The organism is Sinorhizobium sojae CCBAU 05684 (assembly GCF_002288525.1).
Taxonomy (GTDB): domain Bacteria; phylum Pseudomonadota; class Alphaproteobacteria; order Rhizobiales; family Rhizobiaceae; genus Sinorhizobium; species Sinorhizobium sojae.
This window is the reverse complement of record NZ_CP023067.1, coordinates 2,891,286-2,948,956: the sequence shown is the minus strand read 5'-3', so window position 1 is coordinate 2,948,956 and position 57,671 is coordinate 2,891,286. Positions and strand designations below refer to the sequence as shown.

Here is a 57,671-nt window from a genome sequence, read left to right as displayed (position 1 = left end):
TCGTCATGGATGTCTAACCGCGGTCCGTCATCCGGATCCGGGACAGTGTATGGTGGGTAGTTTGACTGGGGCGGTCGCCTCCGAAAGAGTAACGGAGGCGCGCGATGGTGGGCTCAGAGCGGTCGGAAATCGCTCGTCGAGTGCAATGGCATAAGCCCGCCTGACTGCGAGACTGACAAGTCGAGCAGAGACGAAAGTCGGTCATAGTGATCCGGTGGTCCCGCGTGGAAGGGCCATCGCTCAACGGATAAAAGGTACGCCGGGGATAACAGGCTGATGACCCCCAAGAGTCCATATCGACGGGGTTGTTTGGCACCTCGATGTCGGCTCATCGCATCCTGGGGCTGGAGCAGGTCCCAAGGGTTTGGCTGTTCGCCAATTAAAGCGGTACGTGAGCTGGGTTCAGAACGTCGTGAGACAGTTCGGTCCCTATCTGCCGTGGGTGTAGGAATATTGACAGGATCTGTCCCTAGTACGAGAGGACCGGGATGGACATATCTCTGGTGGACCTGTTGTCCTGCCAAGGGCATAGCAGGGTAGCTATATATGGAAGGGATAACCGCTGAAGGCATCTAAGCGGGAAACCCACCTGAAAACGAGTATTCCCTTGAGAACCGTGGAAGACGACCACGTTGATAGGCCGGGTGTGGAAGTGCGGCAACGCATGAAGCTTACCGGTACTAATCGTTCGATCGGCTTGATCGTTCTTGTTGCCTATGCTCATCAAACGAAGTTTGATGATGCTATCTTCTGTCCTCACGCGGTCGCGATCCAAAGATCGCTACGCTGCGGACGGCGCCCCGGACGTCCGGCGGCTCGGCTTTGCCGGCTGCTGGAGTGATCCGGATAAGACGCAAAGACGTGTTCAAAAAAACGAAGCAACAGCTTCACCAGCTTCTCAAATCAGTTTGCTCCCCTCCGGGGAGCAAAGCTTGCGCTTTGCCGACCTGGTGGTTCTGGCGGGGTGGCTGCACCCGTTCCCATTCCGAACACGGCCGTGAAACGCCCCAGCGCCGATGGTACTTCGTCTCAAGACGCGGGAGAGTAGGTCGCTGCCAGGTCTGCAAAGCGCAAGATAAACGCCGCTCCCCTTCGAGGCCAAGCCGAGAAGGAAGAAGCCAGCGGCAAAAAAACATCTTCTCACACACACGCCAAAAACGGCGAACAAACAACTCGAAAAATAACGCGGGGTGGAGCAGCCCGGTAGCTCGTCAGGCTCATAACCTGAAGGCCGCAGGTTCAAATCCTGCCCCCGCAACCAAATCATAACAACAGCCTTCCAAATCCCCGTCCAAACAACGGGGATTTTTGCGTTTCGGGACCAAGGGTCGGGGACCAAGCCCGCCATTCAAGGACGGGCGATCCGCTTCCGCTGACGGGCAGTGCCTCACCGCGTGCCGAGGACCGAAAATCCCGAACAGTTTCCCCCAAAGCACTCCGCCTCAAAGACCGACACCGGCTCCAAGCAGTCTCATGGACGCACGGCGCTGCAAGCGCTTCGCTATCGGCACGAGACCTGTCGCGCCGGTCACGCGGCACTACAGCGCCGCGCGTCTTTCTAGACGCGCAAAGGTCGCTGTAACTCTTTGAATCTGCGCATCGACCTTTCCGAAAATCGGTTCCGATTTTCGGGCCGATGCGCCAGCCCGTCCTGGATGCGCCTGCATTCGCCAGCCTTCCACATCGGTGTCCGCAGGCCTGAGAGAGAATATTTCCGCAGGCGGCTTCCAAGCGTTCGATATCAGGTTCGGGCAAGTCAGTTCTCTTAAAGGTGGTGAGTCCGCACGACCGGTCGTGATCAGAACGGCTGGCAGGCGTGGGCAGCGCCAGCCGATGGCCGGAAACACGTGGGTTTCCGGAGCGACAGGCGGCAAACAGGATTGGAACCTCAAGGGTTTGCACGCATGAGCTCGACCATTTCGTCCCTGAGCACCAGCCAGATCAGAGCGCTCTCGACTGCCGCCGTTGCTGCCTGGACCACGGAAGATGTGGCGTCGCTTTCCACGAAACAGATCAGCGTGCTTTCATCGGCGCAGATCGCGGCTCTGGATACGGAGGATGTCGATGTCCTCAGCAGCCAGCAACTCGGCGCCATCTCACGGAGCGCCATCGTTGGGCTGACGCTGGATCAACTCGCGGTGCTCGACAAATACGACGTCGAAAGCCTGGGCACGAACCAGATCGTGGGGCTGACGGCAGCGCAGATCAGCGGCCTCACGACGGTCCAGGCGGAAGCCCTGCAGTCGTCCCAGGTCGGCGTGCTTAGCGCATTGCAGCTCTCGGCGCTTAGCACCGAGGATCTGGCGACCTTCTCGACCGCCGACATCGCGTCGATCGGCGGGAAAGCTGTATCCGGCCTTGCCACCGACGTCATCACGTCGCTTTCGACCGAGCAGATCGCCGCCCTGAGCACCAGCGCTGTCGCGGGGCTTACGACGGCACAGATCGCGGCCTTGTCGACCGCCCAGGTCGAGGCACTATCGACCTTCCAGGTCAGCGTGCTGAGCTCGAGGCAGATTGCGGTGCTCGGTACGGATGACGTCGCGACATTCTCCACCGGCGATATTGCAGCGATCAGCAACAAGGCCATTGGGTGGCTTTCCACTGACGCTGTCGCAACGCTTTCCACGGGTCAACTTGCGGCCCTGAGCACGAGCGCGGTCGCAAGCCTGACGGTCAAACAGATCGGCGTTCTGTCCACCGGGCAAGCTTCGGCACTGTCCATCGGGCAGGTCAGGTCGTTGAGCTCGGCGCAGGTCGCCGCCCTGGGCGCGGACAACATCGCGGTCCTGTCCACGGATCAGATCGAGGCCCTGAGCACGACGGGAGTCACAGGTCTGACGACCGCGCAGATCGATGCGCTGTCGACCGGCCAGGCAGAGGCACTGACCGCCTTGCAGGTGAAGGCGTTGAGCTCGAGACAGCTTTCGGCCTTCGGAACAGACGATATCGGGGTGTTTTCGACCCTCGATATCGCTGCGATCACCAATAGAGCGATAGCTGGCCTCTCCACGGCTGCGACCGCGGCGCTCACCGCCGATCAGGTTGCGGCCCTCAACACGACAGCCGTCTCAGGCCTGACGACGGCGCAGATCGCTGCTCTGTCGACGGGCCAAGCCGAGGCACTGTCTGTTGCACAGGTGAAGGTGCTGAGTTCGAGGCAGCTTGCGGCACTCGGGACCGACGATGTCGCGGCATTCTCCACCGCCGACATCGCAGCGATCACCAACAAGGCCGTGGCGGGCCTGACCACGGACGCGATTGCGGCGCTTTCCACCGATCAGGTTGCCGCTTTGACCACCAGTGCGATCGCAAGCTTGACGGCCGCACAGATCGGCGCCTTGTCGACCGCCCAGACCGTGGCGCTGACCGTCAGGACATTGAGCGCGGCGCAAGTGGCGGCCCTGAGCACGGCAAATGTCGCGGTCCTGACCACGAACCAGATCGGCGCTCTCACCACCAAGGGTATCGCAGGCCTGACGACGGCGCAAATCGCCGCCCTGTCGACCGGCCAGGTCGAAGCGCTCGCAGCGTCGCAGGTAAAGGCGCTCAGTTCGAAACAGCTTGCGGCGCTAGGGACGGACGATATCGCAATATTCTCGACCGCCGATATCGCGGCGGTCAGCGATAAGGCAGTAGCGGGCCTGACCACCGGCGCGATCGCGGCGCTTTCGACCGATCAGGTCGGCGCCTTGAGCACGAGCGCGGTTGCCGGCCTGACCACCACCCAGATCGGTGTCTTCTCCACTCTCCAGGCTGCGGCTCTGTCCACGGCACAAATCAGGACGTTGAGCTCGACTCAGGCCGCCGCCTTCAGCACGGACAATATCGGCGCCCTTTCCACGGACCAGGTCGCCGCCCTGAGCGTGAAAGGCGTCGCCGGCTTGACTACGGAACAGGTCGAAGCCTTGTCCACCCTCCAGCTCGAATCCCTGTCTTCCACACAGGTCGGCGCCCTCAGTTCCGTGCAGCTCGCGGTGCTGGAGGCGGACGATATAGTAGCCTTCTCCACCGCGGATATCGCGGCGATCGGCTCAAACGCCATAGCGGGCCTTACTACCGAGACCATCGCCGCCCTTTCCACGGACCAGATTGCCGCCCTCAGCCCGAAGGGTATCGCTGGCCTGGGCACGGATCAGGTCGAGGCCTTGTCCACGGCCCAGATCGAAGCCTTCTCTTCTCTGCAGACCGGTGTTCTGAGCTCCGCCCAGCTGTCGGCGCTGGGCGCTGACGATGTCGCAACGTTCTCGACCGCGGATATCGCGGCGATCGGCTCCAGTGCCATATCGGGCCTTTCCACCGAAACCATAGCGGCGCTTTCCACGGACAAGATCGCGGCTCTGAGCACAGCCGGCATCAGGGGCCTGAGCACCGATCAGATCGATGCGCTGAGTACCGGCCAGATTGCCGCCTTGGGAACGAAGCAGGTATCGGTGCTCAGTTCCGCGCAGATCGGAGCGCTCGGAACGGACAATGTCGCGGCCTTGTCCTCCGAACAGATCGTCGCCCTGAGCACGGCTGGCATCGGTGGGCTCGACAGCGATCAGATCGCCGCCCTCGGCACCGACCAGATTGCCTCTCTGAGCACGAACCAGATTGCGGCGCTGAGTTCGACACAGGTTGCGGCCCTCGGCACGACCAATATTGCAGTCCTGTCGACCGACCAGATCGCCGCCCTGAAGACGGCCGGCATTGCCGGCCTTTCCACCAGGCAGATCGTTGCGCTGGGGACGGACCAGGTCGAAGCCTTCACCTCAACCCAGGTCGCCGCGCTCAGCTCTGCGCAGCTTGCGGTACTGGAAGCGGACGACCTGGCAACATTCTCGACCAGGGACGTGGCAGCGATCAACTCGAGCGCCATTTCGGGCTTGACCACGACTCTCCTGGCATCGCTTTCGACCGGCCAGATTGCCGCATTGAGCACGGCTGGGATAGCCGGACTTACCACCAAACAGCTCGTTGCGCTCAGCACTGCGCAGATGGAGGCTTTGACCACGGGCCAGGTTGGTGCGCTCACTTCTACGCAACTCGCGGTCCTCGGAGCGGACGACCTAGCAACCTTCTCGACGAAGGAGATTGCCGCGATCGGCTCGAGTGCCATTTCCGGTTTGACGACAGCCGTCGTCGCGGCGCTCTCGACCGACCAGATCGCCGCCCTGAGCACGGCCGCTATTGCCGGGCTTTCCACCAAACAGATCGAGGCGGTAACCACCGGTCAGGTCGCGGCTCTCACTACCAAGCAGGTGGCGGCACTGACTTCGTCGCAAGTCACGGCCTTGGGCACCGACGATATCGCGTCGCTTACGACCAGTCAGATTACCGCCCTGGGCATCGTCGGTATCGCCGGACTGTCCACCAAACAGATCGTTGCCCTGAGCACGGAGCAGGCCGGGGCCCTGACCACCGTACAGGTCGGCGGTCTGAGCTCCGCGCAGCTCGCGGTATTGGGTGCCGACGACATGGCAGCCTTTTCGACCAAGGACATTGCGGCGATCGGTTCGGATGCCATTTCGGGGCTGAATACGGCCGTCGTGTCAGCGCTCTCGACGGACCAGATTGCCGCCCTGAGCACGGCCGGCATTGCAGGTCTTTCCACGGTCCAGATTGCCGCCTTGACGACCGATCAGATTGCAGTCCTGAATACTTCGCAAATTGCTGCTTTGACTTCGGCGCAAGTGAGCGCGCTCGGTACGGGTGATCTAGCGGCCCTCTCGACGGATCAGATTGTCGCCCTGAGCCTGGCTGGCCTTGCGGGCCTTTCCACAGATCAGATCGTTGCCCTGAGCAGCGTCCAAGTCGAGGCCCTGACCCCGACCCAGGTCGCCGCGCTCAGCTCTGCGCAGCTCGCGGTCCTTGAAGCGGACGACATCGCAACCTTCTCGCTCAAGGATATTGCGGCCATCGGATCGGGCGCCATAGCGGGGCTGACCACAGCGGTCGTGGCCGCTCTCTCGACGGACCAGATCGACGCGCTGAGCGCGGACGCCATCGCGGGCCTTTCCACCAGGCAGATCGCTGCCCTGAGCACCGGCCAGGCCGAGGCCCTGACCAGCGTCCAGGTCGGCGCGCTCAGCGCCGCACAGCTGGCGGCCATCGGCACCGATGACATAGCCGTCTTCTCCACCAACGACATCGCGGCGATCGGCGCCGGCGCCGTTTCCGGCCTTTCCACGGCCGTCGCGGCGGCCCTTTCGACCGATCAGGTCGCCGCCTTAAGCACGGCGGCCATTGCGGGGCTGACCACGAAGCAGATCGCTGCCTTGAGCACCGATCAGCTGGCAGCCTTGACCGCCGCCCAGATCAGTGCCCTCGGTTCCGTCTCGTCGCTTGGCACCGACGACATAGCGGCTCTCACGACTGACCAGATCGCCACCTTGAGCACCGCGGCGATATCAGGCTTGACGACCACGCAGATCGCCGCGATGGGCAATGCCCAGATCGAGGCCCTCACAACCACTCAGATCGGCGCTCTCAGCTCCAAGCAAATCGCCGTCCTGAGCACGGACGACATCGCGACCTTTTCGACCGCCGAGATCGCGGCAATCAGTTGGAGTGCCGTGGCCGGACTGTCGACGGATACGATCGCCGCCCTCTCGGCGGATCAGATCGGCGCCTTCAGCTCGGCGGCCATTGCCGGCCTCTCCGGCAGCCAGATCGATGCGCTGACCAGCGCGCAGATCCAGGCCTTGTCGACGAGCCAGGTCGCCGCTTTAAGCCCGAAGCAGGTCACTGCACTTGGCACCGACGGCGTGGCGGCTCTCTCGACCGCACAGATCGCCATCCTCAGCACGGCGGGCATAGCGGGATTGAGCGCGACGCAGATCGTTGCCTTGAGCAGTGACCAGATCGAGGCCTTGACCACCCTTCAGGTGGGCGCACTGACCTCGACCCAGATCGCTGCCCTCGGCACGGACGATCTGGAGGCCTTCTCGACAGCCGAGATCGCGGCGCTCAGTTCGAGTGCCGTCGCGGGCCTGTCCACGGACACGATCACAGCCCTCTCGACCGAGACGATCGCAGCACTGAGTATGTCGGGCATTACCGGCCTATCGACCGGCCAGGTCGCTGCTTTGACGACGGACCAGATAGAAGCCCTGTCGACGAGGCAGGCCAGCGCCCTTGGCTCCAAGCAGGTCACAGCTTTGGGCACCGACGGTATTGCCGCCCTGTCGACGAGCCAGATTGCCGCCCTCGCTACAACTGGAATCAAGGGTCTTTCCACCGACCAGATCGTTGCCATGAGCGCCGATCAGATCGAGGCTCTGACCTCTGTCCAGGTGGCAATGTTGAGCTCGATCCAGATTGCGGCTTTGGGCGCGGACGATCTGGAGGCCTTCTCGACCGCAGACATGGCGGCGATCAGCTCCAGCGCCATACCGGGCCTGTCCACGGATACGATTGCTGCGCTATCGACCGAGCAGATCGCTGCCTTGAGCGTGGCCGGAATCGCGGGCCTCTCCACCGACCAGATCGCCGCCTTGACCACCGGCCAGGTCGAGGCCTTGACCGCGGCCCAGCTCGGCGCACTCGGCTCGAAGCAGATTGCGGCCCTAGGCACGGACGATCTGGCAGCCCTTTCGTCAAGCCAGATAGCAGCCTTGGGGACGGCGGGAATTGCCGGTCTTTCCACCGGCCAGGTCGCTGCCCTCAGCGTCGATCAGGTCGAGGCCTTGACCTCTCTGCAGGTGGCGGCGCTGACCTCGACGCAGATTGCCGCGCTGGGGTTGGACGATCTGGAGGTGTTCTCGACCGCCGACATCGCGGCGATCGGTTCGACTGCCATATCGGGCCTGTCGACGAGCACGATCGCAGCACTGTCGACCGAGCAGATCGCCGCTTTGGGCACAGCCGGCGTCGCGGGTCTTTCCACCGGTCAGATCGCGGCCTTGAGCACCGACCAGATCGAGGCCTTGACCCCTCGTCAGGTGGCAGCGCTGAGTTCGAAGCAGATTGCTGCGCTCGATAACGACGACCTGGAGACGTTCTCGACCGCCGATATTGCGGCTATCAGCGCAAGCGCCATAACGGGCCTGTCGACGAGCACGATCGCCGCGCTTTCGACCGAGCAGATTGCAGCCTTGGGCACGGCCGGCGTTTCGGGCCTTTCCACCGGTCAGATCGCGGCCTTGAGCACCGACCAGACCGAGGTCCTGACCGCGGCCCAGATTGCCGCTCTCGGTTCCAATCAGGTGGCGGTTCTCGGGACCGACGACATAGCGGCCCTCTCGACGAACCAGATTGCGGCCTTGAGCACGAACGGTATCGCGGGCCTGACCAGCGTTCAGGTCGCAGCGCTCAGCGCCGAGCAGATCGATGCGCTTTCCATCGGCCAGATCGGTGCCTTGACTGCGGAGGGGCTTGCCGGACTCTCCGCAGACGATCTCGCCAGCTTCTCGGCCGAGGAACTGGCGGCGATCAGTTCGGAAGGCATTTCAGGATTGTCCACCGACTTCATCGCTGGGCTTTCCACTGCGGAAGTTGCGGCCTTGGGCACGGCCGCCATTGCCGGGCTGAGCAGCACCCAGGTGGCGGCGCTGAGCGCGGAGCAGATTGGCGCACTCGCCACCAGTCAGATTGCCGCCTTGAGTTCGGCTGGGCTCGCAGGTCTGTCCACGGAGGACCTGGAAACCTTCTCGACGGCCGAACTCGCGGCGATCAGCTCGTCTGCGATAAAGGGGCTGTCCACGAATTTCGTCGCGGCGCTCGCCACTGACGAGATCGCCGCCTTGACGACGAGCCAGATTGCTTCGCTGAGCTACAACCAAGTGGCGGCGATGAGCACCGACCAGGTCGCGGCCCTGTCCACGGCGCAGATCGCCGCCCTGAATGCGATACAGGCCGCAGCACTCGGTGCGGACGACATCGCCCAGTTCTCCACCGATGATATCGTCGCCCTGAACACGAGCGCCGTATCCGGATTGGGCACCACGGTCATCGCTACCCTGACGACGGCACAGGCCGAGGCCTTGACGTCCGGACAGGTCAGCGCTCTGACGTCGGCGCAGGTCGCGGCGTTAACCACCGAGGATCTGGCCACCTTCTCGACGGAAGATGTCAGATCCTTCAGTTCGACCGGCGTCGCGGGGCTTTCAACGGAAGACATATCAAACCTGACCAGCGCCCAACTCAATGCTTTGATGGAGTCGCAGATGGGGTCCCTGAACTCGGATCAGATCGCTGCCGTCATCGAGGCTTATCTGGCTCTTGGCTAGGTCGATTCAAGGAGACATGCAGCAGCAAGTTTCAGGGATGATGCTTGGCGCTCTGGGTCAGGCGCGCGCGCTGCGTGGCCGGACAGGAAGAGCCGGGCGGCGTCCAGCGCCTCGCGTATGGTCACGTCCATGTCGAGATAGCGGTATGTTCCGAGTCGGCCGACAAAGGTGACAGAAGTTTCCTCAGCGGCGCGCGCGAGATATTGCCCAAGCTGTGCCTTATCCTCGACGAGCCGGATCGGATAATAGGGGACGTCATCCGGGCCGCAGGGACGGGAATATTCGCGGTAGCAGACCGAGCCGGAATGCTCTTCCCATGGCGAAAAATGCTTGTGCTCGGTAACGCGCGTATAGGGGATCGCAGCATCCCCGTAGTTCATGACGGCGCAACCCTGGTAGTCGCCCTCATAGGTGAAGCGCTCGAAATCCAGCGTGCGATATCCCAGGCGCCCATATTGATAGCCGAAGTAGCCGTCGAGCGGGCCGGAATAGAATGTATGCGCGAAGTCCCCGTTCAAGTCGCGGTGAAAGCGCGTTCGGAGATGGACCGTGATGTTCGGGTGAGCGAGAATTCGTCCGACCATTTCGGTATAGCCGTTTTCCGGCATGCCCTGATAGGTGTGAAAGAAGTAGTTGTCATCGTAGTTGAAGCGCACCGGAAGCCGCTTCAGGATGGAAGCCGGCAGCTCGGTCGGAGAGCAGCCCCATTGCTTCTCGGTATATCCCTTGAAGAATGCCTCGTAGAGTTCGTTGCCGATGAAGCGCAGCGCCTGTTCCTCGAAGGTCTTCGGATCTTCGATGGTCTTGTCGGACAGTTCTTCGATGAAAGCGCGCGCCTCGTCCGGCCTTAAAGCCTTGCCGAAGAACTGGTTGATCGTGTGCAGATTGATGGGCAGGGAATAGACTTGGCCGTTGCTTGTCGTCTTGACGCGGTTCTTGTAGGGCATGAACCGCTCGAAGCGGTTCACATAGTCCCAGACTTCGCGGTCATCCGTGTGAAAGATATGCGGCCCATAGACATGGACCATCACCCCGGTTTCCTCGTCACGCTCGGTGTGGCAATTGCCGGCGATGTGGTTGCGCGCATCGAAGACTTCGATCTCGTGCCCCGCTTCGGCGAGTTCGCGTCCGATTACCGCACCCGAAAGACCGGCACCGACCACTGCGATTTTCCCGGTCCTGATCCTGTTCATGTCTTCGGCGCAGCCTCTGCCGTCCAGACGCGGTTGTCGGGGGCAATCGGAGCATATTCGTTCCAGGCCACCAGCTTCTCCAGGTAGCGCTGCCGATAGGTCTGATCGTCCAAAAATGCGATATTGCCCTCCACGCTTTCGGCTCCGATCTCGTAATAGAGATCGAGATTGCGCAGGTCCGGCACCGGTGTTTCACCGCGTTCACATTCGGCCTGCATCTGCCAGAACAGTTCCTCGAGCCTGCGGGCAAGGGCCGGAATGTCGCGAAGCACGCTCGTTTCGCGTCTGGCCTGCAGGGTCTCCCGGATCTTGGCGAGCTCCGCCGGCGCCTTCGCAAAGGCAATGGCCTTTTCGACATAGTGTTCGGGACCGCTGCAAATCAGTTCCGGAATGCCGGCGGCGGCAACGATACTGTGGCAGAAGCGTGCCGCGAAGCTCTTGCCCGGGAATGTGAGGACGGGCAGTCCCATGGTCAGCGCGTCGGCCGCCGTCGAGTGGGCGCCGTAGGGGAAGGTGTCGAGGAAGAGATCGGCGAGAGCGATTCGCGCGAGATGCCGTGCATTCGGCGCCTTGGGCGCAAAGATCAGTCTCTCTGGCGCGACGCCGGCCTTCTCGGACGCCTGGCGCAGGCGCTGATCCACGGCGTCGCCTCCGGTGAGCAGCCAGAGCACGCTGCCGGGCGCCGCGTTCAGGATCGCCATCCAATGGGCGAAGGTGGGCTCGGTGATCTTCTGCATGCCGTTGAAGCAGGCAAAGACGAAGACGTCCTCAGGCAGCCCCGCTTCCGCCCGTGACGGCTTGTCCGCGATCGCCCGCTTGCGGTCGACGGGCTGGCTGCACGGAATGCGCAGCACTTTTTCCGAGTAATAGATCTCGTTCTCAGGCGGAACGATGCGCTCGTCCGCGATCATGTATTGATGGAACGGGCTTCCCATGGAGCCCGGATAGCCGCAGAAATTGACGATGACCGGCGCCGGACGGTAGGCGAAGATTTTCGTTCTCGCATGCTTGGTATAGCCGTTGACATCGACGAGGATGTCGATGTCGTCGGCGGCGATCTCCCTTGCCGCGTCCGCGTCGCTGAGCGCGGCGATGTCGCGCCAGCAGTCGACGGCGTCCTTCATCCGCATCTGCGTCGCGTCGTTCGAAACCGGATCGCCGCAATAATAGGCATAGATCTCGACGCTCTTCTTGTCGTGCAGTTCCAGCACTTCCCTCAGCGCGAAGCCGACCGCATGGTCGCGCAGATCCGAGGAAACATAGCCGACGCGAAGGCGCTCGCCGGTTCCCGTTTTCCGCTTCGGCATCTTGCGGGAGAAGCCGGTCACGTCGGGGCGTCCGACAAAGGACTGGTTGTAGCGATAGGCCTTGGCGAGCTGGAACAGCGGATCGTCGGAATAGCAGCCAAGCGCCAGCGGCGACATGGCGTCGAGAAGCTGCCGCATGGAAGCATGCTCCGACGGAACCAGGATCGGCCATTTGCATTGGCGCTGCCTGAGAGCGCTCCAGTGCTGGCCGGCCTCGGTCTTGTCCGGCCGCAACTCGATTGCCTGCCACAGGGCGGTCTCCGCCTCTTCCAGCAGGCCCGCATTTTCCATGACGCGGCCAATGTGCTGAAGCGCCATCAGGCGATGCGCGACCTTCTCGGCCGTGCTCTCCGCGGTTATCTCGACCAGGCTGCGCCATTGCTGAATGGCCTGCATGGCGAGCCCGCTGTCTTCGAAGGCGCGACCAAGATTGATATGGGCCTGGGCGAAGCGGGGATCGATTTTCAGGCAGGCCCTGAGGGCGTGGATCGACCCCGCTATGTCACCGAGCTGGCGCAGCGTGACGGAATAGTTGAAATAGACGAGATGCAGGAAGGGATGGGCCTCGTTGAAGGCGAGCCAGACCTTGTAGATCTCGGCCGCTTCGCTCCTCTTTCCGGCGCCGCTGCGCGCTTCTGCAAGCTGGAACAACTCCGTCAAAGACAGGCGCTGGGCGCGCGCAAGGTCCAGTATTCCCGGGAGGGGCGGAACTGGACCGGATGCATCATCGGTTGCTATGGACATGCCAAGAATTGGCGGCCTGACAGCCGGCGTTGCAACTCTTCCCAGTGGATTTCCACCGGATAATTTAACGTCAACGCCGCGCGTCTTCGCAGACGCGCGGCGTTGAGCTGTAAGGAACCGCAGAGACGATCAGGTCCGGGGCTTCAGGTTTTCCGGGTCGTAGAGCGGCTTGTAACCGACGCCGACCACCTCCACCGGATAGGTCTCGGCGAAATACTCGATATTCAGCTTGCGACCTTCCTGGCAATAGGCCCAGGGCAGGTAGGCAAGCGCGATGTTCTTGCCGATCGTCGGGCCAAAGGCGATGGAGGTGGTGTAGGAGCGGCGGCCGAGTTCGTCGATCAGCACTTCGCCGGTCTCCGGGTCCATGACCGGCAGGTTGCCGACCGGGTAGCGCTTCACGCCGTTTCTGTCGGTGTTCTCCGTCATGACGAGCGTGCAGAGCATGGCGGGCTGGTGCTCGCGCGCCTTGTACTCCAGATGCTTCGCCTTGCCGCGGAAGTCCGCTTCCTTGACCTTCGGACGGGCAAGGTCGGCCTCGATGAGGTTGTACTGGGTGAGAAGATCCGCGTTCTGCAGGCGCAGGCTCTTTTCCATGCGGCGCGAGTTCGCATAGGTTTCGACGCCGAAGGCCATGACGCCGGTGGCGCGCAGCGCATCCCAGACGGCCAGGCCGTCCTCGTACTTCATGTGCAGTTCCCAGCCCTGTTCGCCGACATAGGAGATGCGGAAGGCGGAGACCGGCTTGCCGGCGATCTCGATCTGCTTGATCGCGGCGAAGGGGAAGTTCTCAACATCGAGGCCGGCCGGATCGGCAACCACCTTCTTCAGCGTCTCGCGGGCATTGGGGCCCCAGATACCGATGGTGATGAACTTCTCCGAAACGTCCGTGATGGTGACGTCGAGGCCGCGGTCTTCCGCAACGCGGCGCATGTAGTGGAAGTCGCGCGGGCCGGCATCGGCGCCGTTCACGAGACGGCAGCGGTCGGCCATGCGGAAGACGGTGAAGTCGGCCCGCACCATGCCCTCGTCATCGAGGAAGTGGGTGTAGATACCCTTGCCGATATTGCCGTCTCCACCGATCTTGGCGGCGCAGAGCCACTCGAGAAGATCGACATGGTCCGGACCTTCGATGTCGACCATGTGGAAGTGCGAGAGGTTGACGATGCCGCAATCCTCGCTCATCGCCAGATGTTCGGCGTTGGAAACGCGCCAGAAATGGCGGCTGTCCCACTCGTTCTCGCGCACCGGAACGCGGTCGCCGTATTTCTCCAGGAGGTGCTCGTTGGCGGCATAGCCGTGCGCGCGCTCCCAGCCGCCGAGTTCCATGAAGTAGCCGCCGAGTTCCTTCTCGCGCTCGTAGAAGGGCGAACGCTTGACGTTACGGCTGCTCGCGTAGGGCTCGCGCGTATGCACGGCCGGGAAGTAGATCTTCTGCGCCGCCTCGAAGCAGCGCTCTTCGATGAACTTCTCTTCGAGCTGGTGCGGATAGAAGCGGGCGTAGTCGATCGAGGAATGGTCGATCTCGGTGCGCCCGTCCGTCATCCAGTCGGCGATCAGCTTGCCGTAGCCCGGGCCGTCCTTCACCCAGATGGCGACGCAGTACCAGAGGCCGCGCACCTTCTGGCTCTCGCCGCAGGAGGGGCCGCCGGCGGCCGATACCTGCAGCAGGCCGTTGAAGGAGTGGCCCTCGTTATAGCCAAGCTCGCCGAGGATCGGCGTCAGTTCCATGGCGCGCTCGAGCGGCTCGATGATCTGCTCCATCTCGAGGTCGCGCTGCGAGGGCGACAGGCGTGCCTCGTGCTTTTCGAGAATGTCGCGCGGATGGCAGAGGCGCGGATTGGTGGCCTCGTAATAGCCCCACTCGATCTGCCCGCCTTCGGTGGTCTTCGGGTCGCCGGTGTCGCGCATATAGGCCGAGTTGCCCTGGTCGCGCAGCAGCGGGAAGCCGATTTCCTTGCCGGTGCCCTCGAACTCGTTGTACGGGCCGAAGAAGGTGAGCGGATGGTCGACCGGCATGACCGGCAGGTCTTCGCCGACCATTTCGGCAATCAGACGGCCCCAGATGCCGGCGCAGACGACGACATGGTCGGCCATGATCGTGCCGCGATGCGTGACGACGCCCTTGATGCGGCCGTTCTCGACGAGGAGCGAAGTCGCCGGCGTATTGCCGAAGACCTTAAGCTTGCCGGACTTTTCCGCCGCATCGACCAGCTTGCCGGCGACCGTCTGCGAGCGCGGGATGACGAGGCCGGCATCCGGATCGAACATGCCGCCCATGACCTGATCTTCCTCGATCAGCGGGAACATCTTCTTGATTTCGGCCGGCGAGACATAGTGCGCGCGGGTGCCGAAGGCCTTGGCGGAGGAAAGCTTGCGCTTGATCTCTTCCATCCAGGCGTCGTCGCCGGTGCGGGCGACTTCCAGGCCGCCGATGCGGGCGTAGTGGCCCATCTTCTCGAAGAAGTCGATCGAATACTGCGTCGTCCAGACCGAAAGAAAGTCGTGGCTCGTCGTGTAGCAGAAGTCCGAGGCATGTGCCGTGGAGCCGATATCGGTGGGAATGCCGGACTTGTCGATGCCGACGATATCGTCCCATCCACGCTCGATCAGGTGATGGGCGATCGATGCGCCGACGATGCCACCCAGACCTACGATTACGACCTTCGCCTTTTGTGGAAACTCTGCCATGGAATGCGACCCTAGTTGGTGTTTGGCGGGATATTAGAGCGTGCAACGACGCGATTTGAGCCTGTCTACGACATTCTCATCCTGCTGCACGACCAGTGACCCGGAGGCTACGTGGGTCGTAAGCCACAGGGAAGCGACTGGTGACTCTCACGAGACGCGGACGCTGGTGCTGGCGCTGGTACATGGATCCTCGGGTCAATCCTCGGGTTTAACCCGAGGACGACCGAGGAAGGGGCAAGCTGGAGGATGGCGGACTGAGAAGAGCCGCCAAGCCAAGAAGCGACTGCCAGGCAAGATAGCGAGATAGATCGCACCGTTACCCATGGCCTCATCCTCGGGCTTGACCCGAGGATCCACGCACAAGCTACCAGAGCTCGAAATAGAGGTCCCGCCAGTCTGGATTCATTGTTTCGATTAGCTCGATCTTCCATTGTCGGTACCATCGTTTGAGCGATTTCTCGCGCTGGATGGCGGTACCGATCTGGAGATGTTCTTCATACCAGACGAGCCGGTTGCATCCGTATTTCGACGCGAAGCCGGGCGTCAGTCCTTCCCGATGCTCAAAAATGCGGCGCTCAAGGTTCGACGTGACGCCGATGTAGAGCGTTCCTCTCTTCTGATTCGTGACGATGTACACATATCCGGCCATGCGAGCGATGGTGCTTGTGCATGGATCCCCGGGTCAAGCCCGAGGATGACGGGAGAGGGGGCAAGCCCGAGGATGACGGAAAGAGCGGCTGAGAAAACATCCGGCAAACTGTCCCTGCGATGCTATCCCAAGGACCTGCCCTTCTCCCTTCACCACGGCGCTTGACCCGTTCTCCCGACACCCTCGCGCTTGCCTTTTTCGCCTGTCATCATCGGCCTTGACCCGTTCTCTCGTCACCGTGCGTGCCTTCTTGCCCGTCATCCTCGGGCTTGACCCGAGGATCCATGCACAAGCCACAGAGCAACCGAAGGGAGGTCGCCGACATTCCCGCTTCGCCGGAACCTGCCGCAGCCCTTTACGCCCCGGCCGGCCGCAACGCCATCACGGCCAGCGCGGCGGCGACCATGATGACGCCGTAGGGGATCTTACGGGTGGTGCGGATCTCCTGGAGGCGCATGACGACGGCATAGTGGGCGAATTGAAGCGGCATCGGCAGGCGCAAGGCCAGCATGGTGAGCACGCCGCCGATCAGCAGGAAGATTGAGAAGGGCAGCATGCCGTGCCAGCCGATGAGAAGTCCAATCGGCAGGAAGAGCTTGGCGTCGCCGGCGCCGAAGAGGCGGAAGCACCAGAGGGTGAAGCCAAGCGTGAAGAGCAGGAGGCCGGCGGCGAGATCGCCGCCGATGCCGGCAAAGGAGAAGAGCGTGGCGCCGAGATCCTGCTCCATCAGCAATCCCAGCGCGCCGCCGGTTTCTTTCGCCGCCAGGAGCCGCAGCGTGGCATCGAGCGCGTAGACGACGATCAGCGCCAGCACGGTGCCGTTCGGGATTTTCCAGAGGCGGAAATCGCTCCAGGCGGCATAGAGGAGAAGGAAGACGGAGGCGATGGTTATAATGTTGATGCTTGCGATCATCTTAATCGAGGCCCCTCGGTGCGGTCGAAACGGATTATCTTCAAATCGTTTTTCGATAATTTCTAATCCATTCGGGTTATAAAGGCGTAAAGTCACTAATCACCATGTAATAATCGTACGACTAATTCCAATTCGAAATGGGTTATCTTTATGTTCCATTTTAACCATAAGATAGAGATGCCGTAAATGGCTACATCTTAGAGGTTGACTAAGTAGTAGTTAACGGTTTATTAATCGTACCCATCGACGAGGTGGTCTCGACGATGGCGCGGGCCGGGGGAAATTGCGGTCACGCGAAGTATATTTTGAAAGGATTTCTCGATGAAAGCTGTAATGTCTACGGTACGCGCTTTCGCGCGGGAAGAAGATGGCGTCGCGCTGACTGAATATCTGATCCTGCTTGGGCTTCTTGTGGGTGGCGTTGTTGGCACCGTAATTATTGCCGGCGGAAACCTGAATACCGCATGGGCTTCTTGGGGCGGTTTTTGGACTCAAACCGGTTGCCAAACAAACTGCGGCACTCCTGCGACGCCGTAAGAATTGCTCGGTATCCTCGCGATGACATTGCTGAGAGGGGTTTTTCGACCCCTCTCCCATATTTTAACAATTGTCGAAATGTATTTCGATCACGTATGGAGTATCGGCGATGCGCTCCTCGACGGTTCTAAGTCTTTCAATTGCCATTTTACTTGCCGGTGCGGCGGTCTTTGGGACGCGTACCTATCTCGCCGATCAGCAGGCGCGGCTTGCGGCCGCAAGTGCCCCCAAGGTCGAGGAGAAAACGCTTGTCGTCGCCGCCAAGCCCATGCGCTTCGGCGACCGGGTACTGCCGGAAAACCTCAAGACCATTCCTTGGTCCTCTCTGGAAAGGCCAGATGGCTCGTTCGAAACGCTGGAGGCGGTCCTCGGCGACGAAACAAAGCCGCGCTATGCCATGGAGGCGATCGATCCCGGCGAGCCTGTTCTGACCTCAAAGATTACCGGCGCCGGCGAGCGGGCGACGCTTTCGGCCGCGCTTGATCAGCGGATGAAGGCCATTTCCATTCGCGTCAACGACGTGCTGGGCGTTGCCGGTTTCGTGCGGCCCTCGGACCGTGTCGACGTTCTGCTGACGCGTGTCGTTCGCAATCAGCAGAACAACAATGAGCAGACCTTTGTCGACGTGCTGCTCCAGGGCGTGAAAGTGCTGGCCGTGGATCAAACTGCGGATGAGCGCAAGGACGAGCCTTCCGTCGTCAAGACCGTGACCTTCGAGGTGACGACCGACGAGGCACAGCGGTTGACGCTCGGGGCGAGCATCGGCACGCTGTCGCTTGCGTTGCGCAACATCGCCTCCTCGGACGTGGAGCAGACCCGGCCGATCACGGTCGCCGATCTCGGCGGCGGGCTAGTTTCGAACGAGCTCGCCACTAAAACAGACGACGGGCGATTCGATACGATCGAGAAGCTGGTCCAGAAGGTCGGCGACGAACTCGGCAGCCGGATCGACTCCGTCGAAGGCAAAATGAAACAACCTGTTAAAGAAAAGCAGTTACAAATTGTGGAACGTAAGGTAGAACCGGACTTGCCGATTCAGCCGAAATGGGCGACGGTCGGCGTCTGGAACACGACGAAGCGCGAAGAGGTGCGAGTCGGTTTGATCCAGTGAGATGGGCTTGCCGCAGGGGCTTTAGCGGCCGAACGAGGAGCGGAGGCAGAAGCGGGGATGTTGAGGGGAAAGAACAAGGGGGCGATGCGCGCCAGGGCCCTCGCGGCGACAGCCGCGGCAGCGATCGCCTTCGGGAGCTGGGGAACCGGCTTCGTCGGCCCGGCCGACGCCCAGGAAGAATATATCAACCTCACGGGCTCGGTCGAACAGGTGACCTTGCCGCCGAACGACACGGTCACCATCCGGACGAGCAAGGCGTTTGGCGACCTGGTGATCGGCAGCGCGGAACTGATCGACGTCGTGCCGCTTTCCGACCAATCGCTCTTCATCCGCGGCAAGGCCCTGGGCGCCACCAATATCTCTATCTATGACGACAACAAGCAGCTGATCGGCGTCATCGACGTCCGCATCGCCAGCGATTTCAGCGAAGTGGCGTCGGCGGTCCGGGCCGCGGCGCCCTCGTCCAGAGTGCAGGTCTTCAACTCCAACAACCGCATCCGGTTGGCGGGTACGGTGCGCGATTCGGTAGAGCTGCAGCGCGTCGTCGAGATCGCCCAGTCCTATTCCGAGCAGCCGGTCATGAACCAGCTCCGCGTTGCCGAATCGCAGCAGGTGATGCTGGAGGTACGAATCATCGAGGCCTCGCGCCAGACCGGCCGCGACCTCGGCATCGGTTGGTCCGGGCAGGGCCGCAACGGCATCGGCAAGGCGACCACTAGCCAGGGTATCGCTGTAGATGACGGCAGCCTCGTGCGTACGTTGGGCGATGCCGCCGGTGCCGCAACGGGCATGCAGCCCTTCGGGCAGTTGATCGCCAAGGTGCTGGAGATTTCCGGCGGCCAGATCGACATCGTCATCAATGCGCTGGAGCAAAAAGGCCTGGTGCGTCGCCTGGCGCAGCCGAACCTGATTGCGCTCAGCGGCGAGACCGCGAGTTTCCATGCCGGCGGCGAAGTGCCGATCCTGTCGACGGTCGCCAATGGTGCGACGGTTGCAACCGAGACGGACTACCGCCCCTTCGGCGTACGGCTCAGCTTCACCCCGGTAGTGCTTGACGATGGCCTCATCAGCTTGAAAGTCCAGCCGGAGGTTTCTGAACTCGATACGTCCATCAGCGTCAACGGAAATCCGGGCTTCATCTCACGGGCGGCTAACACTACGGTGGCGCTCCGCGACGGCCAGAGCTTCGCTATGGCGGGCCTTCTGCAGTCGGTGAATTCCAAGGATGTCCAGCAATTGCCGTGGCTGGGGCAGGTTCCCGTCATCGGCGCGCTGTTTCGGTCGACGAGCTTCCTGAAGCGGGAATCGGACCTCGTCATCGTCGTGACCCCGCATATCGTGCGGCCAGCGCGCCCGGGCGAGGATCTCTACAGCCCGCTCGAGCAGACGCGCTCATCGAATGACGCGGAGCTATTCGCGCTCGGCATTCTCGAAGTGGACAAGGACATGCTGCGCCGCTTTCGTCACGGCGAAGGCGTGAAGGGCCCCTATGGCCACCGTCTCGATCTGGATGTGGGAGGCCAAGTTGCCGTTGCAAAGAAATAAGCGCCTTCTCCTGGTTCTGGCGGCAACGGGCCTGCTTTCGGGCTGCGCCGATTACCTGAACCATCGCGATTCGATCACCTTCGGGCTCGGCAATGCGGTGGAGGCCAATAAGGGCATCCACATCCAGGAGCCTTTCCCGCGGGTGGCGCAGAACACCAATATTCCGAGTGACGGCAAGGTCATCAATCGGGCGATGCGCACCTATCAGGGCGGCGGGCAGACGAGCGCGCCACCGCCGGCAGCGGTGATCCTGCCGATGGCCACGCCGCCGAATGGAACCAATTCCGCCGCCCAGTAAAGGGCGGCCCGAAACATGAACAGCGGCAATAGTGCCGCTGGAATGTGAAGTGAAATACTAGGCTTCTCTCGATCCTCGGCCGAAACGGTCGAGATCGGGTGATCCGAAAACAGATTTTATAAGTTCAGACGCGGGATGCGGGCGGATAACCGCTGATATTTTTGAAGATTCCGCCCTTGTATTAAGCCTGTGTCGTCCCGAGCACTTCGCTTCTGGCGACAGCTAAGCCGTGGCGGATATTCCGCCGCGATCCGAGGAGCATGCCATGTTGAGTAAGGCAATCAGACGCTTCCTGGACGACAACCGTGGCTACGTCATCGCCTTGACGCTGATTTCCATGCCGCTTCTGCTCGGCTTTTCGCTGATGGTCATCGATGTCGGGCGCACGGGCAATCTCCACACCGACCTGCAGAATGCCGTCGATGCCATGGCGCTTGCCGGCGCCCGCGAGCTCGACGGCCGCGACGACGCGATCGACCGGGCCAATGCGGCAATCGAGACGCTTGCCAACAGCGCCGCCTTCGGTGGCGGCGGCACCGGCATGTCGCTCGGCTCGCATATCACGGTGACCTATGATGCGGGAAACGACGCCGGGAGCACGGTGACGGTCCATTACCTCAAGAGCATTCCGGCGGACGACGATACGGATTTCGATCCTACCAGCTCGACCTACATGGCCACCGGCCCAAACGATGCTTCCTACGCCTATGTAATTGCCAAGCCTCAGGCGATGACCACGATCTTTCCAATCCCCGTCGGCTTCAATCGGGATACGATAAACGTTGCCGCCGAGGCCATAGCGGTCTATCGGGCCAGCGCCTGCAACGTGACGCCGATCTATATCTGCAATCCGTATGAGAACGCCTCCGGCACCAACAACGAAGAGGCGGAAGAACTGCTGCACACGAATTTTGCCGCGGGCAACCTCTACGGCGTGCAGATCGAGCTTCACAGTACTGCCTCCAGCTCACCCGGCCCCGGCAATTTCGGCTTTCTCTCGACCTATGGCAATGGCGCGAATGTGCTCGCTGAAGCCCTGGCGACCGGCGCCCCGGGTGTGTGCTACAAGCAGGATGCTTTGGAAACCAAGACGGGCGCCAATGCCGGCCCCGTGGAGGCGGGCCTGAATACACGCTTCGGCCTTTATGGCGGCTCGTTCAAGAGCGCGAGCAATGATGGCCGCTATCGACCGGCGCGCAATGTTCGCTCGGCGCAGACGCAGACGGGCGGCGCCAACAAGATCTGCAGCGACTATGATCCGGTGATGTCCGGCAGCACCGTAGGCGATATCAACCTGGCCGTGCCGCTCGGCTATGGGGCGTCGATGAGCCCGCTTGCCGGCGGCAAGATAAGCACCGGCAACAATTGGCAATATAACACTTACTGGAATGTTGCGCATGGCACAGGCGTTCCTTCGACCAGCGATATCCTGAGCAATCATTCCAGCTATCCGTCGCCAACAGGGTCGCCGTCGCAGCCTTCAGCCTATGACGTCTATCGCTACGAGCTCAACGATCCGACTCTGCTCAACCATGCTTCCAACAGTGGCGAAAAGGGCGCCCCCCTGACCGGCGGGCAATGCTACTCCGGGCCGGACCTGTCGAACTACAGCGATGGCGACTACGGCGATCGCCGGGAAATCTTTGCGGCCGTGGTGAACTGCAAGCATGAATACAATGCCGGTCGCTTGACGGGGCATAGCACCGATACGCGCGCAATCGCCTTCGCCCGCATGTTCGCGACGAAGCCGGCAATCAAGCAGAGTAGCGAGCGCTATCTGTCGCTCGAAATGATCGACATCACCGGCAAGGGCGGGCGCGGCACGCTTGACGAGTTCCTGCGGGAAGAAGCGGAGTTGGTACGATGAGGGCGTTCAAACATCTTCTTGAGTACCGGCCCAATTGCACATTCTGGCGGAAGGAAGAGGGTGCCGTGCTCACTGAGGCGCTGGTTGCGGTGCCGTTCGTAACGCTTTTTGCTGTCGGCATTCTCGAATTCGGCAACCTAATGTGGGAGCGGATGCAGATCGATGCCGGCCTGCGCGATGCCGGCCGCTATCTCTCCCGCTGTCGTCCGTCTTCGCCGACCTATACCGCCACCTGCACCGAGGCGACGGCGAAAACGATCGCCTACTACGGCACGCAGGCGCCGGCGGCGGGCGCGGTGCTGCGGGTCCCAGGATGGGGCCCGGGTCTGGGCGATATCACCGTCACGCCGGTTAGCGCCGACGGCACGATCACGCTCGCGACCGCGCATCTTTACGAAGCCTCGCCGCTCTTCGGCTGGCTCGGCATCGGCGCCATCACCATCAGCGTCTCGCATGAAGAGAGGTATATGGGATGGTAACCGAACGGATACATGAACAGCCGTTGGGCGATCTGGTGGAGCAGGGCGCTCCGCTGGCCGGCAGCGCGTCCACCCCTCCCTCATTCCTGCGCTCGTCACAGGAAACCAGCGGCGCCGCGTCGGCGGCACTGAAGAAGCAATATCGGGGTTGGGCACGCGTTGGTTTCGGCGTCGAGTCGGAGAGGGTCAATCACGGTGCGGACGCACTGTGGCTGGATCCCTGTGACGAGCACAGGGATGAGGGTGGCGCGAATTCCGCGACAACGTCCGGCGGATCGGCCTCGCCTGCTCGGAAGATCGGATTCCGCCAGGACGAGAGCGGCGTCGCACTTTCCGAGGCGCTGATCACGTTTCCCATCGTGCTCCTGGTCTTTGCCGCCTTCATCGAATTCGGCTACGCGATGTCGCAATGGAACCAGACGGTTAAGGCGCTGCAATATGGCGCGCGATTGGCGGCCGTATCCGATCCGCTGGTGAGCCAGGCGGCTTTTGACGCCGCATTTCCAATGGGCGCTGCGAATCCGTTGAACAACGGGGGCGCGACGCCGAACGATGCGTCGATCTCCGTGAGTTGCGGCCCCGGCTATGCGGCTTGTGATGCCGCTCGACTGAGTCGGATCGTGCGCGGAAGCGACGGCGTCTGCGGCACGGCGGGCGATCCGCGGCCCGGCATCTGCGATATCAACTGGCGCATTCAGCCGGCGAACCTGGTCGTCACCTACCAGCGTTCCGGGCTCGGCTATTGGGGCCGCCCCGAGGGGGCGGTGCTAACCATGCGGTTCGAGGTTCGCAACATCACCTTCGACCTTCCGCTTCTCGGCGGTCTGCTGGGGCTCGACGACATTACCGTGCCCGCCCATCCGGTGACGATCACGACTGAAGACCTGAGAACGTGCTCAACCTGCTAAACCTTTGATAATGCGTGGGGAAGCGAGATGACAGCCCATATGAACTTCGTAGCGACCACCAAGATCCTCGTCCTTTCCGACGATGCCGCGGCTGCGAGCTTCATGCTCGACACCTTCGGATCGCTGTCGCGCTACGACGTCCGCCACATGGCGCTGAGGGCGCTCGGAGAAAAGGGTCGTTTCGATCTGGCCGTGTTCCACATGATCGTGCTCGATGTCGACAATGGCGAGGTGCTGCAGCAGCCGGAGCTCTTCTCCTTCCGCGCCAATCACCGCAGCATCCCGCTCGTCGTCGTTTCCGAGGAGCTGACGGACGAGCGGATGCGGTTGCTTATCCGCCTCAATGGCAGCGACTGGCTGAAGAAGCCGCTCGACCGCCGGGCGCTGATCGACATGATCTCGACCCATACGCCGACTGCGGGCGCGACCGGCAGCCGCGTGCATGCGGTCGTCTCGGCCGTCGGCGGGGCAGGGGCGAGTGTGATCGCCTCCTCGCTTGCCCATGTGCTGGCGCAGCCGACGAAAACCGGCACGCCGCGTGTCGATCTCTTCGACATGGATTTTTCCTCCGGGTCGCTCGGCTATTATCTGAACCTCGTCAACGACTATGACCTGATGCCGGTCATCGCGAATCCCACGCGCGTCGACCTCGAATTCATCGATCTCGTGCGCAAGCGCCATTCGAGCGGCTTTTCGCTTCTCTCCTTCAAGCAGCCATCGGTCCTCTGGTCGCCGAAGGGCGCGGAACTGGTGCTGCGCATGCTGGACGTCGCAGCCTTCGAAAGCGACGAGACGGTGATCGACATGCCGTATTACAGTACGCCATGGAAGGACGACGTGCTGCGATCGGTCAACAGCGTCACGATCGTCACCGAGATGACCATCCCCGCGCTGCACCAGGCGCGGGACCTCTTCCTGCATCTGACGCGGCTGCGCGGCAGCCCGGCCTCGATCTTTCTCGTCGTCAACAAATATCGCAGCCGGCTCTTCAGCCTCGGCGTCAGCCGCAAGCAGATCGACCAGGTGTTCAAGGACATTCACGCCCATATCGTCGCCTATGACTGGGAGACGTTGCGCGAGGCGCTCGACCGCGGCGTGCTGCCGGTCGAGGTCAACGCGCGCTCGCGCTTCTGCAGCGCGGTCGGCAAGCTCGGAGCATTGGTGAAATGAAGGCAGGGGGACAGGACATCGGCAAGCGGCAGGCGGGAACGGCGTGGCAGCGATTGGCGGGCGCCCTACTGGTGCTGATCCCGCTTACCCTTCCCGCGATCGCCAAAGCGGCGAGCGCGCGGGTGCCGCGCAATCTCGGCCAGACGACGGCGACCGTGGTGAACGCCGCCCAGGCCCACCCGGCCGGCACGATCGTGATCAAGAGCGACGAGCGGACTCTCGACCTTGTCCTCTCCGGCAAGAGTGCGCTTCGCTACCGCATCGGCGTCGGCCGCGACGGTTTCCGCTGGACGGGCGTCGTCAGGATCGGCCGCAAGGCGGAATGGCCCGATTGGCGCCCGCCGGCGGAGATGAAACTGCGCTCGCCGGAACTGCCCGATCTCGTACCGGCGGGCCCGTTCAATCCCATGGGCGCGCGCGGGCTCTATCTCTACCGCGGCGGGGCGGACACGCTCTACCGCATCCACGGAACCAACGAACAATCGACCGTCGGCGAATTCGCCTCCTCCGGCTGTTTCCGGATGAGCAATGCCGATGTGATCGATCTCTACAACCGGGTGAAGCTGGGGGCGACGGTGGTGGTGAAGTAGGGAGGCAGGCCAGAGGGGGTGAGCGGCACCCGCAGAGTAACGAGTGTGTGTAAGGAGTAAGGCTGATGGCGAATGGGTTCATAGGACGCTTTTACAAGCAGCCGCCGCAGGAGAGGGCCGAGGGCGGTCCGGTCGTCGAATTTCCCTCAGGCGGGGCGGCGGTGTTTGCGGCCGCGCCGGTGGCGGCAGTCGCCGAGGCGACAAGCGAAGAGCAGTCGCCGCTTGGCCTTGACATGGTCTCCGAAAGGGTGAACCTCCATCGTCACCTGCTCGATCATATCAATCTCGGCATTCTCGACTCGCTCGATACCGAAGAGATCGCGGCGGAGATCCGGCCGCTGGTCAAGGACTATATCCGCCGCAACAACTCAGCCCTGAATGCCAAGGAAATCAACGATCTTGTTCGCGACATCACCGACGAGATGCTGGGCCTCGGGCCGATTGAGCCGTTGCTGGCGGACGAGAGCGTCGCCGACATTCTCATCAACGGCTACAAAAACGTCTATGTAGAGCGGAAGGGCGTGCTCGAAAGCACGGCCGTGCGCTTCAAGGACGAGGACCACCTGCTGCGGGTGATCAACAAGATCGTCTCGGCGGTCGGCCGCCGCGTCGACGAGTCGACGCCGATGGTCGACGCCCGCCTCAAGGACGGCTCGCGCGTCAACGTCGCGATCCGGCCGATTTCGATCGACGGCCCGCTGGTTTCGATCCGCAAGTTCACCCGCAAGCCGCTGACCATGGAGCGCCTCGTCGAATTCGGCGCCATGGCGGAGGAGATGCGCATCCTCTTGAGCGCCGCCGTCAAGGGGCGGGTGTCGATGGTCATCTCCGGCGGTACAGGCTCGGGCAAGACGACGCTGCTCAACGCGCTCTCCTCGCAGATCTCGCCGAAGGAGCGGCTGATCACTATCGAGGACGCGGCGGAACTGCAATTGCAGCAGCCGCATGTGGGCCGTATGGAGACCCGGCCGCCAACGCTCGACGGCCGCAACGAGATCCGCCAGCGCGAGCTTCTGAAAAACGCGCTGCGCATGCGGCCGGACCGCATCATCGTCGGCGAAGTGCGCGGCGAAGAGGCCTTCGACATGCTGCAGGCGATGAACACCGGCCATGAAGGCTCGATGACGACCATCCACGCCAACACCCCGCGCGATGCGGTGAGCCGCCTCGAGCAGATGGTGGGCATGGCCGGCATGCCGATGACCCCGCAAAGCGTCCGTTCGCAGATCGCCTCGGCGATTACGCTCATCGTCCAGGTGCAGCGCTTGAGCGACGGCAGCCGCAAGCTCGTTTCCGTCTCCGAGATCACCGGCATGGAGGGCGAGGTCGTGCAGATGCAGGAGATCATGCGCTTCAAGAAGACCGGCACCGACGAGAACGGCCGGATCGTCGGCGAATTCCGCGCCTCGGGCCTGAGACCGCGCTTCGTCGAGGAATTCGCCGAAGTCGGCATCGTCGTGCCGCAGTCGATCTTCGAGCCCGGCAAGCCGTTGCAGACGGGAGGCAAGAAATGACGCTCCTGCTCCTTTACGGCGCCGTCTTCGTCGCGGCGCTGATTTCCGCCGAAGCGCTGCTGCGCGGCTACTTCCGGACCTCCGAACGCAGCAAGGCGGTCAACCATCGCCTGAGCCTGCTCGCCGGCAATGAAAACCACCGCGAGATCTACCGCGATATGCTGAAGGAACGCGGCGCCGAATGGCGTTCGCTCCCGCTGATGCAGCGGCTGCGCCAATACTACGTGCAGTCCGGTATCAAGTTCGACGGCAAACGCTTCACGCTCTATGGTGTCGCAGGCGCGCTTGCCGTCTGGCTTGTCGTGCAGTTCTTCGTGCCGACCAACCTGGTCCGCATTCCGGTCTTTCTTGCGATCTGCCTGCTCATCCCTGTCATCGTTATCTGGCGGGCTCGGGCGACCCGCATGCGCAAGTTCGCGGAAAAGCTGCCCGAGGCGCTCGACGTCGCGACGCGCAGCCTTGCGGCCGGGCATCCGCTGCCCGCGGCGATTTCGCTGGTCGCGCGCGAAATGCCGGATCCGATCGGCAGCGAGTTCGGCCTCCTTTCGGACGAACTGACCTATGGCGTGACGCTCGACGATGCGCTGATCAACCTCAATGATCGGGTGGGGGTCGAGGATCTCAACCTGCTGGCGATCTCGCTCAGTGTCCAGGCCGGCACCGGCGGCAATCTGGTCGAGATCCTGCAGAACCTCTCCAAGACCCTGCGGGACCGCTTCATGCTGAAGGCGAAGGTCAAGGCAATTTCGGCGGAGGGGCGCTTCACCGCGATCTTCATGTCAGTCTATCCGTTTCTTCTCTACAGCATGATCAAGGCGCTGTCGCCGGCTTATTTCGACCCGGTCTGGAACAGCGGCTACGGCTCGATCATCGTCACGAGCCTGCTGATCGTGATGGCGATCGGCAATGTCATTCTCTACAAGATGGTCAACTTTGAGTATTGAGGTGCCGCCATGTGGAACGAGTACGGCATTTACCTCGTCGTCTTCTTCTCGGTTCTGATCTTTTCCGCAGCCGCATCGGAGGTTGTCTTCCGTCGCCGCGAGGTCGGCGTCCGCCTCTCCGAGGCGCGTGCCAGGGCACACGGTGACGAATTTCACGTCGGCGAGGCCGCGATCGACGAGCTCGGCGAGGCGGAAAACCGGCTGATCCGCCGCTATTTCGAGATCACCCGGCGCGACACCAACGCCAATTCGACGCAGAACCGACTGATCCGCGCCGGCTATTTCAGCGCCAATGCGGTCACGACCTTCCAGATGATCCGCGCGATCGCCTGTATGGGCGTACTGGTCGCAACCGTCTGGGCTCTGAACCGCTTCGTGCCGGAAACGTCCAGACTGATGACGCTCCTCATCGCGATGTTCGCCGCCGGCGCGACTTTCATCCTGGTGAATATCTATATCGACCGGCGAGGCGACGCGAAGGAGCGGGAGTATCGCCGCCTCTTTCCCGATTTCATGGACATGCTGATCGTCTGCCTCGACGCGGGCATGAGCCTCGAGGCGGCGGCAAACCGCGTCGCGCGGGAATTCGTCAGCAAGAGACAGGATTTCGGCCTGCATCTGTCGATCATGATGCTCGAGGTACGCGGCGGCCGAAGACTGCGCGAGGCGCTTGCCAATCTTGCGGCGCGGCTCCGGATCGACGAGGCGCGCGCGCTTTCGGTGCTGTTCCGGCAATCGGAGGAACTTGGCACGAGCGTCACCCAGACGCTCAGGGTCTATAGCAAGGAGATGCGGGATCTTCGCATCGTGCGGGCGGAGGAAAAGGCCAATGCCCTACCGATCAAGATGCTGCTGCCGCTCGGAGCTTTCCTGTTCCCGGTCAGCCTCGTCATCGTGCTCGTTCCCATCGTCATCCGCGTCATCAGCTTGCTCGTCGGCATGACGGCGCCCGGCGGTTAGAGCGGGATCGAGGAAAGTGTGTGCGGGTTCCGCCCGCATGCCGCTCCAAATTGGTAGAGGAGGTTCCCATGCATTCGCTCGACGAAGTTCGTGAAGATTTCGCCGCCACGCTCGATCCCCGGATGCCGCTGGCGCCGATGAGCATCGAGGAAACCGGGCTCGAACTGTCGTTCCTGCTGCGGCTCACGGCGAAATGCGCGACCGAACAGGACACGGTGACGCCGTCGCATCTGGCCGAGCGCATGAAGCTCTCCAAGGCGGTCGTCAATCTCCTGATCAAGGAACTCACCAAGCTTGCTTACTTCGAGGCGCGCGGGCTGGCGGGAGAGGACGTCAGATCCGACATCCGCTACGCGCTCTCATCGAAGGGTGTCGAATATGCGCAAGCCGCCTTGCGGCAGTCGAGCTACGTAGGGCCGGCGCCGGTCTCTCTCGATGCCTTCTGCCGCCAGCTCGGGCTGCAGACGATCCATCACGAACGGGTGACACCGGAGGTCCTGACCAACGCCCTTGATGGGCTCGTGCTTTCGCCGTCGCTGATCGCGAAGCTTGGGCCGGCGATGAATTCCGGGCAATCGATCCTGCTTTACGGACCACCCGGCAACGGCAAGACGAGCATCGCCGAAAGGTCCGCGCGCCTCTTCCGGCAGACGATCTTCGTGCCCTATGCCATCGAGGTCGGCGGCTACGTCATCAGCTTCCATGACGAGGCGGTGCATCAAACGGTTACGGGAGCAAAGCCCTATTCCAAGGCCGACCGGCGTTGGGTCGAATGTAAACGGCCGGTGATCAAGACCGGTGGCGAGCTGACGCTCGATCTCCTCGACCTGACCCTGGGTGAGGGCTCGAATGTCTATGAGGCGCCGATCCACCTCAAGGCCTCCGGCGGCATCTTCATCATCGACGACTTCGGGCGCCAGCAGGTCCTGCCGCAGGCGCTGATCAATCGCTGGATCGTGCCGCTCGAGCGCGGCTACGATTTCCTGACGCTGCATACGGGCAAGAAGTTCAAGGTTCCCTTCGACGAGCTCGTGGTTTTCTCCACCAATATCGCGCCGCGGGATCTTTCCGACGAGGCGGGCCTGCGGCGGCTGAAATACAAGATCTTCGTCAACACGCCATCCCGGGAGGACTATTTCCAGATCTTCGAAGCCTATTCGCACAGCGTCGACGTGGAGCTTTGCCCACGCGACCTAGAATTGTTCTACGATCATCGTTACAGTGGCGAATCGATGGCGTCCTGTTACCATCCGAAGTACCTGCTCGATTTCATCGGGTCCTATTGCGAATTCAATGGAGTGCGGAAGGTTGCGTCGCTGGAGTTGCTGGAACGGGCCTGGGAAGGGGTATTCACGTCGGATTGAGACGTGAATGATGCCTCTCCGCCCTGGACGGCGCCGGGATATGTTCGAGGGCTTCGGCCTGCTAAAGCGCGTCGCGATCAAACGTACTCGTTCGACGCGCTTTAGGTCTATGTTTTTGTGCATGTCGTTGCCCCAAAACCGCTGCGCACTTTTGGGCGACATGCATTAGCGGCGGAGTGAGGCTATGGTCAGCTTGGCGAATGTCGATGTGGAACTCGATGGCGTGCGGCGCGAACGGGCTGCGGAAGAGCCCGCCCGTTCCCGCTTCGCGCCCTTCATCGCGCTCGCGGTGGTGTTTCTGCCGTTGAATGCCGGGATGCTGCTCTATACGGCCAAGAATGCCGCGGATGTGCGCGAAAGCCGGGAGGCTCTCGCCGCGGTCAAGCGTTCGATCGACGGGCTGAAACTGCAGATCGAGAAGCAGGGGCGGCATGTCGTACAAGGTGCCAAGGCCGACGAGCTTGCGATCATCCGTCAACAATTGGAAGGGCTGCGAAAGGAGATCGCGGAATTCGATGGCGGCGTGCGCGTCTCGGCGCCGGCCTCTAGCGGCTCCGTTATCCTGAGCGCGCCAGGCAAGGGGGTCACGCAACGCCTCGCGCCTTCGTTCGGGGCTCCGGCCGGTGGACCGGATGTGGCGGAAGGCTCTCCGCCGGCTGAAACCGACGGTACGTCGATCGCCGACCTGCCGCGCTACGAGCGCTCGATCTCTCCCGAAGGCAAGCTCATTCTCCGCAAGGTGCAGTAGAGTGGGATGCGGGCGGAAAACCGCGCACACTTTTCCTCATCCCGCTCGACGGTCTGTTGAGGTTCCTGCATGGGATCACTGCCGGTGCCCCTCGCTCTTCGGTCATCCTCGGGCTTGACCCGAGGATCCAAGCACTAACCTCCCCTAAAGTTCGAAGGACAGCCTACCCAATCCGGACAGGACCATGCGGGGACGGTGCTTACGATTGGATCCTCGGGTCAAGCCCGAGGATGACGACGTAGGAGGAGTAGTCGACATTCCGGCTACGCCTAAATATGCAGCAGCCCGATCATAGACGCAGTACTGCGTCAAGCTCAGGCTCGGGTCAGATGGGCGCCTGCGGTGGCCTTCAGCCGGAGATTTTCCGCCGGCGCCGGGCGGCCCACATGGAAGCCCTGGACCTGGTCTATGCGGAACTGCCGCATGAGCCCCATTTGGTCCTCGGTTTCCACCCCTTCGACGAGAATCTTGTGGCCGCGATTTCGCACGAGACCGATAATATCCCTCAACATCGCCTTGCCCTTCGGAGTGTCGCAATCGTGAAGGAACGAACGGTCGATCTTCACCGTGTCGAAATCGATCAGCCGCAGCCATGACAGGCCGGCGAAGCCGGTGCCGAAGTCGTCGAGCCAGATACGGACGCCCAATGTCTTGAGGTCGCTGATGCATCGCAAGACGTCCGAATGCATCTCCATCTCCAGCCCCTCGGTGATTTCGAGCGCCAGCCGGGCGCCGGCGACTCCCGTTTCACCAAGAATGGCCGCGACGGAAGCGGCGAAGCCGGGCGATTTAAGCTGGATGGGCGAGACGTTGACGCTAACCACCGGAACGCGATCGTCCGACAGGATTTCGCGGCAGACGGTCCTAATCGCCCAACGCCCGAGCTCCAGGATGACGCCGGTGCGTTCCGCGATCGGGATGAAAAGGCCGGGCGGGACCGCGGTGCCATCGAGCATTTTCAGCCGCATCAACGCCTCGACGGCGTCGATTCTGCCCGATGCGACATTGCGGATCGGCTGGTAGACCATCGAGACGAGGTCCTGGTCGGTCGCGATCTTGAGCAGGGCCGCGATGTTCTCGCTCTCGTCACTGGTCAGGGGATCGCTCGGGTCGAAAAGCTTTGCGCAATTGCGGCCGCTCGCCTTGGCGCTGTAGAGCGCGCGATCGGCCTCATGGATAAGCCTCTCGAGCTTCGAACCCGTCTGGTTTCGAGTGAAGGCGGCGCCGACGCTGACGGTGACCACGGCCGTGCCGTCGCGCCGTTCCTGATGCGGCAGGGCCAGGTTTTCGACGTTGCGGCGTATGGCTTCGGCGAGCTCGGCGGCCTCTTCGCTTGATTGCATATGCGCAAGGACGATGAACTCCTCACCGCCGTAACGGCCGATGGAGCCGTTGCAAGCCTCTATCGATTCCTTGAGGGCATTGGCAACCAGGACCAGGCAGCGATCGCCTTCCTGGTGGCCGTAGAAATCATTGTATTTCTTGAAGAAATCGACATCGATGAGGATTGCGGCGAAGCTCTTTCCGCGCCTCTGCCAGTCTCCCCAATAGTCCCGCAGCGTCTGGTCCACGGCGCGGCGATTGTTGAGGCCGGTCAGCGAATCGGTGTGCGACAGCCGCAGCAGCGCCCTTCCGCGCTCGGACGCCTCCTTGTGCTGGATTCTCGCCTCGATGGCATTGAGAAAGACCTTGTAGCGCTCCCTGTTGAGCTTCCAGTTCACGTAGGAAGTAAAGATGAAACAGGAGACGTTGAAGGTGCCGAATGCAAGCCGGTAGGAAACCTCCGCCGGGGGGAAAGATAAAACTGCGGCAAAGAAGATCAGCAGAATCGTTATCGATGCGAGCAGGGACAGTCGAAACTTGAAGCTGAAGAACAGGTTGACGCTCATCATGAAGATGGCGCCGAAGACCATATAATAGGAGATGCTTTCGGTATCCGACGTCATCATCGCCGGATAGAGCCATCCGGCATAGGCGACCACCAGTGCGGCTGCGGCGGTGCAATCGATCGAATTCGCGGTGGCATTCAGGCGGACCTGTATTTCCAGGATGAAGAGCGCCACAACCGAAATCGTGAAACGCGCCGCGATCGTCATAGCCGCGACGTCCGGCACCAGCAGTATATCCGTCACTGAGAACAGCAGATACACGGCAACCGCGGTCCAGAGTCCCTTTCTGGTCGCCTGTATGCGCGTACCTTCGCCTTCCTCGTCATAGAGGGCGAGCAATTCGGTTGAAGCCGGTCTCGGCGGGTCATTGTCGAGATCGACTTCAGTGATGTCGGTCAACGTGTGCTTCATGCACCGATCCATTGCTTTGAGTCGCTCCATCGGAGCTAAGGTTCTCTTCCTACAGTTGACGTCACCTCAGACGTTTCAGTCCGCCGTCCGCATGGGAAACCACTGCGCATAGGGCAACATTATTCGGCACAATAGTACGGGTCGATTAAGTTTTGCTGAATTCGACCAAGTTCAAATGCTTTTTCATCGGCGTAGCAAAACGGATCAGTCCGATCGTTTGTTAACCATATTCTATGAAAGCTTTAAGTACGGCTGGCGCCCCTTTCAAACTTGAGCATACTGTTAACAAGCTATTAACGGATGAGTTTCGCGTGACCCAATTCAAGATTGTCTTCGACGGCGAAAGCCTTATCACCCCAGAGTCCATCACAACCGAACTGTCTCCCGCCAAAACGGCTCAACACGAGAAGCAACTCGAAACCGCCAAGGCCGAGCTCGCGCTCGTGCTGTCGATCGCGCGGCAGCAGATCGAAGGCGGGCGGGAACCGGCCGCCATCATTCACCAGCTCATCGGCGCGCTTCACGGAATGCGCGGCAAATTCGATCCGAGCGTCTGGCAAGAGCTCGTGCCGTTGGTGCAAAATCATCCGCTCGCGGATTTCTTCCACGAGGATCCGTTCACGCGTTGGTCCTTCGAGAAACCGCGCGGCTATTCCGGCGACGCGCAGCTGATCGACTTCATCTATGGCCATCCGAGCACCTCGGAGGCGATCGAGAAGGCGTCGCCGCTCGGTCGCGCCCTTTATGAGTACACCAGCAACGCGCCGTCCTCGGTTGCGGTTCGCGAAAGGCGCGATCTCCTGACCCGGCATGTCGATGCGTTGGCGAGCGAGCGGGGTGGCGAGACAGAGGTCCTCACGCTCGCCGCCGGCCATCTGCGCGAGGCAGACCGCTCGGTCGCCCTGAGCGAGGGACGGATAAAGCGCTGGGTGGCGCTTGATCAGGATCCCTTGAGCGTCGGCTCTATCGCGCGCGACTTCAACGGAACCTGCATCGAAGCGATCGACGGGTCCGTTCGCGGTCTCCTCACCAGGGGCTATGATCTGGGCCAGTTCGACTTCGTCTATGCTGCCGGTCTCTATGACTATCTCGCCGATAAGGTGGCGGTGAAGCTGACGCAGAAGTGCCTGGAAATGTTGAAGCCCAACGGGATCTTCCTGTTCGCCAATTTCGCAGACGAGATCAGCGACGACGGCTACATGGAAACGTTCATGAACTGGGCACTGCTACTGCGTTCGGAAAGCGATATGTGGAAGATCATCAATGCGAGCGTCGACCGCAACACGATCGACGCGCGTGTGGAATTTGGTGAAAATCGCAACATCATCTACGGCATTCTGCAAAAGCGCCCGTGACGACGCGGAAGGCTCGCTCTTACTGCATGTCTTCTTAAAATCGACATCGATTCAAGAAGACATGCAGCCGTTGAGCAAACGGCCGTCGACGGTAATCCGATGCCGGCAGCCGTCAGCGCTGAGCGTATTTCACGCTGTTCTTCATCAATTCAAGGTTGGTCGCGGTCGTCTCGTTTGCGGGATCGAGCTCGTAGGCCTTCAGGAAGTAGCGACGCGCTTTGGGCAGGTCGCCGCGTAGAAGATGAGAGTAGCCCAGGTTGTTGTAATAGACCGGGGTGTTGCCGATCATCTTTGCGAGCTGCACATAGGCCCGGTCTGCCGTGTCGAACCGGGCGATCATGTCCGCGGAGGCGGCAAAGCCGAGCCAGGCGGCTGGATCCTGAGGGAACACCGCGACCGCGCGCTTGTAGATGGAGTAGGACTTGCCATAGTTCTTTTCCTTGAACTGCAGCTTGCCCTTCGTGATCAGCTCATCGTTCTTGTAAAAGGCGACCGCCGAGTCGTCCTCCAGCGTCTTGGCGCTATCGCCAAATGCCGCTACGTCGTCGAAAGCGGCGGATTGGCACCCCGCCAGGACAATTCCGACGGCCAGCAGCGTCGTAATACATGCGATCCGTGATCCAACTTGCAATGCGATCATACCTACCCCCAAACTTACGGGTGCATCCTAGCCAAGCAAGTGCTGCTTCTCACGAAAATTCATCCCGAAGAAAAGCTAACAAATGAAGAATTGGGCAGGCGCGTAGCATTAAAGAGACACATTTGTTTGTCTCGCATAGCCGTTTCCACTGGAATTTCACGGGGGAAGTGGCTCGTGAAGAGCGAATCGGTCAGTCTGGGAAATGGCCAAGGTGCTTTGGCCGTGCATTGCAAGGAACGGTGGTAAGCTCCGCTTAAGCGCCGGCTCGTATGATGCAGCAATTCCACAGCGAGCTTGCGTGATCAGGGGCGCGCGGCGCTGTCGTCGAAAGGTCCGCCTTCAACCGAAAAGGAAGCATGTCCAATGCGCTCCCGGGTTCTCACTTTCGTTCGGCTCGGACCGTCTTTTGCCTATGCATTGGCCGCGGCTCTTCTCCTGAGCATGCTTCTGTTGGCGCGGTTTCCGTCGAGCGCGATGGTCTGGTCGCTCTATATGACGATCCTTCCGGCGGTGCGCGAGCCCGCCTTCCTGCTCCTGGATAGTGTCGGCATCGTAGCGGCCGTGGCGGCGCTGCTGATTGCCGCAGCGGTGGGGGTCCCCCTTGCCGTCCGGCCGGAGTTTTATGTGAGAACCCGTTTCATTCACGCGCATGTCGCGCTGGTCGCGTCGATGTTCGGCGTGGTGCGGGCGTCGAGCGCGCAGGCCGGGCTTTCCGGCCTCTCGCTTCCGCAGCTTCTGCGCGGCGATTGGTCCTTGCTACCCATGTCGAATCCAGCGCTTTGGATCGCGCTCTTTCTGCTGCTGGCCGGCGCTTGCCTGTCGTCGCATGCCGGCATCATCGGCCGCATTCGACGTCGGTGAATATGTTTCGATCCGTACCGATGCACCGGTCAGTGCTTCAGTCTTGAGCCGATACGTCCGTAAAGCGAAGCGGCCCTCGCATGCAGATGCGTCGATATTCCCCGGGGCAGTGAAGGCCTAAGAAGCGGCATGGCGAGCCCGAGCGGAGTCGCGCTTGCCGCGGCGGGGGGAGGGCGGCTGGCCTCTTCCGCTCCTTGCGGCGCTTGGCATTCGGCCTGCGGCCTTTGTGATTCTGCCAGTGTGCTCAGGTGCCATAGGGCCTCGCGCGATTTCGCTTTACACCGCATGTGATCCGGATCATCAGACACGATGTCTTCGAAGCTCTCGAAGGCGGCGACCGCCGCCTCTCTCAGACCCGCGGCCAGGAGGCATACGGCCAGCTTGTAGCGGACCACGCCGAGGTGCGGGTGGCGAGCGAGCAGGTTCTCGAAGGTTTCGCTCGCATCTCGATAGAGCGCCTGCGCCATCTGCGTGTCCCCGAGCCGATGCAGGATTCTGTCGACCTGCGGCATGACGGAAAGCAGTCCGCGATAGATCTGCTCCGCCTCGGCATAATCGCCCCGGTCGCAGCACAGTTGCCCCAGCGCGTAGCGGACGTGGATATGCCGGGGCGCCGATCGGGCCACTTGACGGTAGGCCGCCTCCGCCCGGTCTAGATCTCCGCAGGCGTGCAGGTCCATGGCGGAATCGAAGACCAAATCGATGCTGCGGCGGTTGAGGCAGCCGCGCAGATTTCGGCCGCTGCGCGTGCTTATAAGCACGCTTCGGCAGCGATCGCCTTGGCTCAGGCGCCGGCCTTCGACACGGCCGGCGTCTTCGCAGAGAAAACGCTCGGTGGCGAAGGCTCGCAGCAATCGCTCGAGCCGCGGGGAGACGGGTTCGAGGCATTCCAATTTCATGCGCGCCCAGTTCTCCTTGCCGATGCAACCGGCAAAGGCGTCCACTGCTTCGCTCTCGAGCTGCGGCGTGCAGAGCAGGCCGGTGCGCCCGGTACCGCAATTCCCGACCATCTGGATTTCGTCACAGAAATGCCCGTTGCTCTCGTCGAGATAGGTCTTCACTTCAAGAGGCAGGAATGCGCAATATCCTTCGTTGGTTTTCTCACTGCCCAGTGCGAGGACGGACCATCGCAGCGCACGCGAAACGTGTTTGTGGAGCCGTTCCCAGGACAGTCCAGCGTGGGCCTCGGGATCAGCGTGATATACGTTCTCCCAGTTCCCGCGAATATTTTCGAAGTCTTCAATCCGTTCAATAATATCTACTCTCATCGCTCAGCCCCGATGAAATATAATAAAATAAAATTCGATTATACGACGCCAGCCTCGATTATTGAAGATAGCTACTTAAGGTAGAGGTGTGATGTGAAATGGAGTTATCATGCCTTGTGATTAAGACATAAGGTGTAGGTGATAGTTCATCTACGGCGCCGTACAGCGCAACGCGTCTTGTCAGGCGCAACAGCCGCAACCTGTGCTCTCACCAACGCACAGGAAATCAGGAGAATGCAGCAGGCGCTCACCGTTCCATGAAGGCGCGCGCCATGCTGTCCCGGATGGGCTTCGTCAGATAGTCGAAGAAGGTGCGCTCGGCCGTCTGGATCAGGATTTCGGCCGGCATGCCCGGGGTCGGCGCGAAGCCGGGGACGCGGGAGAGTTCGCTGACCGGCAGGTTGACCCTGGCGAGATAGACTTCCCGCGAGGGGGCGTCTGCCGAGTCGGGAATGGAGTCGGCGGAGATGTAGTAGACCTCGCCGTTCAGCACCGGCGTTGTCCGCTGGTTGAGGGCTGTCAGCCGCACGATGGCGCCCTGGCCGATCTTCACGCTGTCGATCTCGGTGCGCAGGATCTGCGCCTCGATGATGAGCGGGACGTCCGACGGCAAGATTTCCATGATGGCTTTGCCGCTCTCGATAACGCCGCCGGATGTGTGGTAGTGAAGCCGCACGACCGTGCCGGTGACCGGGGCATTGATAGTGGCCCGACGCAGGACGTTCGCAGCGCCTCTCAACTGCTCGCGTACGGAGTCCAGCTCGGCCTCCGCCTGCTGCACTTCTTCCAGTGCCGCCTCGCGATAAGTTTCCTCCGTCTGCCGGATCTGCTGTTCCTGTTTCAGGATCTGCGAGCCCGTTTCCGAAATCTCGGCCATGAGCCTGCCGATCTGTCCCTCCGCGTCGGCGATCGCTCGCTGGATCGACTTGATCTCTGTCTTGCGGATCAAGTTCTTCGCAAGCAGCGTCTGCTTGCCGGCGTGTTCCTCCTGGAGGAGAGCGAGCTGCCGGCGAACCGCCCTGAGCTGCTGCGAGTAGCCTTCGGCGCGGAAGCGGAACCCTTCGATGTTCTGCCTGAACAGTTCGATCTCGCTGTCGAGTTTGCTCTTCCATGCCTCGAAGTTGAGTTCCTGGCTGTCGACGATTGGCCGAACCTCCGGATCCTGCACATGCGGCGAGAGAGTGTCCGGCAGGGTGATCGCATCCGCCCCTTGGATCTGGGCGGTGAGGCGTGCGATGATCGCGTCGAGCCTCGCCTGTCGCAGGAACAATTGCCTTTGATTGGCGAGCGCCGACGTCTCGTCAAGGCGCACCAGCGGCTGGTCCGCCACCACATGATCGCCCTCGCTTACCAGGATCTCCTCGATGATCCCGCCTTCGAGATGCTGGATGATCTTGTTTTGCCCGGTTGCTACGAAGCTTCCCTGGGCAATGACGGCTGCTGCCAGCGGTGCGGTGAAGGCCCACAGACCGAAGCCTCCGAACGTCGCCGCCATCAAGGCGAGCCCGATCAGGGTCTGCCTCCAGATCGAACGCGGAACCTCCGAATACCACTCGAGGTCATGTATCTTCACCGTATGCGCCATGGTCGCCTACATCAGTTGGTTCTGGGCAAGCGTGTTGCCCTCGATGTTCATGCCGCGTGCGGAGAGCGCCTTGAGCACGTCCTGACGCATGCCGAACAGGGCCACCGTGCCGTTGACCAGAAGCAGCACCTTGTCCACGCTGCTGAGGAGGGCGGGGCGCTGGGTGATGGTGATGACGGTGATTTTCTGTTCCCTGGCATGCTGGAGGGCACGCGTCAGCGCAGCCTCCCCGGCACTGTCCAGATTGGAATTGGGTTCGTCGAGTACGACCATGCGCGGATTGCCAAAAAATGCGCGGGCGAGGGCCACGCGCTGCTTCTGCCCGCCGGAGAGCGGCGAACCGTCGGCCGCGACGAAGGTCTCGTAGCCGTGCGGCAGCAAGGCGATCATGTCATGTACGTCGGCCAGCTTGGCGGCGGCGTAGATGTCGGCGTCGCTCGCCTCCTCCTGCATGCGTGCAATATTGGCCTTGATCGTTCCGGGGAACAGCTGGACGTCCTGCGGCAGATAGCCGATGTTTTCGCCGAACTGGCGCTGGTCCCAGTTCCTCAAGTCCATGAGGTCGAGCCGGACATTGCCGGATGTCGGCAGGATGGAGCCGACGAGCATCTTGCCGAGCGTCGTCTTGCCCGCGCCGGAACTGCCGATCACCGCCAACGAGTCGCCCGGGTTCAGCGAGAAGCTCACGCCGTTGAGGACAACGCGCTTGGTCCCTTGCGGCACGAAAAGCAACCGTTCGACGTCCAGGCGCCCCTCCGGCTGCGGCAGCTTCAGCCGCTCGAAATTGAGCGGCGAGTTCTGGAGCAGGGCGGTGATGCGCCCATAGGCGGCGCGGGATTGGATGACCTGATTCCAGCCTTCGATCGCGCCTTCGATCGGCCCCAGCGCCCGGCCGGCGATGATCGAGGCTGCAATCACCATGCCGCCCGTGAGCTCACCGTGCAAAGCGAGATTGGCGCCCCAGCCAAGCATGGATACCTGGGTGAGGAGGCGCACGGCCTTGGAGAGCGAAGCGAAGGCGATGTTGCGGTCCTGCGCCAGCACCTGCGACTTCAGCGAGCCCGCCATGTCCTTGCCCCAGATGCGAACCGCTTCGGGGATCATCGCGAGCGCATTGATGATCTGCGAATTGCGTGACATCGAATCGAGGTGGAGATTGGCCTTCGTCTGGAAACTGTTGGCCTCGCCGAAAGATGCGGCAGTCGCCCTCTGATTGAGAAGGGTGACGATCAGAAGAAGGAGGGCCGAACCAATGACGATCGAGCCGAGATGTGGGTGGATCAGGAAAACCGCCGCGACGAAGAATGGCGCAATCGGTGCATCCAGGAAGGAAAGCAGCGTGCCAGACACCAGGAAGGAGCGAAGCTGCTGCAGATCGCCGAGCGTCTGATATTCACGCCCGTTGCTGTGGAGCGAGGCCCTGGCGGCCGCGCTGAGGATCGGCGCGCCGAGTTGGGCGGCGACTTCCACGGCCGTTCGCATGAGGATCATGCGACGAATTCCATCGAAGACGGCCTGGAGGATCACAGCGCCGACGATCAGGACGGTGAGCATGACCAGCGTGTCGACCGAGCGGCTGGTCAGCACACGGTCGGAGATCTGGAACAGATAGATCGGTATCGCGAGCACCAGGACATTGGTGGCGATCGTGAAGATCATCACGATCATCAGGTTCTGCTTGATCGCCGTGATGCCCGCCTTGAGGCTCGCCGAGAAATCGACCGGCCCGAGGCGCTTGTGGAAAACGCCGCCGCCGTTGCCGCCACCGCCATTGCCACCGCCGTCCGAACCGCCCTTGTCAGGTGACCTATGTTCAGTCTTTACTGGGCCACGGTCGCCATCGATCACGACCATTCCCGGTACGCCGGTCTTGTCCTTTACCTCGGACTTCGCTTCGGCCTTCACCTCGGCTCTGGTCTCCGGGGCAGGCTTATCGCTGCGCTTGGCCGGTGCATGCGCTTCCCGGGCGAGCTGGTGCCTGTCGTGATGCCGTGGTTCGGGCCGGACTTCCGCGTCAATCGGGGGAACTGACTTCGTGGCCGGTCGTGCCTGCCGCGCGATTTCCGGCCTCGGCGCGGCACCCTGCGCCGTTCCGGCCTCTCCGATCGTCGGCGATGCCGCGGGATTTGCGCGATCGCCGCCGGGGAGGTCGCTTGCAGCGGCTCCGCCGCGGAGCACGCAGATCACACCGTCGATCTTTTTCACGGTTTGATTCAATACATCCTCCTGATTGTCGATCTCGCGGAGCAACTGCTGACCGGCGGCCTCTGCATCGAGCTTCTGCCGTCGCCGTTCCATTTCAATGTCAGCCGGGGAAATCTCCTCGCCGTCGCTTGCGAATGCTTGCAGGGACGGCGCGCGGTTGTCGGTCATGATCTTCTCCCGCGTTCCGCTCAGGCAAGCATGCTGTGCATTGGATCGGCATCGATATGGGGCGATGCATGATCAGACAGTCCCTTGTCCGTCCCGTCATTATGGGATCGCCCGAAGTCCGATTGCCCGTGGTCCATCGGCCGTGGGCCGGGGTCGGGAGCCATCATGTCCTCGCCGAGGAAGGCAACCGCTTCGTTCACGAGTGCATCGGGATTCTGGCCACCCAGGTAAGGTTCGTCCTGGATCAACTCGGCCTGGACAAGAACCTCGTCCGAATAGGCATCGCCGCCGGCATAGATCGTCCTGCCGGCATCGACGTCGAGAATTCCGGCATGGTTGACGAGGACATTCGAGCCGGTCGAGATCGACCAGTCTCCGTCGGAGCCGGTCACCAGAGCACTCTTCGCCAACGCGACCTGATCGCTATCTCCGAGAATGGTGGTTTGCTTGACATAGTTGAGATTGAGGAGGTTGCCCGAAATATAGAGCACCTTCAGTCCATTCATGCCGGCGAAAACCTGATCCTGGAGGACGTCGTCCGGGACCGATTTCTTGCCGCCCGCCAGCTTGTCGAGGGCATTGAGATAGGATTGCGGCATCGGCGCCACGCTCATCGCGCCACCGGCTTCCACGATGCCCGCATAGTTCCAGAGCAGGTTGCCGCCCGTGGAAACAGAACCTTCCCCGCTCGTTGCGAAGCCGTCGACGGGGCCTACGAGGTCGTTGTCGAACAGGATGTTCAGTTGCTGGATGATATTGGCGTCGTAGACATGCCCGCCGACGAAGATGAGATCGTAATAAGTTCCCAATTCGGCGAGCGAGACATTGTTCACCGCGGTGTTGCCGCCGGCGATGATCGAGGCCGTTGCACCCGCGCATGCCAGAATGGCCACGTCCTCATCCGTCATGAAGGTGAACTGCTCGAGCCAGTTCATGATCAGGAGGTCGCCCTTGATCTCGGTGATCGCCCAGGCCTTGGGGAAGTCGCCGCTACCGGCATTCCCGGCTTCTGCGGGCGAGGGATCCAGATGCTTGAACATCGCGATGTTGAATGCCTGGGTCGGATTTTCCCCAATCAGTTTCCAATTGTTCAGGGCAGGGCTCACGAGATCGCTGTCGCACCAGGCGTTGATCTGGACGATTGCATTGAATTCGACATGATCGCCGGCCACGGCCAGGACATGCGATTGCAGCCAGTTGTTCGTCAGCACGACGGAATTAACCAGGGTATTGCCGCCGGCTTCCAGCTCGACCGAGGCTCCAGGCGATACAGGCCCTTCGCCTGCAGCGAAGGATCCGCTGGCATGGAAGGATAAGATCGGTGCGTCGTTTGCCGTCTCGTCCGCCTCGTCCGGCTCAGGCAGGTAGTCTTCGAGGCGCGGGGCTTCGTCGACAAGTTCACCATTCACGTAGGTGCCTTCGAGCGTATCGGATTTGGCCTTGACCTGGCCTTCGGCGCCGTCGCTCGCCGCGAAAAATGCCTCCAGCTGTTGTGAGGCGGTGTCGATGAATGCGAGGACCGCGTCTGGGGAGCCAGGCTCCTCCGCGTCGGCGAGGGGAGAAACTTGACGGGCCGTATCGATGAGGTTGGCCAGCATCGCGCTGCTGTCGATCCGCAGGTCGAAACTTAACCCATGGCCGCCGATGCTGACGAAGTCATTGTCCGAAAGCCGTATATATTGGGCGCTATGCAAGGCGACCGACCCGGGCGGATCGATGTGGAAATCGAATTTCTGCGAGGAGGACTTGGCGGTCGACCAGTGCTGGGGGAGCGGCCCGGGCACGGCGAAGGCCGCTATGTCGCCGGGGGCGGAAAATGCGGGGGGGAGCGGTCCGACATAGGACAGGGAGTCCAGTCCTACCAGTTCCGGCGCGAGCGGTTTATAAGGAATATCCGGGTTGAAGTCGCCGAGTGCGTAAGGCGCCTTTACATTGACCGGCACGAAGGGAAGTTCCGGCGGATTCCGCTCGTCATCCTGGGTTGCCTGGAATTCCTCGTGAGCTTCGCGCAACCGGAGCTCTTCGATCTTGATTTCAAACAGTCCGATGAAATGGGCGATGGCCTCGGTCGCCTTGTCGAAATGCAAGGTCATTGTCAGCCCCCCTTTTACTTGCGGTGCTGGTGGACTGCGCGAGTGGGGCTCGCGCAGTCCTGTTCAATGCCCGATTCCGCATGTGAATCGGCGGCTTACGCTGTGATTAAGCGTCGTCCTCGCCGATAACAGACGTGCTGTAGTTGCCGCCGACGATCGTCATGTCGACAGTATTGCCCTGCAGATTGGCGCCGAGCACGATCTGCTGGTTGAAGGCGTTGGTGTCGATCACGGCGTCGGCCGTTGCCGAGGAAATTCCTTCGACGAAGCCATCGTCTCCGTTGTTGGAACCCCATGAGCCGGCGCTGCCATAGCCGCCGTCTCCGGTCGTGGCAGTGCCGCCGGCCCCGCCGCCACCGCCAGCACCGCCGGTCGCCGCTCCGCCCGCGCCACCGTCGGCCGAGGCGTCACCGGCCCATGCGCCGCTGAGCGCAAGGCCGCCAGCACCCGCGCCGCCGGTTGCCCCGGATGTACCGGTGCCGCCCGCGGCGTCGCCGGATGTTCCGCCATCCGCGGAGGCACCGCCACCGCCGCCGCCACCGCCGCCATTGCCGGCGCCGAGGCCGATACCCGCACCGAGGCCGACGCCTGCACCAAGCGCATTGCCGCCGTCACCGGCGTCGCCGGACGTGCTGCTGGCATCACCGGTGGTGCCGGATGCAGTGCTGTTGCCGCCATTGTTGCCGCCGGCGTCGCCGCCGATGTTCAAGATCGGGATGACGAAATCGTTGGCGGTGAGATCATCAATGCCGTCGCCGGCATCGCTCTCGGCCTCCGCCTCGTCACTCTCGATGTCGCCGGAATCGGCATCGCCAGCCGTACTGTTGCCTCCGTCGCCGCCGGCAGCAGCGCCGACGCCGAGCCCGACACCAAGCCCGAGGCCGACACCAAGACCAGCGCCACCGTTGCCGCCGGCGCCGCCCGTTGCTGCACCACCATTCGCGTCACCGCTGTCGCCGCCAGTGCCGACACCAACGCTCAAAGCGCCGCCGCCGTCGCCGTCGCCACCGTCCGCGTCGCTATCGGCGTCGCCGCCAACGGCAATACCGCCGAACGAGAAGCCGCCAACGGCAACACCGCCGGCGCCTCCATCGCCTCCATCGGCATCGGCATCATCGCCTCCCGAGCCGCCGTCGCCTTCGGCATCGATGCCGTCATCGGACGTGGCAGTACCGCCATTGGCATTGCCGCTCTGGTTCAGAGTGCCGCTGTTGGATACATCATGCAGGTGATCATCGTCCGACATGATGGCGGACTGGCTGATGACGTTGCCGACATCATTGCCGGCGCCATTGAGCGAGCCGTTGAGGATGTCCTTGAAGCTCACATTGGCCATGCCATGGATGATGGAATGGTCGATATCGGCGAAATCGTCATCCGAGGGCTTGTAGCCATCCAGATCGAGATCGATGTCCACGTCGACCTCTGTCTCGCTCTCGACCTCGACGTCGACTTTGGTCTCGTTGAGGTTTTCGTTCAGATTCTCGTTTTCGTTCTCGTTTTCGTTGTCATTCTCGTTTTCATTCTCGTTGTCGTTCTCGTTCTCGTTCTCGTTCTCGTTCTCGTTTTCATTCTCGTTGTCGTTCTCGTTCTCGCTGTAATTTCCGTTGTAGTTGTATGATTCCTGATACTGGTCCTGATCTTGTTCCTGTTCCTGCTCCTGCTCCTGCTCCTGTTCCTGTTCCTGTTCCTGTTCCTGGAGCTCGAACTGCGCCTGAAGCTCGGCTTGGAACTGATCCTGGTCTTGGCTCTGAGACTGGTCGTCCCATGGCCACAAGAAGTTTTTCTTGCTCATCGCTACGTCCTCAAAGTTGAGGCCGCCACAACCGAACCGCTTTCATCTCTCACGCGGATTTTGGTGGTGCGCGGTCTGAAATTGAAGTTAAGATTTGAAAATGGAAATCTGTGTCGCCGGGGCCCACGGCTATGGCCGGGATCCGGCACTGCTGGCTCAGGTATTCACCTCCCTTGTTATCGGGAGCAGTCAGCCAGGCTTTCGAGGGGCCATTCGGCCTGAAACGCAGTACTGGCAACGCAAACCTGAGCGTTCCCGCCCTCTGTTGTGCGGGAAAAGTGTGTTGCCAACAGGCCGGAATTGTAAGCTGTCAGTTCGGGCTAGTCCCGGTGGGCGAGGCTCCTCGAAGGTCGACATCCATAAAAAGGGATGTTGCGCAAAGGGCGTGTTTGGGAAACTCTTTCGACGTCTGGTGCTACCGCCTAGGGCGTAGTTTACGGTCGACCGCAAGCGTCAGATGTAATTTTCGGAAATTCTGAAATGCGCTATCCTGAAATGAACGGTTGGATGTCCGGTAGCCAGGTACACAAATCCCATGAAGCGATTTCACGAGATACTCCTCTTAATTGGACAGCTGAACTACACGTGGACCAACACGGAGAGTCTGCTCATTTACGTGATTGCCGGCCTTGCGAAGGTGGACAAGGAAACCGCCATCGTCATCTTCCTCACGCTGAATACAACACGCGCCCGGATCGAGCTTGTCGAGCGGCTCGCCAAGTTGGAGAAGACGCCGCCTTCGCAGCGGCAGGAAATTCTTGCAGTGACACAGCAGCTTGGGCGGCAGGCCAAGCTCAGGAACAAATACAGCCACTGCATCTATTCCTTCGACGAGACCGGGGACCAGGCGAGCACGCAGCTGATGGCGATTTTCGATAGCAAGGACACGATAAAATACGGCAAGATCGAGCAGATCGACGATGCGGAGATTGCCCGGATCAACGAGGCGATCGAGCAGATCATGAGGATCAATAAGGATATCTGGGGGATCGTCGAGCGATACTCGTTTCCGCGCTGAGAGAGAGAGAGAGAGAGAGAGAGAGAGAGGGAGCCAGCACCGAAACCCCTTCATCTCCATAGGGTTTTTGGGCGCTGGCTCTCATCAGATGAATCATCGATATATTCATCTGCGGTGTACCTTCTACATTTTTCTCCAGTATAAATTTCCGGGCGTGATGACGGCCCTAAAAGCATTAGGTATTAAAAATTCCTAGTCATAGGCTTTGTCATACAAATTCAATATAGATTACTTCCGAACTTACGCAGAACATTGTCCGGAGACGCATAAATTCCATGCGACGGTGATAGTGTGATCTGGAATGGGGGGAAGTGAAAGATACCAATTATGGTTAGTCCGGGCCGCCGCTTGACGGATTACCGCAATCCACGGTCATGCAGCACAGCTGAAAAACTGCCTCAAAGGTACGGCCGGATGTCGAGCGAACCGGGCGGCCCCTTGGCCCGCGGGTCCGTCCGGCATTAAGGCGATGTTAACACTGTGAATCCGGGACCGTCGACGTATCAGGTAGAAGTGCATCACGCAATTCAACCCTTGCGTGGTTTTGCCGACTTGCGTCGCCCAACCGCTCGCCATCAGACAAAGGCCCCCATGCCAGTTGAGGACGTGAGCTCTTTGAGCGCGGGAGGTCGGATGTGCCGCTCTAGCCCCTTGTGAGTATGTTTGGTTCAGGTCGAAGGCGGAGGGCCGTGTGCGCTCCTCATTTTGAAGTACGGGGGTCCGGTCGGATGCAACCTGTCATACCCCTAAAATTGCCTGGGTCTCCGCATGACGCGAAAAAACGGAAATCTCCACGGCTGTTGATACCGGAGATCGGTCCGACTCACCCAAAATTGGTGCATATTGGGACCATTTAGACGGGAATGTGGCCCGATTCTAACCCCTCTGGGCTGTTTCTTATCCCCCATATTTACGATACATTAGCCATCACGACTTTTTCGTGGCTGGTGAATTCGCTTTTTTACTCGAAGACATTTTCAGACAGGGCGCTCTAGTACCCTTCAGAATAAAGGGGGTGCCCAAGGAGGGGATAATGTATCGTACCGGCTCCAGTTTGAGCGATTTTGAGGACAACAACAAGGTTCTAGCGAAGAAGACTAAGATCGTAATGCTCGCCCGGGCGGATCTGCTCGCCGAGTGCTTGACGCAGGCGATCAGCACCCGCTTTCAGGGGCATGAGGTCGTGAGCCTCTCGGAGGCCGACAGCCTGCTCGATGGTAATCTCGAAGACGTAGCGCTAATCATGCTCTACCGGATACCGGCGAGCACGTTTCCATCCGTCATCAGAACGATTCACGAGTTCCACCCACGGGCCTCAATCGGACTCGTCGTGGAGAATGCGGACGAACTCGACTCGTCGATCGCCGGTTTTGTGGACGAAGGGCTGATCCACGGCGTGCTGCCCTTGAACCTGCATCTCGACGTCTGCCTGACTGCCATCGATCTCCTGATGAAGGGCGGCGAGCATTTTCCGGCCGCCCTGCTTCGGCGGCTGGCGCCGCGGTCGCCAACGGGCAGCACCCTGCCTGCTCAGCGCGACACATGCGCCGAAGCCATGGCCCCGGCACAGAAGAGCGATATCGGCAGAGGGCTGCTGACGACGCGTGAGATCCAGATCCTTGATCTCATCTGCATGGGCACGCAGAACAAGATCATTGCCGATCGCCTCGGCCTTTCGGAAAACACCGTCAAGGTGCATGTCCGCAACATCTACAAGAAGATGAACGTGCGCAACCGAACCGAAGCGGCGTCCCGCTACTTCAGGCATGACGGAGATGCCGGCCCGCCCCGCTGGCGCAATTGACGGTACCGCCGGATGAATTGACGCCGCGTGTCCGTCCGGACACGCGGCGTCCTCGCGCCTGAGTGACGGCTCCGGCCCGATCGCACAGCGATGCTTGCAGCGCCGCGCCTCTTCTCAGGCGCGCAAAGCCGCAACTCTTCGAATCTGCGATCGAGCTTTTCGAAAATCGGAACTGATTTTCGGGCTGATGCGCGAAGCGTCTAAGCGCGGCGCTGCAGGGCGCCGCGGCGGATCTGGTCGGCTTCGATCGATTCGAACAGTGCCCGGAAGTTTCCTTCGCCGAAGCCCTCGTCGCCTTTGCGCTGTATGAATTCGAAAAAGATCGGGCCGATGACGGTGCGCGAGAAGATCTGGAGCAGGATCTTCGTCATGCCGCCGTCCACCACGCCTTCGCCGTCGATCAGAATGCCGTGCTCCTTCATCCGCTCGATCGGCTCCTCATGGCCGTGCACGCGTTCGTGCGACATCTCGTAATAGGTGTCCGGCGGTCCGGGCATGAACTTCAGCCCGTTGGCTGCGAGCTTGTCGGACGCGTCGTAGATCGTCTCCGTGCCGACGGCGATGTGTTGGATGCCTTCACCCTTGTATTTCTTCAAATATTCCTCGATCTGGCTGGTATCGTCCTTCGACTCGTTCAGCGGAATGCGAATTTTGCCGCAGGGTGAAGTGATCGCCCGGCTGAGCAAGCCGGTGATGCGGCCGTCGATGTCGAAGAAATGAATCTGCTTGAAGTTGAAGAGCTCCCGGTAGAAAGCCCACCACTTGTCCATGTTGCCGCGATAGACGTTGTGGGTCAGGTGGTCGAGATAATAGAAGCCGACACCTTCCGGCTTCGGATCGCGTTCACTGAGCCATTCGAACTCGTCATCGTAGGTCGAGCCTTTCTCGCCATAGTTCTCGATGAAATAGAGAAGCGAGCCGCCGATGCCGACGATCGCCGGGACATCGAGGGTCTTGTCGCTCCCCTCATAAGCTTCGGCGCCTTTGGAAACTGCATGTTCGAAGGCCTGTTTGGCGTCGACGACGCGCCACGCCATGGACGGCGCACAGGGGCCGTGTTTGTCGACAAAGCGCATGGCATGCGAACCGGGTTCGGCATTCAGGATGTAGTTGATGTCGCCCTGCCGCCACACGGTTATGTTCTTCGCCCTATGCCGGGCAACGGCCGTGTAGCCCATGCGCCCGAAAAGCTCCTCGAGCTTTTCAGGCTCCGGATGGGCAAACTCGACGAACTCGAATCCATCCGTTCCGGCGGGGTTTTCCGGCGATATCGTTGCGGGTGGGGCGTCATGCGGGAAGGGGCCCATCGGAGTCTCCTCTCAGTATCTCCAGACTTTGCCGGAGTATGCAGCAGATCCGATGCATAAGGCTTGTATTCTTGCGCGATTTTACCGAAAATGCGCATGAAACTTGCGTTGAATTGGAAGTGGATGCATGAATGGAGCAGATCGACGGTTTCGATCTCAAGATCCTCAGCGCGCTGCAGCGGGACGGGCATCTGACCAACAACGAGTTGTCGGAGCGGGTCGCACTCTCACCGTCGCAATGTTCGCGCCGGCGCTCGCGACTGGAGGCGGAAGGCTACATTACCGGCTATCAGGCGCAGATCGACCGGCAGAAGCTGGGGCTTGACTTGATGGTGGTGATCTCGGTGACGCTCGCCACCCATAATCGGGACAATGCCAAACGTTTCGCCAAGCTGATCTCCGGACTGCCGGAGGTGTTGGAGGCGTATGCGCTGACCGGCGAGATGGATTATCACCTGCGCGTCGTGACACCCGACCTTGCCGGGCTATCGCGCTTCGTCAACGATGTGCTCTTGCCGCATGACAGCGTCCAGCACGTCAAGACGTCGATCGTGCTCGAGACATTGAAGAGCTTCGAGGGCCTTCCGATCCCGGAGCGCGTGCGAGGGTAGGATCAGTTCGATTTTCCCATCACCTGCTCGATCGCCCGAAGGCCGGTCGACAGCGCGTCCATGTTGCCCGCGCCGAGCGTCGAGAGCAATTCGGCCTGATAGGTGCCCGCAAGCGCCGTCAGCTCCCGGTAAGCCTGCTCGCCGGCGGGCGTCAGTGCCAGGTGCTCGACCCTGCGGTCGCGATCATCCTCCTCCCGTTTCAGCCAGCGGCGCTGCTCGAGACTGAAGACGGCGCGGCTTACCTTCGTCTTGTGCATGGAAGAGTGCGCGCCGATTTCCGTCGCCGTCATGCGGCGGCCCAGGCTGCCGAGGGCGGCGAGCGTCCGCCATTCAGGACGGGTGAGCCGATAGCGCGCCTTGTACTGCGCGGCGAAACGCAGCGCCACGAATTCCGCCGCCCGGTTGAGCCGATAGGGCAGGAAACTCTCCAGTTCGAACGCGTGATCCAATGCATGTCTCCGCCGTTGATAGTTACAAAATCAATCGTTACATTCGTAACTAATATCGGCGCCGAGGAGGAGGTGCAAGCCATGTTGGAGAAGTCGGAACAGCGGCGCGCGGGCGAGGCCGGCGGGCAAGGTTCCCCCGGCTACATGCCGGGTTTCGGCAATGATTTCGAGACCGAGAGCCTGCCCGGCGCCCTGCCGCAGGGGCAGAACAGTCCGCAGAAATGTGAATACGGCCTCTATGCCGAGCAACTTTCCGGATCGCCCTTCACAGCGCCGCGCGGCACGAACGAGCGCTCTTGGCTCTACCGGATACGGCCCAGCGTGCGACATACGGGGCGTTTTCGGAAGATCGACTATCCGCATTGGAGAACGGCGCCTCATATCGTCGAGCACTCGCTGTCGCTCGGGCAATTGCGCTGGGGTCCCCTGCCGGCGCCCGCCGAGGAGATGAACTTCCTCGAGGGCATTCGCACCATGACGACCGCCGGCGACGCGCTGACCCAGGCCGGCATGGCGGCGCACGCCTATGCCTTCAACGCCGACATGGTCGACGATTACTTCTTCAATGCCGATGGCGAGCTGCTGATCGTGCCGGAAACCGGCGGCATCCGCGTCTTTACCGAGCTCGGCAAAATGGATGTGGAGCCGTCGGAGATCTGCCTTGTGCCGCGCGGCATGATGTTCAAGGTCACCCGCCTCGGCGAGGAGAAGGTCTGGCGCGGTTATATCTGCGAGAATTACGGCGCCAAGTTCACCTTGCCGGATCGCGGCCCGATCGGCGCCAATTGCCTCGCCAATCCGCGCGACTTCAAGACGCCGGTCGCAGCCTATGAGGACAAGGAGACGCCCTGCCGCGTTCAGGTGAAATGGTGCGGCTCCTTCCACATGGTCGAGATCGGCCATTCGCCGCTCGACGTCGTCGCCTGGCACGGCAATTATGCGCCCTACAAATACGACCTCAAGACCTATTCGCCGGTCGGCGCTATCCTGTTCGATCATCCGGATCCGTCGATCTTCACCGTGCTGACGGCGCCATCGGGAGAGGAGGGAACGGCCAATGTCGACTTCGTCATCTTCCCGCCGCGCTGGCTGGTTGCCGAGCACACCTTTCGCCCGCCCTGGTACCACCGCAACATCATGAGCGAGTTCATGGGGCTGATCTACGGTCGCTACGACGCGAAGGAGGAGGGTTTCGTGCCCGGCGGCATGAGCCTGCACAACATGATGCTGGCGCACGGACCGGACTCTTCCGGTTTCGGGAAGGCGTCGAACGGTGAATTGAAGCCGGTCAAGCTGGACAACACCATGGCGTTTATGTTCGAGACCCGCTTTCCGCAACAGCTGACGACCTTCGCGGCCGAGCTGGAGACGCTGCAGGACGACTATATGGACTGCTGGTCCGGGCTCGAGCGGAAATTCGACGGCACGCCCGGAATCAAGTGACTTTCCGCCGGGAACCATACATGTTGCAACGGTTCGCGCCGCCCGGCGCGGATCGACAGAACATATCGGGAGCACCATGAAACTCGCGACGCTGAAAGATTCCACCCGCGACGGCAGGCTCGTCGTGGTCTCCAAAGACCTCACCCGTTGCTCGGAAGTCGGGCATATCGCCCGCACGCTGCAGGCGGCGCTCGATGACTGGGCGCATGCCGGGCCGCGGCTGGCGCGCGTTGCCGACGGCATCGAAACGGGCTCGCAGCCGACCATGCGTTTCCATGAACACGATGCCGCCTCGCCCTTGCCGCGGGCCTTCCACTGGGCCGACGGGTCGGCCTATGTGAACCACGTGGAACTGGTCAGGAAGGCGCGCAATGCCGAGATGCCGGCAAGCTTCTGGAGCGACCCGCTGATCTACCAGGGCGGATCCGACAGTTTCCTCGGGCCGCGCGACCCTATCCTCATGGCGGACGAGGCCTGGGGGATCGACATGGAGGGCGAGGTCGCGGTGATCGTCGACGATGTGCCGATGGGCGCGACGGTCGAGGAGGCGCGCGAGGCGATCCGACTTATCATGCTCGTCAACGACGTTTCGCTGCGCGGGCTCATTCCCGCCGAGCTCGCCAAGGGCTTTGGTTTTTACCAGTCGAAGCCGTCTTCCGCCTTCTCGCCGGTCGCCGTGACGCCCGATGAGCTGGGCGATGCCTGGGACGGCGGCAAGCTGCATCTGCCGCTTCGTGTCGATCTCAACGGCAAGCCCTTCGGCCGCGCCAATGCCGGCATCGACATGACTTTCGATTTCCCGCAGCTGATCGCTCATGCGGCCCGCACCCGGCCCCTCACGGCCGGTACGATCATCGGTTCGGGCACTGTGTCCAACAAGCTCGACGGCGGACCGGGCAAGCCGGTGTCGGAGGGTGGCGTTGGCTATTCCTGCCTCGCGGAGTTGCGCATGATCGAAACGATCGAGAGCGGCGCACCGAAGACCCATTTCCTGAAGTTCGGCGACGTCGTCAGGATCGAGATGAAAGATGTGAGCGGCCACTCGATCTTCGGCGCCATCGAGCAGAAGGTGGAGAAATACGAGCGCCGATAAGGGGGAACCGGAGGCCACCCGGATGAAGGAGACCGTTCTCTACGACTACTGGCGCTCGTCCGCGAGCTATCGCGTGCGGATCGCGCTCAATCTCGTCGGTGTGGACTACCGGTCCGACCCGGTCGATCTCCTGACCGGGGCGCATCGTGGGCCGGATCATCTCGCGCGCAATCCGCAGGGCCTCGTGCCCGTGCTCGACATCGATGGCGAACGCCTCACCCAGTCGCTTGCCATCATCGAGTATCTCGCCGAAACGCGGCCGGGCAGCGCCTTCCTGCCCGGCGACGCCATCGGCCGGCAGCGGGTGCGGGCGCTCTCCCACGCCATTGCCATGGACATTCACCCCGTATGCAATCTCGGCGTCGTCGCCCATGTGATGGCATCGACCCAGAATGGCGAGGCGGTGCGGCGCGCCTGGATGCAGAGGTTCATCGGAGACGGCCTTGCCGCCTTCGAGCGCATGCTGGACGCTTCATCGAAAGACCTCTTCTGCCACGGCGACAGCCCGACCATGGCGGATATCTGCCTCGTGCCACAGGTCTACAATGCGCGGCGCTGGGACGTCGATCTCTCCCGTTGCCCGCGGATCGTCGCTGTCGACGCCCGCTGTGCGGAGCTCGATGCCTTCGCCAATGCGCATCCCGATCGGGCGAAGCCCTGATTTTCTCTCTTCTGTGCGCCGGATGGGGCGTGGCCCGTTCCGTCCAGCCGATGTCGCGAATGGATCGGCGGGTCTCAAAGCGCCAGGATAGGTTCGCATGAACCGCCCTACGGCGTCGCTCGTCTTATCAGACGCGCAAAAGTTCGCTGTAGGCACTTTGAATTGCTACGTGTCTTTGTCCTTAAATCGAGGTCGATTTTTGACAAAGACACGCAGTGGGGGCCGGAAACACCTTCAGAATGAGAGACTACCGATGAAAAGCTACGTGCTGACCGTCACCTGCAAATCTACCCGCGGCATCGTTGCCGCCGTTACCGGCTGTCTTGCGGAAAAAGGCTGCTACATCAGCGACAGCTCGCAATTCAACGACCTCGAAACGGGACTTTTCTTCCTACGCGTCTCCTTCGCCAGCCAGAACGGCGCGAAGCTCGAGGAACTGCGCGAATGCTTCGCGCCGGCGATCGAGCGCTTCGGCATGGCAATGGAGATCCGCGATTCGGAGGAGCGGATGAAGGTGCTCCTGATGGTCTCGCGCTTCGGCCATTGCCTGAACGACCTGCTCTATCGCTGGAAGATCGGCGCGCTGCCGATCGACATCGTCGGCGTCGTCTCCAACCACTTCGATTATCAGAAAATCATCGCCAATCACGATATCCCCTTCCACCACATCAAGGTGACGAAGGAGAACAAGCCTGAAGCCGAAGCGCAGCTGATGGAGATTGTCGAGCAGACCGGCGCCGAACTGGTCGTGCTCGCCCGCTACATGCAGGTGCTTTCCGATGCGCTCTGCAGGAAGATGTCGGGCAAGATCATCAACATCCACCACTCCTTCCTGCCGAGCTTCAAAGGCGCCAACCCCTACAAGCAGGCCTATGAGCGCGGCGTGAAGCTGATCGGCGCGACGGCGCACTACGTCACCGCCGACCTCGACGAGGGCCCGATCATCGAGCAGGACATTGCCCGCATCACCCATGCGCAGTCGGCCGAGGACTATGTCTCGATCGGCCGCGACGTCGAGAGCCAGGTGCTGGCGCGTGCGATCCACGCCCATATCCATCACCGCACCTTGATCAACGGCAATCGCGTCGTCGTCTTCCCGCCGAGCCCAGGCTCCTACGCGTCGGAACGGATGGGATAATTTCCGGGAAGCCCGCCTGCAGCGAAGAAGTGCTGCGCCGATGTTGCCTCGCCGTATTCGCCGGCTATAGTCGGCCGGGAGTGCTGGCGGTGAGATGGGGTGTTTTGCCCCTCATCCTAACCCTCTCCCCGCCTGGCGGGGAGAGGTGCAGGCAGGCGAATGAGGGCGCGGCGAAGCGATGATCCCACTCCGGAGCCAATGCCGACCGATGATCGGTGAACGGGAGGAGTATCATGAGCAATCGCGATCCGGTGGTTATCGTCTCGGCGGCCCGCACGCCGATGGGCGCATTCCAGGGCGGGCTCAAGGATATGACGGCGCCGGAACTTGGGGCCACTGCGCTGAAGGCGGCGCTCGATCGCGCGAGCCTCGATGCCGTCGACGAGGTGCTGATGGGCAATGTGTTGCCCGCCGGCATCGGACAGAATCCGGCCCGGCAGGCGGCACTAGGCGCGGGCCTTGGGCAGGATACGCCCTCGACGACCGTTTCCAAGGTTTGCGGTTCGGGCATGAAGGCGCTGATGCTCGGCCACGACGCGCTTCTCTCCGGCAGCGCTTCGGTCGTCGCGGTCGGCGGCATGGAGTCGATGACCAACTCCCCCTATCTCCTGCCGAAGGCGCGGGGCGGCTTCCGGCTCGGCCATGGCGAGATCAAGGACCACATGTTTTTGGACGGGCTTGAGGACGCCTATTCCGGGCGGCTGATGGGCACCTACGCCGAGGACACGGCCCAACATTACCAGTTCTCCCGGGCAGAGCAGGACGCCTTCGCGCTCCGCTCGCTCGACCGGGCCGTAAAGGCGACGGAAGACAGGTCCTTTGTCGACGAAATGGTGGCGATAGTCGATGGCGGCAAACGCAAGAGCGCCAATCTCGATCGCGACGAGCAGCCGGCGAAGGCCGATCCGGCGAAGATACCGAGGCTCAAACCAGCCTTCCGCGACGGCGGCAGTGTCACGGCCGCCAACTCCTCCTCGATATCCGATGGTGCGGCGGCGCTCATCCTGATGCGGGCGAGCGAGGCGGAGAGGCGCGGGCTGACCCAGCTTGCGATTGTCGCCGGCCATGCCGGCCACGCGCAGGAGCCTGCCTGGTTCACCACGGCGCCGATCGGCGCCATCGAGAAGCTGTTCGACAAGCTCGGCTGGGAGAAGGGGAGCGTCGGTCTCTACGAAATCAACGAGGCCTTTGCCGTCGTCGCCATGGCGGCGATCCGCGACCTCGGCCTCTCCGACGACATCGTCAACATCCATGGCGGCGCCTGCGCGCTCGGCCACCCGATCGGCGCCTCCGGCGCGCGCATCGTCGTCACGCTTCTTAACGCAATGCGGAAAAACGGCGTCAAACGCGGCATCGCCTCCCTCTGCATCGGTGGCGGCGAGGCGACGGCGATAGGGCTGGAGCTGGTGGAGTAGCTTGCGCGACGAGCTACAGCGACATTTGCGCGTTTTTAAGTCGCTGCACTGCAGAGCGCTGCTCAGAAGCCACACCCACCTCAAATATGCAGAGCGTGCCCCAGGGCTTTGAACGCTGCTTCCTGGAAGGCCTCCGACTGGGTCGGGTGCGCGTGGATCGTGCCGGCGATGTCTTCGAGCCTTGCGCCCATTTCGATAGCCAGCGCGCAGGTGGCGGAGAGTTCCGAGACGCCATGGCCGACGGCGTGGATGCCGAGGACGAGGTGATTGTCCGCCCGGGCGACTATCCGCACGAATCCGTCCTCGGCGAGTGTGGTCATGGCGCGGCCGTTTGCCTGGAACGGGAATTGGCCGATCCTGACCTCGATGCCAGCTGCGCGGGCCTCGTCCGGAGAGAGGCCGGCGCTGACGATCTCCGGATCGGTGAAGCAGACGGCAGGGATGCAGCGCTTGTCCCAGCTTCGCTTGTGCCCGGCGACGATTTCAGCGACCATTTCCCCCTGCGCCATGGCGCGGTGCGCGAGCATCGGTTCGCCGGTCACGTCACCGATCGCGTAGATGCCGCGCATGGAGGTACGGCACTGGTCGTCGATGCGGATGAAGCGGCCGGATCGGTCGACATCGATCTCCTCGACCCCCCAGCCCTCCGTTACCGGCCGGCGACCGACAGTGACCAGAACCTTTTCCACCGGAACTTCGAAGGCGCGGCCGTTTTCTTCGGCCAGAAGACCGCGCTTGTCGGCCGAGAGGCGCTTCGCCGCGGTACGGGTGAAGACCTGGACGCCGAGCTCGCCGAGTCGCTTCATCACCGGTCTCGAAAGCTCGGCGTCGTATTGCGGCAGGATGCGGTCCATCGCTTCGAGCACGGTAACCCTGGAGCCGAGCTTGGCGAAGGCGGTGCCGAGTTCGAGGCCGATATAGCCGCCGCCGATGACCGCGAGGGTCTCGGGCAGCTCGGTCAGCGAAAGGGCCTCGGCCGAGGAAATGACGCTGCCGCCGAAGGGCAGGTCCGGTAGCTCCACCGGCGCCGAGCCGGTGGCGATGACGATCGCTTCGGCGCGGATGCGCTGCTGGCCCGTTTCCGTTTCGACATCTACCGTCTTGCCGTCGACGAAGCGTGCTTCTCCAAGCACGGCCTTCACGCCCGCTTTCTTCAGGAGCCCGGTCACGCCGCCGTTCAGGCGCCCGACAATGCCGTCCTTCCAGGCGACCGTGCGCTTGAGGTCGATGGTGGGCGCGCTCAAGGAGAGCCCGAGCGGGCTGTTGCCGGAGGCAGCAGCATGAAGCTTGTGGTATTCCTCGGCGGCGTGGATCAGCGCCTTCGAGGGAATGCAGCCGACATTGAGACACGTGCCACCCGTCTTTGCCCTCTCGACAATCACCGTGTCGACGCCGAGCTGGCCGGCACGGATGGCGCAGACATAGCCGCCGGGGCCGGCGCCGAGCACCATGAGCTTGCAGGAGATTTCCTTCATTGCGAGATCATCCTTCCACGAAAATCAGCGCCGGTGTTTCGAGCAGGGTCTTCAGTCTCTGAACAAAGGAGGCGGCGTCCCAGCCATCGATGACGCGATGGTCGAAGCTGGACGAGAGATTCATCATCTTGCGCGGCACGAATTGTGTCCCGTCCCACACCGGGCGGGTCGCCATCTTGTTGACGCCGACGATCGCCACCTCCGGGTGATTGATCACCGGCGTCGAGACGATGCCGCCAAGCG

41 protein-coding genes, 1 tRNA gene and 2 rRNA genes (2 of these 44 cut by a window edge) are annotated in these 57,671 nt (G+C 61.7%); 28 read left to right on the top strand and 16 right to left on the bottom strand.

Annotated elements, in window-relative coordinates; translation table 11 throughout:
* The 4 genes from SJ05684_RS14330 to SJ05684_RS14310 form a co-directional block, all read left to right on the top strand.
* Nucleotides 1-705: ribosomal RNA gene (locus SJ05684_RS14330) — 23S ribosomal RNA — on the top strand; it begins 2,095 nt to the left of the window's first position.
* 241 nt (nucleotides 706-946) lie between these two features.
* Nucleotides 947-1,061, top strand: a 5S ribosomal RNA gene (rrf, locus tag SJ05684_RS14325).
* A 123-nt stretch (nucleotides 1,062-1,184) separates the two neighbouring features.
* A tRNA-Met gene (locus SJ05684_RS14320) sits at nucleotides 1,185-1,261 on the top strand.
* A gap of 643 nt (nucleotides 1,262-1,904) precedes the next feature.
* Nucleotides 1,905-9,212 (top strand): hypothetical protein, encoded by a 7,308-nt coding sequence (locus SJ05684_RS14310; RefSeq protein WP_034855957.1) that lies wholly within the window; start codon nucleotides 1,905-1,907, stop codon nucleotides 9,210-9,212.
* Here SJ05684_RS14310 and glf read toward each other — a convergent pair.
* The 5 genes from glf to SJ05684_RS14285 all read right to left on the bottom strand — a co-directional run bounded on the left by glf (nucleotide 9,209) and on the right by SJ05684_RS14285 (nucleotide 16,709).
* A complete protein-coding gene (gene glf, locus SJ05684_RS14305; RefSeq protein ID WP_050980058.1) occupies nucleotides 9,209-10,405 on the bottom strand; it encodes a UDP-galactopyranose mutase in 1,197 nt (398 codons plus the stop codon). The two genes, SJ05684_RS14310 and glf, sit on opposite strands and share 4 nt — an antisense overlap.
* A complete protein-coding gene (locus tag SJ05684_RS14300) occupies nucleotides 10,402-12,456 on the bottom strand; it encodes an O-linked N-acetylglucosamine transferase, SPINDLY family protein (protein ID WP_034855955.1) in 2,055 nt (684 codons plus the stop codon). The genes glf and SJ05684_RS14300 overlap by 4 nt, the downstream gene beginning before the upstream one ends.
* Nucleotides 12,457-12,585: 129 nt before the next feature.
* Nucleotides 12,586-15,147 carry a GcvT family protein gene (locus SJ05684_RS14295; RefSeq protein WP_034855948.1) on the bottom strand — a complete coding sequence of 854 codons (2,562 nt, stop codon included), beginning with the start codon at nucleotides 15,145-15,147 and terminating at the stop codon, nucleotides 12,586-12,588.
* Nucleotides 15,148-15,511: 364 nt separating this feature from the next.
* Nucleotides 15,512-15,796: a GIY-YIG nuclease family protein gene (locus SJ05684_RS14290; RefSeq protein ID WP_034855945.1), complete on the bottom strand. Its 285-nt coding sequence runs from the start codon at nucleotides 15,794-15,796 to the stop codon at nucleotides 15,512-15,514.
* A gap of 355 nt (nucleotides 15,797-16,151) precedes the next feature.
* Nucleotides 16,152-16,709 carry an A24 family peptidase gene (locus SJ05684_RS14285; RefSeq protein ID WP_034855943.1) on the bottom strand — a complete coding sequence of 186 codons (558 nt, stop codon included), beginning with the start codon at nucleotides 16,707-16,709 and terminating at the stop codon, nucleotides 16,152-16,154.
* 321 nt (nucleotides 16,710-17,030) lie between these two features.
* Here SJ05684_RS14285 and SJ05684_RS14280 point away from each other — a divergent pair, with 321 nt between their 5' ends.
* The 14 genes from SJ05684_RS14280 to SJ05684_RS14215 all read left to right on the top strand — a co-directional run bounded on the left by SJ05684_RS14280 (nucleotide 17,031) and on the right by SJ05684_RS14215 (nucleotide 30,744).
* A complete protein-coding gene (locus tag SJ05684_RS14280; RefSeq protein ID WP_083846178.1) occupies nucleotides 17,031-17,246 on the top strand; it encodes a hypothetical protein in 216 nt (71 codons plus the stop codon).
* 109 nt (nucleotides 17,247-17,355) lie between these two features.
* The gene (gene cpaB, locus SJ05684_RS14275; RefSeq protein ID WP_034855941.1) at nucleotides 17,356-18,357 is read left to right on the top strand and encodes a Flp pilus assembly protein CpaB; all 1,002 of its coding nucleotides are present in this window, start codon (nucleotides 17,356-17,358) and stop codon (nucleotides 18,355-18,357) included.
* A gap of 57 nt (nucleotides 18,358-18,414) precedes the next feature.
* A complete protein-coding gene (locus SJ05684_RS14270) occupies nucleotides 18,415-19,902 on the top strand; it encodes a type II and III secretion system protein family protein (RefSeq protein ID WP_034855938.1) in 1,488 nt (495 codons plus the stop codon).
* Nucleotides 19,868-20,200, top strand: a complete 333-nt coding sequence (locus SJ05684_RS14265) for a pilus assembly protein (RefSeq protein ID WP_034855966.1) — start codon at nucleotides 19,868-19,870, stop codon at nucleotides 20,198-20,200. Before SJ05684_RS14270 ends, SJ05684_RS14265 begins: the two co-directional genes overlap by 35 nt.
* 265 nt (nucleotides 20,201-20,465) lie before the next feature.
* Nucleotides 20,466-22,067 (top strand): TadE/TadG family type IV pilus assembly protein, encoded by a 1,602-nt coding sequence (locus tag SJ05684_RS14260; RefSeq protein WP_034855929.1) that lies wholly within the window; start codon nucleotides 20,466-20,468, stop codon nucleotides 22,065-22,067.
* Nucleotides 22,064-22,546 (top strand): TadE/TadG family type IV pilus assembly protein, encoded by a 483-nt coding sequence (locus tag SJ05684_RS14255; RefSeq protein WP_034855928.1) that lies wholly within the window; start codon nucleotides 22,064-22,066, stop codon nucleotides 22,544-22,546. Before SJ05684_RS14260 ends, SJ05684_RS14255 begins: the two co-directional genes overlap by 4 nt.
* A gap of 296 nt (nucleotides 22,547-22,842) precedes the next feature.
* Nucleotides 22,843-23,454, top strand: coding sequence for a TadE/TadG family type IV pilus assembly protein (locus tag SJ05684_RS14250; protein WP_034855965.1), 612 nt, complete (start codon nucleotides 22,843-22,845; stop codon nucleotides 23,452-23,454).
* 27 nt (nucleotides 23,455-23,481) lie between these two features.
* Nucleotides 23,482-24,624 (top strand): MinD/ParA family protein, encoded by a 1,143-nt coding sequence (locus SJ05684_RS14245; RefSeq protein WP_034855926.1) that lies wholly within the window; start codon nucleotides 23,482-23,484, stop codon nucleotides 24,622-24,624.
* Nucleotides 24,621-25,214, top strand: coding sequence for a L,D-transpeptidase (locus SJ05684_RS14240; RefSeq protein ID WP_083846177.1), 594 nt, complete (start codon nucleotides 24,621-24,623; stop codon nucleotides 25,212-25,214). The genes SJ05684_RS14245 and SJ05684_RS14240 overlap by 4 nt, the downstream gene beginning before the upstream one ends.
* Nucleotides 25,215-25,279: 65 nt before the next feature.
* Complete coding sequence (locus SJ05684_RS14235; protein WP_034855924.1) at nucleotides 25,280-26,728, top strand: TadA family conjugal transfer-associated ATPase; 1,449 nt, start codon at nucleotides 25,280-25,282, stop codon at nucleotides 26,726-26,728.
* Nucleotides 26,725-27,672: a type II secretion system F family protein gene (locus SJ05684_RS14230; protein ID WP_034855921.1), complete on the top strand. Its 948-nt coding sequence runs from the start codon at nucleotides 26,725-26,727 to the stop codon at nucleotides 27,670-27,672. Before SJ05684_RS14235 ends, SJ05684_RS14230 begins: the two co-directional genes overlap by 4 nt.
* A 9-nt stretch (nucleotides 27,673-27,681) precedes the next feature.
* A complete protein-coding gene (locus SJ05684_RS14225; protein WP_034855920.1) occupies nucleotides 27,682-28,632 on the top strand; it encodes a type II secretion system F family protein in 951 nt (316 codons plus the stop codon).
* A 68-nt stretch (nucleotides 28,633-28,700) separates the two neighbouring features.
* Nucleotides 28,701-29,996, top strand: coding sequence for a DUF8689 domain-containing protein (locus SJ05684_RS14220; RefSeq protein ID WP_034855917.1), 1,296 nt, complete (start codon nucleotides 28,701-28,703; stop codon nucleotides 29,994-29,996).
* Nucleotides 29,997-30,180: 184 nt separating this feature from the next.
* Nucleotides 30,181-30,744 carry a hypothetical protein gene (locus SJ05684_RS14215; protein WP_034855915.1) on the top strand — a complete coding sequence of 188 codons (564 nt, stop codon included), beginning with the start codon at nucleotides 30,181-30,183 and terminating at the stop codon, nucleotides 30,742-30,744.
* 314 nt (nucleotides 30,745-31,058) lie between these two features.
* Here SJ05684_RS14215 and SJ05684_RS31180 read toward each other — a convergent pair whose 3' ends face one another.
* Nucleotides 31,059-33,044, bottom strand: a complete 1,986-nt coding sequence (locus tag SJ05684_RS31180) for a putative bifunctional diguanylate cyclase/phosphodiesterase (RefSeq protein WP_034855963.1) — start codon at nucleotides 33,042-33,044, stop codon at nucleotides 31,059-31,061.
* A 311-nt stretch (nucleotides 33,045-33,355) separates the two neighbouring features.
* On the opposite strand from SJ05684_RS31180, the gene SJ05684_RS14205 reads away from it, so the two are divergent.
* The gene (locus SJ05684_RS14205) at nucleotides 33,356-34,399 is read left to right on the top strand and encodes a class I SAM-dependent methyltransferase (protein ID WP_034855913.1); all 1,044 of its coding nucleotides are present in this window, start codon (nucleotides 33,356-33,358) and stop codon (nucleotides 34,397-34,399) included.
* Nucleotides 34,400-34,511: 112 nt separating this feature from the next.
* Here the strand turns inward: SJ05684_RS14205 and SJ05684_RS14200 are convergent, their stop codons facing one another.
* Nucleotides 34,512-35,039: a tetratricopeptide repeat protein gene (locus tag SJ05684_RS14200; protein ID WP_034855911.1), complete on the bottom strand. Its 528-nt coding sequence runs from the start codon at nucleotides 35,037-35,039 to the stop codon at nucleotides 34,512-34,514.
* A gap of 363 nt (nucleotides 35,040-35,402) precedes the next feature.
* Here SJ05684_RS14200 and SJ05684_RS14195 point away from each other — a divergent pair, with 363 nt between their 5' ends.
* Nucleotides 35,403-35,900 carry a hypothetical protein gene (locus tag SJ05684_RS14195; RefSeq protein WP_034855909.1) on the top strand — a complete coding sequence of 166 codons (498 nt, stop codon included), beginning with the start codon at nucleotides 35,403-35,405 and terminating at the stop codon, nucleotides 35,898-35,900.
* A 29-nt stretch (nucleotides 35,901-35,929) separates the two neighbouring features.
* Here SJ05684_RS14195 and SJ05684_RS14190 read toward each other — a convergent pair whose 3' ends face one another.
* From SJ05684_RS14190 to SJ05684_RS14170, 5 genes are all read right to left on the bottom strand, one after another.
* Complete coding sequence (locus SJ05684_RS14190; protein WP_034855908.1) at nucleotides 35,930-37,168, bottom strand: tetratricopeptide repeat protein; 1,239 nt, start codon at nucleotides 37,166-37,168, stop codon at nucleotides 35,930-35,932.
* Between the two features lie 247 nt (nucleotides 37,169-37,415).
* Nucleotides 37,416-38,753 carry an HlyD family type I secretion periplasmic adaptor subunit gene (locus tag SJ05684_RS14185; RefSeq protein ID WP_034855907.1) on the bottom strand — a complete coding sequence of 446 codons (1,338 nt, stop codon included), beginning with the start codon at nucleotides 38,751-38,753 and terminating at the stop codon, nucleotides 37,416-37,418.
* A gap of 6 nt (nucleotides 38,754-38,759) precedes the next feature.
* Nucleotides 38,760-41,126, bottom strand: a complete 2,367-nt coding sequence (locus SJ05684_RS14180) for a type I secretion system permease/ATPase (RefSeq protein ID WP_034855906.1) — start codon at nucleotides 41,124-41,126, stop codon at nucleotides 38,760-38,762.
* Nucleotides 41,127-41,146: 20 nt separating this feature from the next.
* On the bottom strand, nucleotides 41,147-43,219 hold the full coding sequence (locus SJ05684_RS14175) for a hypothetical protein (RefSeq protein WP_034855904.1): 2,073 nt from the start codon (nucleotides 43,217-43,219) through the stop codon (nucleotides 41,147-41,149).
* Nucleotides 43,220-43,325: 106 nt separating this feature from the next.
* Nucleotides 43,326-45,014, bottom strand: coding sequence for a hypothetical protein (locus tag SJ05684_RS14170; protein WP_034855901.1), 1,689 nt, complete (start codon nucleotides 45,012-45,014; stop codon nucleotides 43,326-43,328).
* Nucleotides 45,015-45,549: 535 nt separating this feature from the next.
* Here SJ05684_RS14170 and SJ05684_RS14165 point away from each other — a divergent pair.
* Nucleotides 45,550-46,032, top strand: coding sequence for a hypothetical protein (locus SJ05684_RS14165; RefSeq protein ID WP_034855898.1), 483 nt, complete (start codon nucleotides 45,550-45,552; stop codon nucleotides 46,030-46,032).
* A gap of 1,033 nt (nucleotides 46,033-47,065) precedes the next feature.
* A complete protein-coding gene (locus SJ05684_RS14160) occupies nucleotides 47,066-47,836 on the top strand; it encodes a helix-turn-helix transcriptional regulator (RefSeq protein WP_034855896.1) in 771 nt (256 codons plus the stop codon).
* Nucleotides 47,837-48,036: 200 nt separating this feature from the next.
* Here SJ05684_RS14160 and hppD read toward each other — a convergent pair whose 3' ends face one another.
* A complete protein-coding gene (gene hppD / locus SJ05684_RS14155) occupies nucleotides 48,037-49,143 on the bottom strand; it encodes a 4-hydroxyphenylpyruvate dioxygenase (RefSeq protein WP_034855893.1) in 1,107 nt (368 codons plus the stop codon).
* 131 nt (nucleotides 49,144-49,274) lie between these two features.
* Between hppD and SJ05684_RS14150 the strand changes: the two genes are divergently transcribed.
* Nucleotides 49,275-49,754, top strand: coding sequence for an Lrp/AsnC family transcriptional regulator (locus SJ05684_RS14150; protein WP_034855891.1), 480 nt, complete (start codon nucleotides 49,275-49,277; stop codon nucleotides 49,752-49,754).
* Between the two features lie 2 nt (nucleotides 49,755-49,756).
* Here SJ05684_RS14150 and SJ05684_RS14145 read toward each other — a convergent pair whose 3' ends face one another.
* Nucleotides 49,757-50,203: a MarR family winged helix-turn-helix transcriptional regulator gene (locus tag SJ05684_RS14145; RefSeq protein ID WP_034855889.1), complete on the bottom strand. Its 447-nt coding sequence runs from the start codon at nucleotides 50,201-50,203 to the stop codon at nucleotides 49,757-49,759.
* An 81-nt stretch (nucleotides 50,204-50,284) separates the two neighbouring features.
* Here SJ05684_RS14145 and hmgA point away from each other — a divergent pair, with 81 nt between their 5' ends.
* From hmgA to SJ05684_RS14120, 5 genes are all read left to right on the top strand, one after another.
* Nucleotides 50,285-51,646 (top strand): homogentisate 1,2-dioxygenase, encoded by a 1,362-nt coding sequence (gene hmgA / locus SJ05684_RS14140; protein ID WP_034855887.1) that lies wholly within the window; start codon nucleotides 50,285-50,287, stop codon nucleotides 51,644-51,646.
* Nucleotides 51,647-51,722: 76 nt separating this feature from the next.
* Complete coding sequence (locus tag SJ05684_RS14135) at nucleotides 51,723-52,739, top strand: fumarylacetoacetate hydrolase family protein (protein WP_034855886.1); 1,017 nt, start codon at nucleotides 51,723-51,725, stop codon at nucleotides 52,737-52,739.
* A gap of 22 nt (nucleotides 52,740-52,761) precedes the next feature.
* A complete protein-coding gene (gene maiA, locus SJ05684_RS14130) occupies nucleotides 52,762-53,400 on the top strand; it encodes a maleylacetoacetate isomerase (RefSeq protein WP_034855885.1) in 639 nt (212 codons plus the stop codon).
* 253 nt (nucleotides 53,401-53,653) lie between these two features.
* Nucleotides 53,654-54,538, top strand: coding sequence for a formyltetrahydrofolate deformylase (purU, locus tag SJ05684_RS14125; protein WP_095694276.1), 885 nt, complete (start codon nucleotides 53,654-53,656; stop codon nucleotides 54,536-54,538).
* 233 nt (nucleotides 54,539-54,771) lie between these two features.
* Nucleotides 54,772-55,953, top strand: coding sequence for an acetyl-CoA C-acyltransferase (locus tag SJ05684_RS14120; protein WP_034855881.1), 1,182 nt, complete (start codon nucleotides 54,772-54,774; stop codon nucleotides 55,951-55,953).
* Nucleotides 55,954-56,033: 80 nt separating this feature from the next.
* Here SJ05684_RS14120 and lpdA read toward each other — a convergent pair whose 3' ends face one another.
* Together lpdA and SJ05684_RS14110 are read right to left on the bottom strand one after the other, a co-directional pair.
* Nucleotides 56,034-57,428 (bottom strand): dihydrolipoyl dehydrogenase, encoded by a 1,395-nt coding sequence (gene lpdA / locus SJ05684_RS14115; RefSeq protein ID WP_034855879.1) that lies wholly within the window; start codon nucleotides 57,426-57,428, stop codon nucleotides 56,034-56,036.
* Nucleotides 57,429-57,435: 7 nt separating this feature from the next.
* On the bottom strand, nucleotides 57,436-57,671 hold the 3' end of the coding sequence (locus SJ05684_RS14110; protein WP_034855877.1) for a dihydrolipoamide acetyltransferase family protein. It continues 1,048 nt past the right edge of the window; 236 of the gene's 1,284 nt are visible here — the last part of the coding sequence; its start codon lies off the right edge, out of view; its stop codon occupies nucleotides 57,436-57,438.

Excerpts from the sequence above, each read along its gene's own strand:
- SJ05684_RS14310 (WP_034855957.1), top strand. The coding sequence starts at position 1,905 with ATGAGCTCGACCATTTCGTCCCTGAGCACCAGCCAGATCAGAGCGCTC.
- glf (WP_050980058.1), bottom strand. The coding sequence starts at position 10,405 with ATGAACAGGATCAGGACCGGGAAAATCGCAGTGGTCGGTGCCGGTCTT.
- SJ05684_RS14300 (WP_034855955.1), bottom strand. The coding sequence starts at position 12,456 with ATGTCCATAGCAACCGATGATGCATCCGGTCCAGTTCCGCCCCTCCCG.
- SJ05684_RS14295 (WP_034855948.1), bottom strand. The coding sequence starts at position 15,147 with ATGGCAGAGTTTCCACAAAAGGCGAAGGTCGTAATCGTAGGTCTGGGT.
- SJ05684_RS14290 (WP_034855945.1), bottom strand. The coding sequence starts at position 15,796 with ATGGCCGGATATGTGTACATCGTCACGAATCAGAAGAGAGGAACGCTC.
- SJ05684_RS14285 (WP_034855943.1), bottom strand. The coding sequence starts at position 16,709 with ATGATCGCAAGCATCAACATTATAACCATCGCCTCCGTCTTCCTTCTC.
- SJ05684_RS14280 (WP_083846178.1), top strand. The coding sequence starts at position 17,031 with ATGAAAGCTGTAATGTCTACGGTACGCGCTTTCGCGCGGGAAGAAGAT.
- cpaB (WP_034855941.1), top strand. The coding sequence starts at position 17,356 with ATGCGCTCCTCGACGGTTCTAAGTCTTTCAATTGCCATTTTACTTGCC.
- SJ05684_RS14270 (WP_034855938.1), top strand. The coding sequence starts at position 18,415 with ATGTTGAGGGGAAAGAACAAGGGGGCGATGCGCGCCAGGGCCCTCGCG.
- SJ05684_RS14265 (WP_034855966.1), top strand. The coding sequence starts at position 19,868 with ATGTGGGAGGCCAAGTTGCCGTTGCAAAGAAATAAGCGCCTTCTCCTG.
- SJ05684_RS14260 (WP_034855929.1), top strand. The coding sequence starts at position 20,466 with ATGTTGAGTAAGGCAATCAGACGCTTCCTGGACGACAACCGTGGCTAC.
- SJ05684_RS14255 (WP_034855928.1), top strand. The coding sequence starts at position 22,064 with ATGAGGGCGTTCAAACATCTTCTTGAGTACCGGCCCAATTGCACATTC.
- SJ05684_RS14245 (WP_034855926.1), top strand. The coding sequence starts at position 23,482 with ATGACAGCCCATATGAACTTCGTAGCGACCACCAAGATCCTCGTCCTT.
- SJ05684_RS14240 (WP_083846177.1), top strand. The coding sequence starts at position 24,621 with ATGAAGGCAGGGGGACAGGACATCGGCAAGCGGCAGGCGGGAACGGCG.
- SJ05684_RS14235 (WP_034855924.1), top strand. The coding sequence starts at position 25,280 with ATGGCGAATGGGTTCATAGGACGCTTTTACAAGCAGCCGCCGCAGGAG.
- SJ05684_RS14230 (WP_034855921.1), top strand. The coding sequence starts at position 26,725 with ATGACGCTCCTGCTCCTTTACGGCGCCGTCTTCGTCGCGGCGCTGATT.
- SJ05684_RS14225 (WP_034855920.1), top strand. The coding sequence starts at position 27,682 with ATGTGGAACGAGTACGGCATTTACCTCGTCGTCTTCTTCTCGGTTCTG.
- SJ05684_RS14220 (WP_034855917.1), top strand. The coding sequence starts at position 28,701 with ATGCATTCGCTCGACGAAGTTCGTGAAGATTTCGCCGCCACGCTCGAT.
- SJ05684_RS14215 (WP_034855915.1), top strand. The coding sequence starts at position 30,181 with ATGGTCAGCTTGGCGAATGTCGATGTGGAACTCGATGGCGTGCGGCGC.
- SJ05684_RS31180 (WP_034855963.1), bottom strand. The coding sequence starts at position 33,044 with ATGAAGCACACGTTGACCGACATCACTGAAGTCGATCTCGACAATGAC.
- SJ05684_RS14200 (WP_034855911.1), bottom strand. The coding sequence starts at position 35,039 with ATGATCGCATTGCAAGTTGGATCACGGATCGCATGTATTACGACGCTG.
- SJ05684_RS14195 (WP_034855909.1), top strand. The coding sequence starts at position 35,403 with ATGCGCTCCCGGGTTCTCACTTTCGTTCGGCTCGGACCGTCTTTTGCC.
- SJ05684_RS14190 (WP_034855908.1), bottom strand. The coding sequence starts at position 37,168 with ATGAGAGTAGATATTATTGAACGGATTGAAGACTTCGAAAATATTCGC.
- SJ05684_RS14185 (WP_034855907.1), bottom strand. The coding sequence starts at position 38,753 with ATGGCGCATACGGTGAAGATACATGACCTCGAGTGGTATTCGGAGGTT.
- SJ05684_RS14180 (WP_034855906.1), bottom strand. The coding sequence starts at position 41,126 with ATGACCGACAACCGCGCGCCGTCCCTGCAAGCATTCGCAAGCGACGGC.
- SJ05684_RS14175 (WP_034855904.1), bottom strand. The coding sequence starts at position 43,219 with ATGACCTTGCATTTCGACAAGGCGACCGAGGCCATCGCCCATTTCATC.
- SJ05684_RS14170 (WP_034855901.1), bottom strand. The coding sequence starts at position 45,014 with ATGAGCAAGAAAAACTTCTTGTGGCCATGGGACGACCAGTCTCAGAGC.
- SJ05684_RS14165 (WP_034855898.1), top strand. The coding sequence starts at position 45,550 with ATGAAGCGATTTCACGAGATACTCCTCTTAATTGGACAGCTGAACTAC.
- SJ05684_RS14160 (WP_034855896.1), top strand. The coding sequence starts at position 47,066 with ATGTATCGTACCGGCTCCAGTTTGAGCGATTTTGAGGACAACAACAAG.
- hppD (WP_034855893.1), bottom strand. The coding sequence starts at position 49,143 with ATGGGCCCCTTCCCGCATGACGCCCCACCCGCAACGATATCGCCGGAA.
- SJ05684_RS14150 (WP_034855891.1), top strand. The coding sequence starts at position 49,275 with ATGGAGCAGATCGACGGTTTCGATCTCAAGATCCTCAGCGCGCTGCAG.
- hmgA (WP_034855887.1), top strand. The coding sequence starts at position 50,285 with ATGTTGGAGAAGTCGGAACAGCGGCGCGCGGGCGAGGCCGGCGGGCAA.
- SJ05684_RS14135 (WP_034855886.1), top strand. The coding sequence starts at position 51,723 with ATGAAACTCGCGACGCTGAAAGATTCCACCCGCGACGGCAGGCTCGTC.
- maiA (WP_034855885.1), top strand. The coding sequence starts at position 52,762 with ATGAAGGAGACCGTTCTCTACGACTACTGGCGCTCGTCCGCGAGCTAT.
- purU (WP_095694276.1), top strand. The coding sequence starts at position 53,654 with ATGAAAAGCTACGTGCTGACCGTCACCTGCAAATCTACCCGCGGCATC.
- SJ05684_RS14120 (WP_034855881.1), top strand. The coding sequence starts at position 54,772 with ATGAGCAATCGCGATCCGGTGGTTATCGTCTCGGCGGCCCGCACGCCG.
- lpdA (WP_034855879.1), bottom strand. The coding sequence starts at position 57,428 with ATGAAGGAAATCTCCTGCAAGCTCATGGTGCTCGGCGCCGGCCCCGGC.